The organism is Methylobacterium sp. UNC378MF (genome assembly GCF_900103195.1).
GTDB lineage: Bacteria > Pseudomonadota > Alphaproteobacteria > Rhizobiales > Beijerinckiaceae > Methylobacterium.
Genome location: NZ_FMWU01000011.1, coordinates 1 through 56,625, shown reverse-complemented (window position 1 = coordinate 56,625; position 56,625 = coordinate 1). Strand labels below are relative to the sequence as shown.

At 69.5% G+C, this 56,625-nt stretch carries 50 protein-coding genes and 1 pseudogene; 21 read left to right on the top strand and 30 right to left on the bottom strand.

The genetic code is table 11. The annotated features are described in order from the left end of the window. Positions 1–92 precede the first annotated feature (92 nt). On the bottom strand, positions 93–311 hold the full coding sequence (locus tag BLT59_RS13190) for a DUF6894 family protein (protein ID WP_091780432.1): 219 nt from the start codon (positions 309–311) through the stop codon (positions 93–95). A gap of 319 nt (positions 312–630) precedes the next feature. Here BLT59_RS13190 and urtA (BLT59_RS13185) point away from each other — a divergent pair, with 319 nt between their 5' ends. The 6 genes from urtA (BLT59_RS13185) to BLT59_RS13160 all read left to right on the top strand — a co-directional run bounded on the left by urtA (BLT59_RS13185) (position 631) and on the right by BLT59_RS13160 (position 6,960). Next, a complete protein-coding gene (urtA, locus tag BLT59_RS13185; RefSeq protein WP_091780430.1) occupies positions 631–1,926 on the top strand; it encodes an urea ABC transporter substrate-binding protein in 1,296 nt (431 codons plus the stop codon). Between the two features lie 174 nt (positions 1,927–2,100). Continuing rightward, entirely contained in the window at positions 2,101–3,672 is a 1,572-nt protein-coding gene (gene urtB, locus BLT59_RS13180; protein ID WP_091780427.1) for an urea ABC transporter permease subunit UrtB, read from the top strand. A gap of 151 nt (positions 3,673–3,823) precedes the next feature. Further along, the gene (gene urtC, locus BLT59_RS13175) at positions 3,824–4,978 is read left to right on the top strand and encodes an urea ABC transporter permease subunit UrtC (RefSeq protein ID WP_091780424.1); all 1,155 of its coding nucleotides are present in this window, start codon (positions 3,824–3,826) and stop codon (positions 4,976–4,978) included. After that, a complete protein-coding gene (urtD, locus tag BLT59_RS13170) occupies positions 4,975–5,772 on the top strand; it encodes an urea ABC transporter ATP-binding protein UrtD (protein ID WP_091780421.1) in 798 nt (265 codons plus the stop codon). The genes urtC and urtD overlap by 4 nt, the downstream gene beginning before the upstream one ends. 2 nt (positions 5,773–5,774) lie before the next feature. Next, entirely contained in the window at positions 5,775–6,470 is a 696-nt protein-coding gene (urtE, locus tag BLT59_RS13165) for an urea ABC transporter ATP-binding subunit UrtE (RefSeq protein WP_091780418.1), read from the top strand. A 283-nt stretch (positions 6,471–6,753) separates the two neighbouring features. Then, a complete protein-coding gene (locus tag BLT59_RS13160) occupies positions 6,754–6,960 on the top strand; it encodes a hypothetical protein (RefSeq protein ID WP_091780415.1) in 207 nt (68 codons plus the stop codon). 213 nt (positions 6,961–7,173) lie between these two features. Here BLT59_RS13160 and urtA (BLT59_RS13155) read toward each other — a convergent pair whose 3' ends face one another. From urtA (BLT59_RS13155) to BLT59_RS13055, 20 genes are all read right to left on the bottom strand, one after another. Continuing rightward, positions 7,174–8,418, bottom strand: a complete 1,245-nt coding sequence (gene urtA, locus BLT59_RS13155) for an urea ABC transporter substrate-binding protein (protein WP_091780412.1) — start codon at positions 8,416–8,418, stop codon at positions 7,174–7,176. A gap of 174 nt (positions 8,419–8,592) precedes the next feature. Further along, positions 8,593–9,429, bottom strand: coding sequence for an urease accessory protein UreD (locus tag BLT59_RS13150; RefSeq protein WP_091780408.1), 837 nt, complete (start codon positions 9,427–9,429; stop codon positions 8,593–8,595). Positions 9,430–9,431: 2 nt separating this feature from the next. Beyond that, complete coding sequence (ureG, locus tag BLT59_RS13145; RefSeq protein WP_091780405.1) at positions 9,432–10,058, bottom strand: urease accessory protein UreG; 627 nt, start codon at positions 10,056–10,058, stop codon at positions 9,432–9,434. Between the two features lie 42 nt (positions 10,059–10,100). Continuing rightward, the gene (gene ureC / locus BLT59_RS13140; RefSeq protein WP_091780402.1) at positions 10,101–11,813 is read right to left on the bottom strand and encodes an urease subunit alpha; all 1,713 of its coding nucleotides are present in this window, start codon (positions 11,811–11,813) and stop codon (positions 10,101–10,103) included. Between the two features lie 10 nt (positions 11,814–11,823). Beyond that, complete coding sequence (locus BLT59_RS13135; protein ID WP_091780400.1) at positions 11,824–12,519, bottom strand: urease subunit gamma; 696 nt, start codon at positions 12,517–12,519, stop codon at positions 11,824–11,826. A gap of 10 nt (positions 12,520–12,529) precedes the next feature. Next, positions 12,530–13,213, bottom strand: coding sequence for an urease accessory protein UreF (locus tag BLT59_RS13130; RefSeq protein ID WP_091780398.1), 684 nt, complete (start codon positions 13,211–13,213; stop codon positions 12,530–12,532). After that, complete coding sequence (gene ureE, locus BLT59_RS13125; RefSeq protein WP_091780395.1) at positions 13,207–13,671, bottom strand: urease accessory protein UreE; 465 nt, start codon at positions 13,669–13,671, stop codon at positions 13,207–13,209. The genes BLT59_RS13130 and ureE overlap by 7 nt, the downstream gene beginning before the upstream one ends. Positions 13,672–14,137: 466 nt before the next feature. Further along, the gene (gene mqo / locus BLT59_RS13115; RefSeq protein WP_091780390.1) at positions 14,138–15,646 is read right to left on the bottom strand and encodes a malate dehydrogenase (quinone); all 1,509 of its coding nucleotides are present in this window, start codon (positions 15,644–15,646) and stop codon (positions 14,138–14,140) included. A 32-nt stretch (positions 15,647–15,678) separates the two neighbouring features. After that, entirely contained in the window at positions 15,679–16,074 is a 396-nt protein-coding gene (locus BLT59_RS13110; protein ID WP_091780387.1) for a cupin domain-containing protein, read from the bottom strand. A gap of 30 nt (positions 16,075–16,104) precedes the next feature. After that, entirely contained in the window at positions 16,105–17,832 is a 1,728-nt protein-coding gene (gene poxB / locus BLT59_RS13105; protein WP_091780384.1) for a ubiquinone-dependent pyruvate dehydrogenase, read from the bottom strand. A 45-nt stretch (positions 17,833–17,877) separates the two neighbouring features. Beyond that, the gene (fumC, locus tag BLT59_RS13100) at positions 17,878–19,338 is read right to left on the bottom strand and encodes a class II fumarate hydratase (RefSeq protein WP_091780381.1); all 1,461 of its coding nucleotides are present in this window, start codon (positions 19,336–19,338) and stop codon (positions 17,878–17,880) included. A gap of 195 nt (positions 19,339–19,533) precedes the next feature. Then, the gene (locus BLT59_RS13095; RefSeq protein WP_210185975.1) at positions 19,534–20,061 is read right to left on the bottom strand and encodes a chromate transporter; all 528 of its coding nucleotides are present in this window, start codon (positions 20,059–20,061) and stop codon (positions 19,534–19,536) included. Next, complete coding sequence (locus BLT59_RS13090; protein ID WP_091780378.1) at positions 20,058–20,663, bottom strand: chromate transporter; 606 nt, start codon at positions 20,661–20,663, stop codon at positions 20,058–20,060. Before BLT59_RS13090 ends, BLT59_RS13095 begins: the two co-directional genes overlap by 4 nt. Continuing rightward, complete coding sequence (locus BLT59_RS13085) at positions 20,641–21,627, bottom strand: phospholipase D-like domain-containing protein (protein ID WP_091780375.1); 987 nt, start codon at positions 21,625–21,627, stop codon at positions 20,641–20,643. Before BLT59_RS13085 ends, BLT59_RS13090 begins: the two co-directional genes overlap by 23 nt. 59 nt (positions 21,628–21,686) lie before the next feature. Then, the gene (locus BLT59_RS13080; RefSeq protein ID WP_091780372.1) at positions 21,687–24,785 is read right to left on the bottom strand and encodes an efflux RND transporter permease subunit; all 3,099 of its coding nucleotides are present in this window, start codon (positions 24,783–24,785) and stop codon (positions 21,687–21,689) included. Then, positions 24,782–25,984, bottom strand: coding sequence for an efflux RND transporter periplasmic adaptor subunit (locus BLT59_RS13075; RefSeq protein WP_244513972.1), 1,203 nt, complete (start codon positions 25,982–25,984; stop codon positions 24,782–24,784). Before BLT59_RS13075 ends, BLT59_RS13080 begins: the two co-directional genes overlap by 4 nt. 34 nt (positions 25,985–26,018) lie before the next feature. Next, positions 26,019–27,089: a cytochrome d ubiquinol oxidase subunit II gene (cydB, locus tag BLT59_RS13070; RefSeq protein ID WP_244513971.1), complete on the bottom strand. Its 1,071-nt coding sequence runs from the start codon at positions 27,087–27,089 to the stop codon at positions 26,019–26,021. 2 nt (positions 27,090–27,091) lie between these two features. Further along, the gene (locus tag BLT59_RS13065; RefSeq protein ID WP_091780366.1) at positions 27,092–28,504 is read right to left on the bottom strand and encodes a cytochrome ubiquinol oxidase subunit I; all 1,413 of its coding nucleotides are present in this window, start codon (positions 28,502–28,504) and stop codon (positions 27,092–27,094) included. Positions 28,505–28,506: 2 nt separating this feature from the next. After that, entirely contained in the window at positions 28,507–30,795 is a 2,289-nt protein-coding gene (locus BLT59_RS13060; protein WP_091780362.1) for an FdhF/YdeP family oxidoreductase, read from the bottom strand. 232 nt (positions 30,796–31,027) lie between these two features. Next, the gene (locus BLT59_RS13055) at positions 31,028–31,234 is read right to left on the bottom strand and encodes a hypothetical protein (protein WP_091780360.1); all 207 of its coding nucleotides are present in this window, start codon (positions 31,232–31,234) and stop codon (positions 31,028–31,030) included. A gap of 346 nt (positions 31,235–31,580) precedes the next feature. Between BLT59_RS13055 and BLT59_RS13050 the strand changes: the two genes are divergently transcribed. The 7 genes from BLT59_RS13050 (at position 31,581) to BLT59_RS13020 (ending at position 38,391) form a co-directional block, all read left to right on the top strand. Then, a complete protein-coding gene (locus BLT59_RS13050) occupies positions 31,581–31,889 on the top strand; it encodes a UBP-type zinc finger domain-containing protein (RefSeq protein ID WP_175544008.1) in 309 nt (102 codons plus the stop codon). A 190-nt stretch (positions 31,890–32,079) separates the two neighbouring features. Further along, a complete protein-coding gene (locus tag BLT59_RS13045; protein WP_091780357.1) occupies positions 32,080–33,120 on the top strand; it encodes a cupin domain-containing protein in 1,041 nt (346 codons plus the stop codon). 80 nt (positions 33,121–33,200) lie between these two features. Next, positions 33,201–34,250 (top strand): FUSC family protein, encoded by a 1,050-nt coding sequence (locus BLT59_RS13040; protein ID WP_091780354.1) that lies wholly within the window; start codon positions 33,201–33,203, stop codon positions 34,248–34,250. Beyond that, positions 34,247–34,456, top strand: coding sequence for a DUF1656 domain-containing protein (locus tag BLT59_RS13035; RefSeq protein WP_091780350.1), 210 nt, complete (start codon positions 34,247–34,249; stop codon positions 34,454–34,456). Before BLT59_RS13040 ends, BLT59_RS13035 begins: the two co-directional genes overlap by 4 nt. 3 nt (positions 34,457–34,459) lie before the next feature. Beyond that, positions 34,460–35,443 carry an efflux RND transporter periplasmic adaptor subunit gene (locus BLT59_RS13030; RefSeq protein WP_091780347.1) on the top strand — a complete coding sequence of 328 codons (984 nt, stop codon included), beginning with the start codon at positions 34,460–34,462 and terminating at the stop codon, positions 35,441–35,443. A gap of 17 nt (positions 35,444–35,460) precedes the next feature. After that, positions 35,461–37,143: an FAD-dependent oxidoreductase gene (locus tag BLT59_RS13025; RefSeq protein ID WP_244513970.1), complete on the top strand. Its 1,683-nt coding sequence runs from the start codon at positions 35,461–35,463 to the stop codon at positions 37,141–37,143. 57 nt (positions 37,144–37,200) lie between these two features. Then, positions 37,201–38,391: an MFS transporter gene (locus tag BLT59_RS13020; RefSeq protein WP_210185974.1), complete on the top strand. Its 1,191-nt coding sequence runs from the start codon at positions 37,201–37,203 to the stop codon at positions 38,389–38,391. Between the two features lie 88 nt (positions 38,392–38,479). On the opposite strand, the gene BLT59_RS13015 is transcribed toward BLT59_RS13020, so the two are convergent. From BLT59_RS13015 to BLT59_RS12995, 5 genes are all read right to left on the bottom strand, one after another. Continuing rightward, positions 38,480–39,103, bottom strand: coding sequence for a response regulator transcription factor (locus BLT59_RS13015; protein ID WP_091780344.1), 624 nt, complete (start codon positions 39,101–39,103; stop codon positions 38,480–38,482). Positions 39,104–39,259: 156 nt separating this feature from the next. After that, positions 39,260–39,673 carry a cupin domain-containing protein gene (locus BLT59_RS13010; RefSeq protein ID WP_091780340.1) on the bottom strand — a complete coding sequence of 138 codons (414 nt, stop codon included), beginning with the start codon at positions 39,671–39,673 and terminating at the stop codon, positions 39,260–39,262. 19 nt (positions 39,674–39,692) lie between these two features. Continuing rightward, a complete protein-coding gene (gene actP / locus BLT59_RS13005; RefSeq protein WP_091780337.1) occupies positions 39,693–41,357 on the bottom strand; it encodes a cation/acetate symporter ActP in 1,665 nt (554 codons plus the stop codon). Then, on the bottom strand, positions 41,354–41,659 hold the full coding sequence (locus BLT59_RS13000; protein WP_091780334.1) for a DUF485 domain-containing protein: 306 nt from the start codon (positions 41,657–41,659) through the stop codon (positions 41,354–41,356). Before BLT59_RS13000 ends, actP begins: the two co-directional genes overlap by 4 nt. Positions 41,660–41,686: 27 nt before the next feature. Beyond that, positions 41,687–42,934 carry an FAD binding domain-containing protein gene (locus tag BLT59_RS12995; protein ID WP_280141054.1) on the bottom strand — a complete coding sequence of 416 codons (1,248 nt, stop codon included), beginning with the start codon at positions 42,932–42,934 and terminating at the stop codon, positions 41,687–41,689. 239 nt (positions 42,935–43,173) lie between these two features. Between BLT59_RS12995 and BLT59_RS12990 the strand changes: the two genes are divergently transcribed. Beyond that, complete coding sequence (locus BLT59_RS12990) at positions 43,174–43,899, top strand: TetR/AcrR family transcriptional regulator (RefSeq protein WP_091780331.1); 726 nt, start codon at positions 43,174–43,176, stop codon at positions 43,897–43,899. A 92-nt stretch (positions 43,900–43,991) separates the two neighbouring features. Here the strand turns inward: BLT59_RS12990 and BLT59_RS12985 are convergent, their stop codons facing one another. Both BLT59_RS12985 and BLT59_RS12980 read right to left on the bottom strand, forming a co-directional pair. Beyond that, entirely contained in the window at positions 43,992–44,984 is a 993-nt protein-coding gene (locus BLT59_RS12985; RefSeq protein ID WP_091780327.1) for a helix-turn-helix domain-containing protein, read from the bottom strand. A gap of 107 nt (positions 44,985–45,091) precedes the next feature. Then, the gene (locus BLT59_RS12980; protein ID WP_139174050.1) at positions 45,092–45,988 is read right to left on the bottom strand and encodes a helix-turn-helix domain-containing protein; all 897 of its coding nucleotides are present in this window, start codon (positions 45,986–45,988) and stop codon (positions 45,092–45,094) included. A 104-nt stretch (positions 45,989–46,092) separates the two neighbouring features. Here BLT59_RS12980 and BLT59_RS12975 point away from each other — a divergent pair, with 104 nt between their 5' ends. From BLT59_RS12975 to BLT59_RS12965, 3 genes are all read left to right on the top strand, one after another. Then, entirely contained in the window at positions 46,093–47,574 is a 1,482-nt protein-coding gene (locus BLT59_RS12975; RefSeq protein ID WP_091780322.1) for a sensor histidine kinase, read from the top strand. Continuing rightward, positions 47,567–47,962, top strand: a complete 396-nt coding sequence (locus BLT59_RS12970; RefSeq protein WP_175544007.1) for a response regulator — start codon at positions 47,567–47,569, stop codon at positions 47,960–47,962. The genes BLT59_RS12975 and BLT59_RS12970 overlap by 8 nt, the downstream gene beginning before the upstream one ends. Positions 47,963–48,165: 203 nt before the next feature. Further along, entirely contained in the window at positions 48,166–49,002 is an 837-nt protein-coding gene (locus BLT59_RS12965) for an alpha/beta fold hydrolase (protein ID WP_091780317.1), read from the top strand. A 543-nt stretch (positions 49,003–49,545) separates the two neighbouring features. Here BLT59_RS12965 and BLT59_RS12960 read toward each other — a convergent pair. Next, on the bottom strand, positions 49,546–50,169 hold the full coding sequence (locus tag BLT59_RS12960) for a sigma-70 family RNA polymerase sigma factor (protein ID WP_244513978.1): 624 nt from the start codon (positions 50,167–50,169) through the stop codon (positions 49,546–49,548). 465 nt (positions 50,170–50,634) lie between these two features. Here BLT59_RS12960 and BLT59_RS12955 point away from each other — a divergent pair, with 465 nt between their 5' ends. Continuing rightward, positions 50,635–50,934 (top strand): hypothetical protein, encoded by a 300-nt coding sequence (locus BLT59_RS12955; RefSeq protein ID WP_244513969.1) that lies wholly within the window; start codon positions 50,635–50,637, stop codon positions 50,932–50,934. 87 nt (positions 50,935–51,021) lie between these two features. Here the strand turns inward: BLT59_RS12955 and BLT59_RS12950 are convergent, their stop codons facing one another. After that, positions 51,022–51,366 carry a helix-turn-helix domain-containing protein gene (locus tag BLT59_RS12950; RefSeq protein WP_091780309.1) on the bottom strand — a complete coding sequence of 115 codons (345 nt, stop codon included), beginning with the start codon at positions 51,364–51,366 and terminating at the stop codon, positions 51,022–51,024. A 364-nt stretch (positions 51,367–51,730) separates the two neighbouring features. Here BLT59_RS12950 and BLT59_RS12945 point away from each other — a divergent pair, with 364 nt between their 5' ends. The 3 genes and pseudogenes from BLT59_RS12945 to BLT59_RS12935 form a co-directional block, all read left to right on the top strand. Beyond that, on the top strand, positions 51,731–53,494 hold the full coding sequence (locus BLT59_RS12945) for a type I secretion system permease/ATPase (protein WP_091780305.1): 1,764 nt from the start codon (positions 51,731–51,733) through the stop codon (positions 53,492–53,494). Positions 53,495–53,497: 3 nt separating this feature from the next. Beyond that, a complete protein-coding gene (locus BLT59_RS12940; RefSeq protein WP_091780300.1) occupies positions 53,498–54,862 on the top strand; it encodes an HlyD family type I secretion periplasmic adaptor subunit in 1,365 nt (454 codons plus the stop codon). 38 nt (positions 54,863–54,900) lie between these two features. After that, positions 54,901–56,625, top strand: a pseudogene (locus BLT59_RS12935) (hypothetical protein); the annotation flags it as partial.

The window sequence follows — 56,625 nt, the reverse complement described above, 5'->3', positions numbered from 1 at the left end:
GCTCAGGACCGTCGGGATGCGCCCGATCGGGCCGCGCTCCGCCCGGCGATCCAAAGCTTGTTCTATCGGCTCGTGAAGACGGGGCGGCCGCATCAGGAGAGCTGAAGCGTCCGCAGGACGGTGCCGTTCCCGTCATGGATCTCCATGCGCCAGCCCGCCGCGGCGTCCGGCAGTTCGCCAGAGCGCCGGAACTCCTCGATCAGCACCAGCGCTTCCGCTTCCGCATGCGCGAGCGATGCGGCCTGGACTCCCGCCTCGTCCTCGATCGTCTCGCCATCGCGGCTCAGGCGAAAATAGTAGCGCTCTGCCATATGATCCTGCTGCACCGGGCCCCGACCCGACTTCGACACGCCGCATGGATGCCGCCCGTCGGGCGACGCCTCCGCTCGCGCCGCGGGCTGAGGTAAGTGGCACCGATCCGCGCCTGATCAACGTGCCGGCGCATTTCCGGTCGCCATGCCCATCCGTTGATCCAACTGCCTCGTGCATCTGCCGGCAGGACAGGCGAAACGCCGCCCTTCTATGCGTCGACGGCCACGAAACAGCCGCCCGACCCGACCTGCCTAAATAATTGGCACGTGATTTGCGAAGCGCCGACCCGTCGCAAGGAAGACGACGCAGGGGACCGCCATGAAGGCATTTGGAACTTGGGCCTCGGCCGCCGCGCTGGCCGCCGGACTCGCGATGGGCGCCCTCGGGGCGGGGGCGGCGCGGGCGCAGGAGACCATCAAGGTCGGCATCCTTCACTCGCTGTCGGGCACGATGGCGATCTCCGAGACCACCCTCAAGGACGCGATGCTGATGCTGATTGCCGAGCAGAACGCCAAGGGCGGCGTGCTCGGCAAGAAGCTGGAGCCGGTGGTGGTCGATCCGGCCTCGAACTGGCCGCTCTTCGCCGAGAAGGCCCGCGAGCTGATCAGCAAGGACAAGGTCGCGGCCGTGTTCGGCTGCTGGACCAGCGTGTCGCGCAAGTCGGTGCTGCCGGTGTTCAAGGAGCTCGACAACATCCTGTTCTACCCCGTCCAGTACGAGGGCGAGGAGAGCGAGCGGAACGTGTTCTACACCGGAGCCGCCCCGAACCAGCAGGCGATCCCGGCGGTCGACTACCTGATGTCGGAGGATGGCGGCGGCGCCAAGCGCTGGGTGCTGGAGGGGACCGACTACGTCTACCCGCGCACCACCAACAAGATCCTCGAAGCCTACCTGAAGTCGAAGGGCGTCAAGGACGAGGACATCCTGATCAACTACACGCCGTTCGGCTTCTCGGACTGGCAGACGGAGGTGTCGAAGATCAAGGCGTTCGGCTCGGCCGGCAAGAAGACCGCCGTGGTCTCGACCATCAACGGCGACGCCAACGTGCCGTTCTACAAGGAGCTCGGCAACCAGGGCATCAAGGCCACTGACATCCCGGTCGTCGCCTTCTCGGTGGGCGAGGAGGAACTCGCCGGTATCGACGCCAAGCCGCTCACCGGCCACCTCGCCGCCTGGAACTACTTCGAGTCGATCAAGACGCCGGAGAACGAGGAGTTCATCAAGAAGTGGCAGGCGTTCAAGAAGAACCCCAAAGCCGTCACCAATGACCCGATGGAGGCCCACTACATCGGCTTCAACATGTGGGTGAAGGCGGTCGAGAAGGCCGGCACCACCGATCCCGACAAGGTCATCGCCGCCCTCCCGGGTATCGAGCAGAAGAACCTCACCGGCGGCACCGCCACGATGCTGCCGAACCACCACATCACCAAGCCGGTCTTCATCGGCGAGATCGAGTCGAACGGTCAGTTCGACGTGGTGTGGAAAACCGAGGGCCTGATCCCCGGCGAGGCGTGGTCGAAGCAGCTGGAAGGCTCGAAGGACCTCGAGGCCGACTGGGTCAAGCTCAAGTGCGGCAACTACAACACCAAGACCAAGACCTGCGGCGGCGCGTAAGCCGCCGTCTCCCCTCCCCCTTGTGGGGAGGGGTAGGGGGGGGTGGTGCAGGAGGCACCGCCACGCTCCATCCTGCTCCACCCCCACCTCCGGCTCCTCCCCACAAGCTCGAGCGATCCCGGGCAAGCCTGGGATCGCCGGGGGAGGCGAGAGTCCAACCCCGCCAGAAGTGCCATGCTCCGTCTCCTCACCCTCCTGGTCCTGCTGCTGGCCGCCCCTGCGCTGGCCCAGGCGCCCGATCCCTACGGCCAGCTCGCCGGCGACGGCTATGCCGAGATCGAGGCGGGCGTCACCGGCCTCGCCGCCTCCGGCGACCCGCGCGCCGACGCGATCCTCGCGGCCCTGGCGGACGGACGGCTGCTGGTGGGCCCGGACAAGACCCTGCTGATCCGGCAGGGCAACGCCGTCGTGGATGCCCGGACCGGCGCTCCCGCCGCCGGCGGTTCCGATCTCAAGCCGGTGCGGGCCAACAACCGGGTCCGCCGAGCGATCGAGGCCGCCCGCGGCCAGCTCGACCTCGCGAGCCCCGATCCCGCCAAGCGCCGCGCCGCCACGGACGCGGTGTTCAAGGCCCGGGACGCGGCAGCGCTCGCAGCCCTCGACGCGGCCCTGGCGCGCGAGACGCAGCCCGGAATCCGGCAGGCGCTGACCGAGGCGCGCGCCGCATTGCTGCTCGCCAAGCCCGGAACCGCGGAGGCCGACCGGATTGCCGCAATTTCTGCCCTCCAAGCCCGGGGCGATGGCGACGCGATGGGCATCCTGCGCGGTCTCGCGGCGGATCCGAGCGAGGCGGTGCGGGCGGCGGCCGGCCGGGGCATCGCGGCGATCGAGACGCGGCTGGCGATCCTCGGCGCCCTCCAGAACGTCTGGTACGGCATCTCGCTCGGCTCGGTCCTGCTCCTCGCCGCCATCGGGCTTGCCATCACCTTCGGGGTGATGGGCGTGATCAACATGGCCCACGGCGAGATGGTGATGCTCGGCGCCTACACGACCTACGGCGTGCAGGAGCTGATCCGCACCAAGGCGCCATCCCTGTTCGGCTGGTCGCTCGCGATCAGCATCCCCTGCGCGTTCCTGGTGGCCGGGTTGATGGGCGTGCTGATCGAGCGGTTCATCATCCGCTTCCTGTACGGGCGTCCCCTGGAGACGCTGCTCGCCACCTTCGGGGTCAGCCTCGTCCTGCAGCAGGGGGTGCGCTCGCTCTTCGGCCCGACCAACCGCGAGGTCGGCGCCCCCGCCTTCATGAGCGGCGCCGTCGATTTTTACGGCCTGTCGATCACCTGGGGCCGGCTCTGGATCATCGTGTTCGCTCTGGCGGTGTTCCTGGGCCTCCTGTTCGTGCTGCGCAGGACGTCCTTCGGCCTGAAGACCCGCGCGGTCACCCAGAACCGGCGCATGGCCGCCGCCATGGGCATCCGCACCCCCTATGTCGACGCGCTGACCTTCGGGCTCGGCTCCGGCATTGCCGGGATGGCCGGGGTGGCGCTGTCGCAGATCGACAACGTCTCGCCCAATCTCGGCCAGGGCTACATCATCGACTCGTTCCTCGTGGTGGTGTTCGGCGGCGTCGGCAATCTCTGGGGGACGCTGGTGGCGGCGCTGACGCTCGGCGTCGTGAACAAGCTCGCCGAGCCGTATATCGGCGCGGTGCTCGCCAAGATCGGCCTGCTGATCTTCATCATCCTGTTCATCCAGAAGCGCCCGCGCGGCCTGTTCGCGCTCAAGGGCCGGGCGGTGGAATCGTGAGGGACCAGCGTCCTTCCCTCCCCCTTGCGGGGAGGGACCGAGGGTGGGGGTGGCGCAGAAGGCACCGCCGCGCCCGATCCGGGACCACCCCCACCCCTACCCCTCCCCGCAAGGGGGAGGGGATGCGCGTCCGCGTGTACGGATCTGTCCTATGACCCCCCGCACCCCCCTCATCGACCGGAAGGGCTGGATCTTCCTCGCCGCGCTGGCGGCGTTCTGCCTCGCCGTGCCGGTGCTGAACCTCGCCGTACCGGAAGGCTCCGGCCTGCACGTGCCCACCTACCTCGTCTCGCTCTTCGGAAAATATCTCGCCTACGCGCTGCTCGCCGTCAGCCTCGACCTGGTCTGGGGTTATTGCGGCATCCTCTCGCTCGGCCACGGGGCGTTCTTCGCGCTCGGCGGCTACGCGATGGGCATGTACCTGATGCGCCAGATCGGCTCGCGCGGCGTCTACGGAAACCCGGTCCTGCCCGACTTCATGGTGTTCCTGAACTACAAGGCCCTGCCCTGGTACTGGTACGGCTTCGACCACTTCGCCTTCGCGGCCCTGATGGTGCTGCTGGTGCCGGGGCTTCTCGCCTTCGTGTTCGGCTGGCTCGCCTTCCGGTCGCGGGTCACGGGCGTCTACCTGTCGATCATCACCCAGGCGCTGACCTACGCGCTGATGCTCGCCTTCTTCCGCAACGACATGGGCCTCGGCGGCAACAACGGGCTCACCGACTTCAAAGATCTCCTGGGATTTTCCGTCCAGGCACAGGGCTTCCGCGTCGGCATCTTCGTCGCCACCGGAATCGCGCTGGCGCTCGGCTACCTGATCGCCCGGATCATGACCGTGTCGGCCTACGGAAAGATCCTGATCGCGGTGCGCGACGCCGAGAGCCGCACGCGCTTCCTCGGCTACCGGCCGGAGCACTTCAAGACGCTGGCCTTCACGGTCTCGGCCATGATGGCGGGCGTCGCCGGCGCCCTCTACGTGCCGCAGGTCGGCATCATCAACCCGGGGGAGTTCGCCCCCACCAACTCCATCGAGACGGTGATCTGGGTGGCGGTGGGCGGCCGCGGCACGCTGGTCGGCGCGGCGCTCGGCGCCGTGCTGGTCAACTACGCCAAGACCGTGCTCACCGGCGCGATGCCCGACGCGTGGCTGTTCGCGCTCGGCGGCCTGTTCGTGGTCGTGACGCTGTTCCTGCCCCGCGGCCTCGTCGGCACCGCGATCGAGCGGTTCGGCGGCCGGCGCGCGGCCGCCAAGCTGCCGCCGGAGCCCGCCATCGCCCCGAAACTCGCGGAAGAAGGGCAGGGCTCGTGAGCACCGACCTCCTCGAACACCCGGATGCCCGCGGCCCCGCCAACCGGAAGCGCGAGACGGACGCACTCCTCTATGTCGACGACCTGCGGGTGACATTCGACGGCTACAAGGCCCTGCGCGGCCTGTCGCTGACGCTAGCCCGCGGCGAATTGCGGGCGATCATCGGCCCGAACGGCGCCGGCAAGACCACCATGATGGACTGCATCACCGGCAAGACCCGGCCGGATAGCGGTATCGCCCTGTTCGACGGCACCCACGACCTCCTGAAGAGCGACGAGCCGGCGATCGCGGACCTCGGCATCGGCCGCAAGTTCCAGAAGCCGACGGTGTTCGAGAGCCACACGGTGGCCGACAACATCCTGCTGGCCCTCAAGGGGCCGCGGGCCGCCTTCGCGTCCCTGTTCGGCTGGCGCAACCGGGTGGCGCGGGCGCGGATCGACGCCCTCCTGGAGACCGTCGGCCTCCTGGCCCATCGCGACCGCCCGGCGGCCGATCTCAGCCACGGCCAGAAGCAGTGGCTGGAGATCGGCATGCTGCTCGCGCAGGACCCGAAACTCCTGCTGGTCGACGAGCCGGTGGCGGGCATGACCGATGCCGAGACCGCCGAGACCGCCCGCCTGCTCCGGCGGATCGCGGGCGAGCACGCCGTCCTGGTGGTGGAGCACGACATGCACTTCGTCCGCGACCTCGGCTGCCGGGTCACCTGCCTGCACGAGGGCGCGGTGCTGGCCGAGGGCTCGATCGACGCGGTCTCGGCCGACCCGCGGGTGGTCGAAGTGTATCTGGGACGATGACCATGCTGAGCGTCGAGGGCATCGACCTGTATTACGGCGCCGCGCAGGCGCTCCGCGGCGTCTCTCTGACCGCCGAGGCCGGGCAGGTCACGACGGTGCTGGGCCGCAACGGCGTCGGCAAGACCTCGCTGATGCGGGCGATCGTCGGCCAGCAGCCTTTGCGCGGCGGCGCGATCCGCCTCGACGGCCGCCCGATCCAGGGGCTTGCCCCCTACGACCGGGCGCGCGCCGGGATCGCCTTCGTGCCCCAGGGGCGCGAGATCTTTCCGCTGCTCACCGTCAAGGAGAACCTGGAGACCGGCTTCGCGCCGCTGAAGCGCCGGGACCGCCACATCCCCGGGGAGATCTACGACCTGTTCCCGGTGCTCAAGGACATGCTGCACCGGCGCGGCGGCGACCTCTCGGGCGGCCAGCAGCAGCAGCTCGCCATCGCCCGGGCTCTGGTGACGCGGCCGAAGCTCCTCGTGCTCGACGAGCCCACCGAGGGCATCCAGCCCTCGATCATCAAGGATATCGGCCGGGCGATCACCTACCTGCGCGGCAAGGGCGAGATGGGAATCGTGCTGGTCGAGCAGTATTTCGCCTGGGCCCGCGACCTCTGCGATTCCTACGCGGTGATGGATCGCGGGCAGGTGGTGCTGGCCGGCCCCCGGGCCGGGATGGTCGAGGCCGACGTGCTCCGGTGGATGTCGGTGTAGGGCGCGACCGCCGCAACGCCCCCGCTCCGGGAATGCGGCTCCTTAACACATATATTGGAGTGGATATTCAGCAATCAGAGAGGGGCCATTCAGATCATCAGCCTCCAAATCTGTGCACATGCCCCACTTGGCCCATGTTAAACCACAATTCGGGTTCGCCATGGGGGTTCAATCACGGGAGGGCCCATGACGATCCTCGATCCGATCACCGGCGAGCTGGTCACCATCGCGGTACCGAGGCCTCGTCCGCAGCCCGGCCCGCGCTGACAGGCGGCGCGGCGTCATGACGAACGCGACGGATCGCAGAACCGGGCGCCGCAGCCTGCGTGGCGCCCGCACCCAGATCCGGACCGTCCCGCCGGGCTTGCTGCTGGCCGGCGGTGCGGGGACGAACGCCGCGCTGACGGCCGCCGACCTGATCGCCCAGGCCCGCGCGGCCCGCCGGGAGGCCGAATCGTGCGACGGAACGGACCGCGCGGAGCAGAGCTGACAGGAGCGACCGATCGGTCGCGTCAGCGCCTGCGAGACCCGGCCGCCCCGCTCCGCGCCTCCCCGGCCATCGGGCCGGTCCTTCAGCACCGTCCGCACCGGCCGCTCGCGCACCCCGGTCGTTGAGTTCTGCATCGGGCGGTCGACGGGGCAGGAGCCGGGATGGGGGAAGGGGAGGCCTTCCCGTCCTCGCCAGGATGATCGGTCATCAAGATCACTGATAGCCCTTCGGGAACGGATCGGGCTTGATCAGCTCGGGGCTGGTGTAGACGATCTCGAACTGGCCGTCGGGCTTGGCCTTTCCGACCCGGGTCTTCGACCAGAGGTGATGGTTCTCGTCGATCTTCACGTAGCCTTCCGGCGCGCCCTTGAATTCCAGGCCCGGCGAAGCCGCCACCACCTTGTCGACGTCGAACGAGCCGGCCTTCTCGCAGGCCATCTTCCACAGGAACGGGCCGAGATAGGCCGCCTGCGTCACGTCGCCGATGACGGTCTTCTCACCCCACATCTTCTTGAAGGCCGCGACGAAGGCCTTGTTGTTCTCGTTGTCGATCGACTGGAAGTACTTCATGCAGGAATAGGCCCCGGCAATGTTCTCGCCGCCGATGCCGTCGATCTCGTCCTCGGTGACCGACAGGGTGATCAGCACCTGCTTCGACAGGTCGATGCCGGCCGCCTTGAGCTGCTTGTAGAACGCCACGTTCGAGCCGCCCACGATCGTGGCGAAGATCACCTTCGGCTTGGTCAGCTTGATCTTGTTGATGACCGAGTTGAACTGGGTGTGACCGAGCGGGAAATACTCCTCGCCGACGACCTTGCCCTTGAGCACGGTCTCGATGTGTCTGCGGGCGATCTTGTTGGAGGTGCGCGGCCAGATGTAGTCGGAGCCGATGAAGTAGAAGCTGTCGCCGCCCTTCTCCTTGTGGACCCAGTCGAGGCCGGCGAGGATCTGCTGCGTGGCCTCCTGGCCGGTGTAGAAGACGTTCTTCGACTGCTCCAGGCCCTCGTAGAAGGTCGGGTAGTACAGGAGGCCGTTATACTGCTCGAAGACCGGCAGCACCGCCTTGCGGGACGCCGAGGTGAAGCAGCCGAACACCGTGGCGCAATGGTCGTTGACGAGGAGCTTCTTGGCTTTCTCGGCGAAGGTCGGCCAGTCGGAGGCGCCGTCCTCCTGGATGATCTTGATCTTGCGGCCGAGCACGCCGCCGGCATCGTTGATCTGCTGGATCGCGAGCTTCTCGCCCTGGCTCGGCCCCGTCTCGGAGATCGCCATCGTTCCGGTGATCGAGTGCAGGATGCCGACCGTCACCTCGCTGTCGGTCACCGCGAGACCGCCGGCATCGGCCGCCGCGGCCGGTGCCACCGCGATTCGCGACAGGGAGGCGGCCAGCGGGGCCGCCGCGAGGCCGAGCAGCAGGCGGCGGCGGAGTTTCGAATGCACGGGATCGTCTGTCGCCATGGCGGGCTAATCCTTCAGGTTATCCGAACGGGTGAGCCGCCCCATCCGCACCGGATCAGCCGTCACGCACGGGATCGTCTCCGCACGTCTATTTCTTCCAAAGAAACTATCTTTCTCAAGATTAAAACATCGGCAGCCTGCTTATATCGGCGGCGTGTTCCGGCCTTGAATCCGCTACTTGCGGCGCCGCGCGGGTTCGAGGCCGGTCAGGGCCTCGAAGGCGTGGCCGGCGGCCGCCTCCAGCCCCGCCGCCAGCGTGCCGCCGTCGCGGGCGAGGAGCCGGAGGCCGAGCCCGGCCGCGTTCGGCAGCGGGCTGAGGCCGGCCCGGCAGCCGGTGCGGTCGGCCGCGGCCTGGATGTCCGCGGGGTCCGGCAGGCAGGAGGCCGGCCCGAGGATGACGAGCGCGCCGTAGGCCCGCCATGGGCCGAGGGGCGAGGCCGGATCCTGGAACTCGGCTCCGGTGATGCGGGCCCGCTCGCGGACCAGCACGGTCCCCTCCGCTGTCTCGACGCCGAGCGACAGCGCGACCTGATCGAAGGGCCTGCCGCGCCCCTCGGGGTCGTGGCAGGCGATGCTCTCGGACACGACGGCCCGGGCGCCGGGCTCCAGCGTGATGCGGGTCGAGGCGGACAGGGCCGCGTCGGGGAACAGGATCAGCGGATCGGGCACGCAGTGCAGGAAGGCGTCCGCGCCAACGCGGATCCGCGTGTCCTGGCAGGCCGGCTGATCGGCGCTGCGGTGGACCACCGTGGCGGCCTGGGTGGTGACATGCGCCGCAGAGCCCGCACCCATCGCGATGTCGAGCCCGAGACGGTCGCCGCGATAGAGGCCGCCGGAGGCGGACTGAAGGTACAGCGTGATCAGGTCCGGCCGCTGCGGATATAGGCGGAACGGCTTCGTGATGTGGAACGGGTAGGGCACGTGCTGATCGGCCAGCACGCTGGTGCCGCCACCGCGCACGAAGCGGAGCCGCGCCGTGGCGCGTCGGCCGGTCCGGTTGTCGTCCGGCACGGCTAGGGCGCGAACAGCACGGCGCGGCCGATGGCATCCGCCACCCGGTCGATGCCGTGGCCCGCGCGCGCATTCGTGGCGATGACCGGCTTGCCGCCCCGGACTCTCCCGGCCTCCGCCAGCATCCCGTCGAGGTCGACGCCGACATGCGGCGCGAGGTCGACCTTGTTGACCACGAGGAGGTCGCAGCGCAGCACGCCCGGGCCGCGCTTGCGCGGGATGTCGTCGCCGCCGGCCACGTCGATCACGAAGATCCACCAATCGACGAGGTCGAGGGAGAAGGTCGAGGCGAGGTTGTCGCCGCCGGATTCGAAGATGAGCAGTTGCAGGCCCGGGAAGCGGTCCTCCAGCGCATCGCCCGCGGCGATGTTGAGGGTCGGGTCCTCCCGGATCACCGTGTGCGGACAGGCGCCGGCCTCCACCGCCTCGACGCGGCTCGGATCGATCAGACCGGAGCGGCGCAGCCGCTCGGCATCCTCCTTGGTGACGAGATCGTTCGTGATCACGGCGAGATCGACGCCGCGCGCCTGCAGCACGGGGATCAGCCGCTCGATCAGCGCGGTCTTGCCGGATCCGACCGGGCCGCCGATCCCGATCCGGGCGGCGTTCGCGGGAGTCACGTCGGTCATGGGGAGCTGGGCCGTGAGAGGGGTGTCGGGGTTCGGGCGCGCTCAGCGCAGCATATAGCGCTGGGCGAGCGGCAGGGTCCGGGCCGGCTCGCAGGTGGCGAGCACGCCGTCGACGAAGACGTCGAAGGTCTGCGGGTCGACGCGGATCTCCGGGCAGGCGTCGTTCCAGAGCATGTCGGCCTTCGTCAGCGTGCGGGTCCCGCGGGCGGGCAGGAGCGCCTTGCGCAGGCCGAGCTGGCCGCCGAGACCGGCCTCGATCGCCAGGGGATGGACGAAGCAGGCCGAGAGCGCCTGCTTGGCGCGCCCGAAGGCGCCCCATTGCGGGCGCATCAGCATCGGCTCGCAGGTCATGAGCGAGGCGGCGGAATCGCCCATCGCGCCCCAGGCGATGAAGCCGCCCTTGATCACGAGCTCCGGCTTGATCCCGAAGAAGGCCGGCCGCCAGACGACGATGTCGGCCATCTTGCCGGGCTCCAGCGAGCCGATATGGTCCTGGATGCCGAAGGTGCGGGCCGCGTTGATCGTGTACTTGGCGATGTAGCGCTTGATCCGGGCATTGTCGCCGAAGCCCGGCTTCTCCTCGGGGAGCGGGCCGCGCTGGTCCTTCATCTTCGAGGCGAGCTGCCACGTCCGGCAGATGACCTCGTGGATCCGGCCCATGCCCTGGCTGTCGGAGCCGAGCATCGCGATCGCCCCGATATCGTGCAGCACGTCCTCGGCCGCGATGGTCTGGGCGCGGATGCGGCTCTCCGCGAAGGCCACGTCCTCCGGCAGAGCCGGGTTGAGGTGGTGGCACACCATCGTCATGTCGAGGTGCTCGTCGAAGGTGTTGACCGTGTAGGGGTTGGTCGGGTTCGTCGACGACGGCAGGCAGTGCGGCAGGCCGGCGACCCGGATGATGTCCGGCGCGTGGCCGCCCCCGGCCCCCTCCGTGTGGTACATGTGGATGGTGCGGCCGCCGATCGCCGCCAGCGTGTCCTCCACGAAGCCCGACTCGTTCAGCGTGTCGGTGTGGAGCTGGACCTGGAAGTCGTAGGCGTCGGCGAAGCCCAGGCAGGCGTCGATCGCGGCCGGCATCGCGCCCCAATCCTCGTGGATCTTGAGGCCGAGGACGCCGGTCTCCAGCTGCTCCTTCAGGGCGGCCGGCCGGTGGGTGTTGCCGCGCCCGAGGAAGCCGAAATTGACCGGCCAGGCCTCGGCGGCCTGGAGCATCCGGCCGGTGTTGAACGGCCCGCCGGAATCGATGCCCACCGTGATCGGCCCGAGCGAGCCGCCGAGCAGGGTCGTGACGCCGGAGGCGATCGCGTGGTCCGGCAGGCCGGCGGAATCGAAGTGCACGTGCACGTCGATCGCCCCCGGCGTCGCGATCAGGCCCTCGCAGTCCCGCACGGTGGTCCCGGCCGACACGATCAGACGCGGATCGACGCCGTCCATGATCGCCGGGTTGCCCGCCTTGCCGAGCGCCACGATCCGCCCGTCCTTGATGCCGAGATCGCCCTTCTGGATGCCGAGGACGGGGTCGATCACCACGACGTTGCAGAGGAGGAAGTCGAGCGCCCCCTGGGCGGCGGTCACGCCGGGCGCCATCCCGATCCCGTCGCGCAGGGTCTTGCCGCCGCCATGCAGGCACTCGTCGCCGTAGACGGCGTGGTCGTGCTCGACCACCGCCACCAGGGAGGTATCGGCCAGCCGCACCCCGTCACCTGTGGTTGGCCCGTAGAGGGCGGCATAGTCGCGGCGCGGGATCGTCACCATGGCACTCTCCTCAGGCGCCCTTGAAGCCGCGGGCCTTGGCGCGGGCGAGGGCCGCCGCCCGCGCCGCGTCGTCGGGCAGCGTTCCCCGCGTCAGGTCGTTGAGCCCGGTCAGCTCCCGGGCGCCGCCGAAGCCGACCAGCGTCACGGTCTTGCGCTGGCCCGGCTCGAAGCGGATCGCCGTGCCGGCCGGAATGTCGAGCCGGTACCCCAGGGCCGCCGCCCGGTCGAAGTCGAGCGCCCGGTTCACCTCGAAGAAGTGGTAGTGCGAGCCGATCTGAACCGGACGGTCGCCCGTGTTGACGACGTCGAGGGCCACCCGCGGGCGGCCCGCGGCGAGTTCGATCGTGCCGTCGGCCGGCAGGATCGCGCCGGGTTCGAGGATATCGGCAGGGGCGCCCTCGCGGGCGCGGATCGGCTCGTGGACGGTGACGAGCTTGGTTCCGTCCGGGAAGACGCCCTCGACCTGCAGGATCGGCAGCATGGCAGCGATTCCCGGCATCACGTCCTCGGTCGACAGGATCGTGGAGCCCCAGCCGATCAGGTCGGCGACGCTGCGCCCGTCGCGGGCGCCCTCCAGGATCTCGTCGGTGATCAGCGCCACCGCCTCCGGGTAGTTGAGCTTGAGGCCGCGGGCCCGGCGCTTGCGGGCGAGCTCGGCCGCGGTGAAGATCGTGAGACGTTCCAGTTCGGTGGGCGTGAGCAGCATCGCGCGCTCCCTAATTGGCGAACAGGCGCAGATCGGCGCGGGCGTGCCGCATGGCGGCGATCTCGATCAGCGGCGTGAAGCCCGTGAGGACGATGGCGTCGTCCGGCTCCTCCGGGACCGGCCGCTCGGCGATCTCCGCGACGAGCGGCAGCACCGCCTGGAGCGCCTGCTGCCCCTGGATGGCGCCCACCTGGCCGAGCCGGACGGTGGCCGAGACGGTGCCGGAGACGAGCTGATAGCCGGCGACGGCCGCCGCTTCCGGCTCCGACAGCCCGAGGGCGCGCCACAGGGCCCCCTGCACGGTCGCGAGGTGCCCCAGCATGGGACCGGACCGGATGGCGGCGCGGAGCTCGTCGGCTCCGGGGGTCGCGAGCCGCACATGCGTGGTCAGCAGGGAGGCGCCGTTGCGCCGGCTGCCGACCCGCATCGCCTCGACCAGGGCGGCCGCCTCGACGGCGGCGTCGATGCGGCCCAGCCGCGCCGGATCGGGAGCTGCGCGGTGGGCCAGGATCAGGGCGACGCGGTCGCTCTCCGCCCAGCGAAAGCGGACGAGGCCCGTCAGCGTCCGGATCAGGCTGGCCGTGTCGAAGGCCGGATCGCCCGCGACGAGCCCCTCGATCCCGTTGGAGAAGGCGAAGCTCCCGCTCGGGAAGGCCGCGTCGGCCTGCTGGAGGGACAGGAGCCGGCTCAGCACGGCTCCGCCTCGTCGAGGACCGTGTGCGTCACCTGCCCGTCGGTGACGAGCGCGCCGAGGCGGACGAGGTAGTCGTCGGCCGGCCCGTCCAGGGCCACCAGGATCGCCCCATCGGCGAAGCGCACGCGCCAGTGGAGATTGCCGGCATGGTAGCCGAGTTCGAGGGCGGCGGCCTGGCTCCCTGGGACGAGGCGGAGCCAGCGCTCGGTCCCGACCCGGGCGACGAGGGCGTGACGCTCGTCCAGCGCCAGCACGGCCCCGTCGAAGAGCGGCTCGTCCCGCGGCAGGGCCAGGGCGATCTCCTCGCCGGCCAGGGTCGTCGCGCGGATCCGGCGCCGGGCGACGTCGGTGCTGGACACGACCAGCACGTCGACCGCGCCATGATGCGCGAGGTGGTGCAGGCGATCGGCCAGCCCGGAATCCCGCCGGCTGCCCAGGATGCGATGAATGACCCGCATGTCGCTCGTGTTCCGCCTGTGCTGGCCCGGTCCCCGGAGCGCCTAGCAAGAGCGATTCCGTCGGCGCTCACCACGTCCGGCTTGCGCCCGTTTCCGTGCCCGCGTCGCGCCGCTGCCACCGCGGCGTGCCGGATCGTCGGCCCTCAGCCGGGGCCAGCCCGCGCAGGGAACCGCGCGGTACGGACCGGAAGACGCCGCCGTGGAAGCCGTCCTTGGGCCGGCGCGCTGTGTCGGGGTTCCCGCCGGGTTGGCCGGCCACGCGGTGCCGGACGACGGGCTCCGGGATCACGCTGCGGGGCAGGGCGAACTGGGCCTTGAGCTCGAACGCGGCACTCCGATCCGGAGCGGGGCGCGCGTCGCGGATCGGGACGATGTCGGGGCTGCCGGGTCCTCGGCGGCATCGTCGGCGGCGTGATCCATCCGGCCGTCGGTGGACCGGCCCTCTTCTCCGCGCGCCCTGAGCCTGTCAGACGTTGTCGATCTTGAGGATCGGCGCCGTTTCGGCCCGGCTGCGCCGGCAGGCCTCGGCATCCTCCTTGAGGTCGATGCCGTAGGTCGGGATCACGGCCTTGAGGCGCGGCAGCCAGCCATCCGGCGTCAGCCGGTCGGCAAAGCACGTCTCGAGCACTTCGACCGCGATGAACGCCGCCGTCGAGGCCCCCGGCGAAGCGCCGAGCAGCGCGCAGATCGACTTGTCGGCCGCGGCCACCAGCTCGGTGCCGAATTCCAGGTAGCCTTCCTCCAGCGGGTTCGCCTTGCCGGTCGGCTTGATCGTCTGCACCCGCTGGCCGGCCACCGCCGACGTCCAGTCCTGCTTCAGGGCCTTCGGAAAGAACTGCTTCAGGGTCGCGAACTGGTGGTCGGAACTCTGAAGCACCTGACCGACGAGGTACTCGGTCAGCGCGACGTTGTCCTTGGCGACGTCGAGCAGCGGCACGATGTTGTGCGGGGTCAGCGCGGTGAACAGGTCGGTGAGCGACCCGTGCTTGAGGAACCGCGACGAGAAGCCCGCATAGGGCCCGAACAGCAGCGAGCGCTTGCCGCCGATGATGCGGGTGTCGAGGTGGGGCACCGACATCGGCGGCGAGCCGGAGGCCGCCTTGCCGTAGACCTTGGCGTGGTGGCGCGCGCTGACCGCGTCGACGTCGCAGCGCAGCCAGATGCCCGAGACCGGGAAGCCGCCATAGCCGCGCCCCTCCGGGATCTTCGAGGCCTGCAGCAGCGGCAGCGAGCCGCCGCCCGCGCCGATGAACACGAACTTCGCCGTCACGGTCTGGCGCGTGCCGTCGTAGGTGTCCTCGACGGTCACGGCCCAGCGGCCGTCATCGACCCGGTCGAGGGCGACGACCTTGCGGTTGTAGTGCACGGAAAAGCCCGGCTGCGCCGCGAGCTGCTTGACGAGGAGGTGCGTGAGGGCGCCGTAATCGACATCCGTCCCGGTGACGATCCGGGTGGCGGCGATCGCCTCGCCGGGCGCGCGGCCCTCCATGATCAGCGGCGCCCAGCCGGCGATGACCTGCGGATCCTCGCTGTATTCCATGCCGTGATAGCAATGGTGCGCCGCCATCGCGGCGTAGCGGGCCTTGAGGAACGCGACGTTCTCTGCCCCCCAGACGAAGCTCATATGCGGGCAGGGATGGAGGAAGGCGCGGGGATCGGGGATCGCGCCCTTCCGCACCAGATGCGCCCAGAGCTGGCGCGAGATGTCGAACTCGGTGTTGACCTCCAGCGCCTTGGCGATGTCGACGCTGCCGTCGGGGCGCTGGGGCGTGTAGTTCAGCTCGCAATTGGCCGCGTGGCCGGTGCCGGCATTGTTCCAGCCTTCCGAACTCTCCTGCGCGCAATCGTGCAGGGTCTCGAACATCGCGAGTGTCAGCGAGGGCTCCAGCTCCTTCAGGAGCGTGCCGAAGGTCGCGCTCATGATGCCGGCGCCGATCAGCACCACGTCGGGATTGTCGTCGCTTCGGCCGGCCATCGCGGGGCTCCTGGCAGCGGGTTCGGAGGATCTCACCGGGCGTTCGGGACGAAGGGCAGCCGGGCCTCGGCGCCGGGGGCGAGGATCACGTAGGCCCGGCACCAGGGTTCGTCGTCGACGAGGCGCCAGGAATGGCCGGAGCCGGCCGTATCCTCGGCGATGAGGATGTCGCCGGGGCGGATCGTGAAATGCGCGCCGGCCTTCGTCTGGAAGTCGAGGGTGCCGCGCAGGGTGATGACGAACTGCCGGGTCGGGGCCGGGTGCCACGCGTAGGTCCCGCCGGCCTGCGTCTCCCGGAAGGAGATCGAGACCACGTCGGTCGTGCCGCTGAGGATGTCGCCGCGCTCGCCGTGGGGCAGGGCGATGACGCCTTCCTCGAAGTAGGAATTGTCGTCGTCACCGGTCCAGATGCGAACGCAGCGGATCATCGGGCTGAACTCCGGCTTCGGAATGGCGCCTCAGCGCCAGAGATTGGTCTTGGCGAGGTCGATGATCTCGGTGCCGCGCCCGTCGATCACCGCCCGTGCGAGCCACATCCCGAAGCCCGTCGCCTGCTCGAGGCCGATCTTCGGCGGCATCGACAGTTCCTGGCGGGCCGAGACGACGTCGAGGAGGGCCGGGCCGTCATGGTCCAGCAGCGCGCGCATCGCGTCGGGCAATTCGGCCGGATCCTCGACGCGGCGGGCGAAGATGCCGGCCCCCCGGGCCATGGCGGCGAAGTCCGGGTTCACCAGTTCGACGCCGGTCTCGAGGAAGCCCGCGGCCTTCATCTCCATCTCGACGAAGCCCAGGGTGCCGTTGTTCAGCACCACGACCTTCACCGGCAGCCTGTGCTGGTTGAGGGTCAGCAGGTCGCCCATCAGCATGGCGAAGCCGCCGTCCCCGGAGAACGAGATGATCTGCCGTCCGGGATAGGCCGCCTGCGCGCCGATCGCCTGCGGCAGGGCGTTGGCCATGGAGCCGTGGTTCAGCGAGCCGATCAGCCGGCGCTTGCCGTTCATGGCGAGGTAGCGGGCCGCCCAGATCGTCGGCGTGCCGACGTCGAAGGTGAAGACCGCGTCCTCGGAGGCCGCCTCGCTCAGGGCGCGGGCGACGTATTGCGGGTGGATCTTGCCGCCGGCCTTGCCCACCGCCAGGGCGTCGAGCCCGGCGCGGGCCTTGCGGTAATGGGCGAGGCTGTCGTCGAGATGCGCCCGGTCGGTCTTCGCCTGCAGCTTCGGCAGCAGCGCCGTGATCGTGGCGCCGACATCGCCGATCAGGCCGAGATCGATCCGGCAATGGCGCCCGAGGCTCCCGGCCCGCAGGTCGACCTGCGCGATCTTGGCGTCCTCCGGGTAGAACTGGCGGTAGGGGAAGCCGGTGCCGAGCAGCAGCAGGGTGTCGCAGTCGAGCATCGCCCGGTAGCCCGACGAGAAGCCGATCAGGCCGGTCATGCCGACGTCGTAGGGATTGTCCCACTCCACGTGCTCCTTGCCGCCCAGCGCGTGGACCACCGGGGCCTTCAGCGCCTCGGCGAGCTGCAGCAGCTCCGCGTGCGCCCCGGCGCAGCCGCGGCCGCAGAACAGGGTCACGCGTTCGGCCCCGTTGAGCATCCCGGCGAGGGCGTCGAGGTCGGCGTCGCGCGGGCGCACCACCGGCGGGGGCGGCACCAGGGCGGCGGAGAGGTCGGGCGCCCCGCCCGGCATGGCCATGAGGCCGACATCGCCGGGGATCACCACCACCGCCACCCCGCGCTCGGCGATCGCGACGCGGATCGCGGTCTCGATCACGCCGGGCAACTGGGCCGGCGAGGAGACCAGCTCGCAATAGTGGCTGCATTCCTGGAACAGGTTCTGCGGGTGCGTCTCCTGGAAGTAGCCCCGGCCGATCTCGGCCGAGGGGATCTGGGCCGCGATGGCCAGCACCGGCACGCGGGAGCGGTGCGCGTCGAACAGGCCGTTGATCAGGTGCAGGTTGCCGGGCCCGCAGGAGCCGGCGCAGACCGCGAGGTCGCCGGTCAGGTGGGCCTCGGCGCCGGCCGCGAAGGCGGCGCTCTCCTCGTGGCGGGTGTGGATCCAGGCAATCGAGCCGTCCTGGCGCAGGGCCTCGGTCAGGCCGTTGAGGCTGTCGCCGACCACGCCGTAGATGCGCTTCACGCCGGCCTGCGCCAGCGCCCGGACGAACAGATCGGCGACCTTCGTGCTCATGGTGTCTCGCTCGAGTGAGGGGCTCGGGATGACGGGGTCACCGGGTCAGGCCCCGGCCAGCCCGTGGCCGATCATGGTCTTGGGATCGCAGACGGCATCGAAGCGCTCGGCCGGGACGCCCTCGGCCAGGGCGGCCTCGCGCAGCGTCGTGCCTTCGTCGTTGGCACGGTGGGCGATCTTGGAGGCGAGGTCGTAGCCGATCACCGGTGACAGGGCCGTGACCAGCATCAGCGACTGGTTCACGGTCTCGTCGATGCGCCTGCGGTTGAGTTCCGTACCGGCGACCGAGAAGGTCCGGAACTTCTCGCAGGCATCGCCCAGCACGCGGATCGCGTGGAGCGTGTTGTTGATGATGATCGGGCGCATCGCGTTCAGCTCGAAATTGCCCTGCGAGCCCGCGAAGGCGACCGCATTGTCTTCGCCGATCACCTGGATGCAGACCATCACCAGGGCCTCGCACTGGGTCGGGTTGACCTTGCCGGGCATGATCGAGGAGCCCGGCTCGTTGGCGGGCAGGAGCAGTTCGCCGAGGCCGCAGCGCGGCCCCGAGGCGAGCCAGCGCATGTCGTTGGCGATCTTCATCAGCGCCACCGCGAGCCCGCGCACCGCCGCCATCGCGGCGACCATGGCGTCCAGCGAGCCTTGCGCGGCGAACTTGTTGGGCGCGGTGACGAAGGGCTTGCCGGTCAGCGCGGCGATCTTGCCGGCGATCTCGGCGCTGAAGCCCTCCGGGGCGTTCAGCCCGGTGCCGACCGCGGTGCCGCCGGCCGCCAGCCTGTAGAGCCCGCCGCGGGACGCCTCGACCAGGGCCAGCGCGTCGCGCATCTGCTGCCCGTAGCCCGACCATTCCTGGCCGACCGTCAGCGGCGTCGCGTCCTGCAGGTGGGTCCGCCCGGTCTTGACCACGTCCATCCAGTCCTGGGCCTTGGCGTCGATGGCGTCGGCGAGCCTGTGTGCCTGCGGAAGAAGGACCTCGTCGAGTTCCAGCACCGTAGCGATGTGCATCGCGGTCGGGAAGGTGTCGTTTGAGGACTGGCCCATGTTGACGTGGTCGTTCGGGTGGACCGGGCTCTTCGAGCCGAGTTCGCCGCCCAGAAGCTGGATCGCGCGGTTCGACAGCACCTCGTTGACGTTCATGTTGGACTGGGTGCCGGAGCCGGTCTGCCAGACGTAGAGCGGGAAGTGATCGTCGAGCCTGCCGGCGATCGCCTCGTCGGCGGCCTGGACGATGGCCTGCGCCCGCCACGCCTCCAGGCGCCCGGCCGCGGCGTTGACCAGAGCCGCGGCCTTCTTGACGTAGCCGTAGGCGTGATAGACGCGCTTGGGCATGCGATCGGTGCCGATCGAGAAATGCTGGAGCGAGCGCTCGGTCTGCGCGCCCCAGTAGCGGTCCGCCGGCACGTCGATGCCGCCCATCGAATCGGTCTCGCGGCGCGTCCCCGTGGCGGAGATGCCGATCGGACGGTCCTGCAGGGCCGGGACACCTTCTTCCACGCTCGACGACATCGTGCCTCCCGCCGCGACGGGTTCAGGACGTCCTAACCGTCGCCGTCAGCCTGCCTCGCGCGCAGGGCGGCATTCTTGTTGGTTTGGATTGCGAATTGCGCATTCGTGCCCGTTCGGACACGCGCGCTCGATGGGAAGCCCGCTCGGAGCGCCGCCGCAGGCCATCCACCCGGTACCGGTCCGCCGGCGCGCGGCTCAGATCACGCCGAACCAACCCAGGAGGCCGGCAATCGCGAGGATGGGCAGCGGATTGAGGGCCGTGCGCCAGAACAGCAGGGTGAAGAGCGCCGCGGCGATGTAGCCCCGCGCCGAGAAGCCGGCGCCCTCGGCCACCGTCCACCCGCTCGCCAGGATCAGCCCGACGGCGATCGGCCCGAGTGCCGCCTCCAGGGCGACGTGCCATGCGCTGCCTGAGGTCCGTTGCCAGAGCCGCGCCACGACGATCATCAGCAGCCCGGCCGGCAGCATCATGGCCGCCTGCGCGACCAGGGCTCCCGCGAGCCCCGCGACCTTGTAGCCGATCATCGCGACGATCAGGTTGCTCGGGCCGGGGGCGGCCTGCGAGATCGCGAAGATGTCGGAGAAGGCGGCCCCGGTGAGCCAGTGCGCCTCCCCGACCGCGTGCCGCGCCATCTCCGGCACGACGCTGTTGCTGCCGCCGATGGACAGGATCGACAGCGTGCTGAAGAAGGCGGCGAGCGCGATGAGGTCGCTGGCCTTCACGAGGCCGCCCCATCCGCGCCGCGCCGGTGCAGATGCCGCCAGGCCAGCAGGAAGGCCGGCGGCGCCAGGATCGCCAGCACGGCGATCAGCGGCAGATGCAGCAGAACCGAGCCCAGGAAGGCCGCCGCGATGAAGGCGAGGGCGGCGGGCCGCCGCGCGAAGCCCTCGCCCGCCTTCAGGCCTGCCGACAGGGCGAGCCCGACCGCGGCGGCGGTGACGCCGCGCAGGACATCCTGGACCGCCGGCACCGCGCCGCTGTGGAAATAGGCCCAGGCGAGGCCGAGGACGATCCAGAACGGCACGAGCGTCAGGCCCAGCAGGGCGGCGGCCGCCCCGGACACGCCGCGGAAGCGGTGGCCGACATAGATCGCGAAATTCGCCTGGTTGGCGCCGGGCAGCACCCGCGCCAGCGCGTAGGCGCTGAGGAACTCCGCATCGTCGAGCCAGCGCTTGTCCTCGACGATCAACTTTCGGGCCCAGGCCGTGAGGCCGCCGCCGAAGCTGACCAGGGTCAGCCGGTTGAACAGCCAGAACAGTTCCAGGAGGCCGGGCGGCGCGGCGTCTGGCGCCGGCAAGGGCTCAGCTGTGTCGGAGGTCGGCATCCGGCTCGAACTCCGCGCTCTCGTCCGCATCCGGTGCCGCAATCGGATAGGGTGGCTCGTATCGCCGCGACCCCTTCCAGTCCGCCTCGAAGACGGCGGCGATCGCACCGACGATCGCGGGCTCGCCGATCACGACGCCGAGTTCGCGCCGCAGATCGAAAGCGGCCTGATCGAGGTTCTGGGTGCCGAGATAGACCCGCTCGCCATCGATGATCGCGATCTTGCCGTGGCTGCGCAGCTGGCGCTGCTTGTGCAGGCGGCCGCCGGCCTCGCGGAACAGCCGCCACAGGGCGAAGGAGTACATCAGGTCGGGCTGGTGCAGGCCGTGCTTGCCGCCGCACAGGAGGCGAACCCGGACGCCCCGCTTCAGGGCGGCATGGATCCGCTCGAAGATCACCGGCTCGGCGAATTTCGGGTGGGCGAGATCGATGCTGCGCCTGGCCCCGTCGAGCAGGTTGCACAGGATCGCCCGGGCGCTCCCCGGGCTCCAGGACAGGCCGGACCCGCCGTTCGGCGCGAATGTCCCGTCGGTCCAATCCGCCTCGAAGCAGGCCCGTATGTCGGCGACCTGACCAGGATCGGACAGGATGATCCCGTAATCCCGGGTCTTGGTGAAGTACTTCTCCATGAAGTTGAACGTCGCGACCATCGCGCGCGCGCCGTCGACGACCAGCGACTTCTCGTGGGTGACGAGGAAGCGCGGCGATGTCCAGCGCACCGGAAGGCCGGCCTCCTCCAGGCGCGCGAAGGTCCGATCGTTGACGCGCTCGCCGGTGCCCTTGGCCGGATTGAGAAGGACGCGGACGGCGATGCCGGCCGCATGCCGGTCCAGGACGGCGTCGATCAGCAGGGGATGGTCGAAGGTGAATTGCTTGAGCAGGATCTCCCGCTCGGCGCTCCGCATCAGGGCGACGACCGGCTCGGTCCCGTGGTCCGGCTGAACGATGAGCTGGGGGGCCTGCATGTCGGCGCGACGATGTCCTTGTGCCGGATCTGTGGGACGGGCTCGCCCGCGCGGGGCGGTCAGGCCACGCGCGGTCGCTCACCGGTGCTGCCGCGACGAAGCCGATGGCCGAGGCGGGCCATGTAAATGTAAACGACCGGCGTGGTGTAGAGCGTGAGGAGCTGAGAAACGATCAGTCCTCCGACGATTGTAAGGCCGAGCGGCTGGCGGATCTCTGCGCCGGCACCGGTCGCGAGCAGGAGGGGGAGGCCTCCGAGCAGCGCGCAGAGCGTCGTCATCAGGATCGGCCGGAAACGCAGGCGCCCCGCCTCGCGGGCCGCTTCCGTCGCGGACAGGCCGCGGTTCCGCTCCGCCTCCAGGGCGACGTCGACCAGCATGATGCCGTTCTTCTTGACGATGCCGATCAGCAGGATGATCCCGATGAGGCCGATCAGGTCGAGCGGCCGCCCGAAGGCCATGAGCGCCAGGAGGGCGCCGAGCCCCGCGGAGGGCAGCGTCGAGAGAATCGTGATCGGATGGATCGTGCTCTCGTAGAGCATGCCGAGGATCAGGTAGATCGCGAACAGGGCGAGCAGGATCAGGGGCGCCATCCCGCCGAGCGCGGCGCGGAACGCCTTCGCGTTGCCCTCGAAACCGTGCGCCACGGAGGGCGGCATCCGCAAGGCGGCGACCGCGTCCTCGACCGCCGTGACGGCCGTGCCGATCGTGACGCCGGGGGCGAGGTTGAAGCTCAGCGTCATCGACGGGAACTGGTTCTGGTGGTTGATGGCCAGCGGCGTGACGTCCGGCACGGCCGTGGCGATCTCGCCGATCGGCACCATCGTCCCGCTCTGCGAGCGGACATAGATCCGCCGGAGGGCCTCGGGGCCGAACTGGTAGGACGGTTCGACCTCCAGGATCACGTAATACTGGTTGAGGGCCGTATAGAGCCGGGCCACGTGGCGCTGGCCGAAGGCGTCGTAGAGCGTCTGGTCGATCTCGGCGGGATCGACGCCGAGGCGCGACGCGGTGGCCCGATCGATCGAGAGCCGCAGCGTGCGCCCGGCCGATTGCCGGTCGCTGGCGACGCCGCGCAACACCGGGAGCGCCCGGAGCCGGTCGGCGAGGCGCGAGCCCCAGACGGTCAGCTCGGCCGGATCCAGGTCGGTGAGCGTGTACTGGAACTGCGTCTTGCTGAGGCGGCCGCCGATGGTGATGTCCTGGGCGGCCTGCATGTAGAGGGTGATCCCGGGGACCGACGCGAGCGCCGTGTCGAGGCGCCGCATGACCTGGAACACGCTCACGTCGCGCTGGCCGAAGGGCTTCAGCGTGATGAACACCCGTCCGTCGTTCTCCGTGACGGTCGGCCCGCCGGCTCCGACGAAGCCGACGGCGCTGGCGACCGCCGGGTCCCGGGCCGCGACGGCCAGGAGCGCCTGCTGGGCGGCCTTCATGGCGGCCGGCGAACTGTCCTGGGCCCCTTCCGCGATGCCCAGGATGAGGCCGGTGTCCTCCTCGGGGAAGAAGCCTTTCGGGATGACGACGAACAGACCGAGCGTCGTGAGGATCGTGGCGATCATGACGCAGAGGGTCACGGCCTGATGCCGCAGCACCACCGCCAAGCCCCGATCGTACAGGGCGAAGAGCCGGTCGAACATCCGCTCGACGGCCCGTGAGATCCGCCCCGGCGCGTCCTGCCGCCGGGGCGGCAGGAGCTTGGCGCAGAGCATCGGGATCAGGGTCAGGGAGACCGCGGTCGAGACCAAGATCGCGACCGCGACCGTCGCGGCGAATTCCCGGAATATCAACCCGACGACACCGCCCATGAGGAAGAGCGGTATGAACACGGCGATCAGCGAGATCGAGATTGACAGGACCGTGAAGCCGATCTCCGACGCGCCCGCGACGGCCGCCTCGACGGGGCCCGCGCCCTCATCGATGTGCCGCACGACGGTCTCGACCATCACGATGGCGTCGTCGACCACGAAGCCGATCGCGACCGACAGGCCCATCAGCGACAGGTTATCGAGGCTGTAGCCGAGCGGGTACAGCGCCGCCACCGTGCCCAGGAGCGCGATCGGGACGGAAAGCGCCGGGATGACGGTCGCCCAGACCGTGCGCAGGAACACCGCGATGACGCCGACGACGAGGGCGATGGTCAGCAGCAGCGTGCGCCGCACGTCGTCGAGGCTCTCGACGATCGTCGTCGTCCGGTCGGACACGATGGCGACGTCGATGCCCGGCGGCAGGGACGCCCTCAAGTGCGGGAGCCGCGCCCGGATGGACGCGACGGTCTCGACCACGTTGGCCCCGGCCTGCCGCTGCACGGCGAGGATCACCGTCGGCTTGCCGTCGATCCAGCCCGCCAGGGTCTCGTCCTGCGGCGCCTTGACGGTCCGCCCGATGTCGCGGATGCGGATCGGCGCGCCGTCGCGATAGGCGACGATCGCCGCGTCGAAGCCGTCGGCGGTCAGAAGCTGATCGTTCGTCGTGAGGGCGAAGGTCTGCTGTCGTCCGTAGAGCTGCCCGGTCGGCTGCTCGACGGTGAGCCGCGCCAGTGCCCGCCGCACCTCGGGAAAGCTCAGCTGCTCCGACGCCATCAGGGCGGGGTTGAGCTGGACGCGCAGCGCCGGCAGTTGCAGGCCGCCGACCAGAACTTGGCCCACGCCTGCGATCTGCGCGATCCGCTGCGCCAGGATGGAATCGGCGTAATCCGAGACCGTGGTGATCGGCAGGACGTCCGAACGCACCGCGATCAGCAGGATCGGCGCGTCGGCCGGGTTCGTGCGCCGGGAGACGGGCGGATCGAGCAGGCTCGCGGGCAGCTGCCCCTGGGTATTGTTGATCGCGGCCTGGACGTCGGTGGAGACGCCATCGAGGCTCCGGCTGCGATCGAATTGCAGCGTGATCTGCGCGTAGCCGACGCCGCTGCTCGAGGTCATCTGGCTGAGCCCGGGCACCTGCCCGAACTGGCGCTCCAGCTGCGTGGTCACGGAATCGGCCACGATCTGCGGCGATGCGCCCGGAAGCTGCGCCGTGACCTGGAGGATCGGCGTGTCGATGCTGGGCAACGCCGCGATCGGCAGCAAGGGGTAGCTCGCCACCCCCAGCGCCACGACGGCCACCATGAGGAGGGCCGTGGCGATCGGGCGCCGGATGAAGGGGGCCGACAGGTTCACGGCAGCAGCCCGAGCGCGCGCGTCGTCGTCTGAGAGACGGCTCCGGGCTCGGCTTCCGCCACGACGGTTCCGGGCCGCAGGCGGTACTGGCCCTGCGTCACGACCGTCTCGCCTGGGCCGAGCCCGGATCCGATGAGCGCGAGACCCTTGTGCCGCGACGCGACGGCGACCGGCCGGACGCGCACCGTGCGGTCGTCGCCGACCACGTAGACGAAGGTCCCGTGGTCGTTCTGCTGGATGGCATCGACCGGTATCGTGAGCGCGTCCTTGATGACGCGGGGGGTGATTTCCGCCACCACGAAGGTGCCGGGCCAAAGCGCACGCTGCGCATTCGGGACGTTGGCCTTGAGCTGAACGGTGCCGGTCCTGGTCTGCGCCTGATTGTCGATCAGCAGCAGGGTGCCGCTGTCGAGCAAGTGCGTCCCGGTCTGGTCATATATTTGGGCCGCGACCGGACCGTGCGTCAGCGCGGTCTGGATTTCGGGAATGTCGCCGGCCGCCACCGTGACGATCACGCTGATCGGCTGCAGCTGCGCGACGACGACGATCCCGCCGGGATCGCTCGGGCGGACGAGGTTGCCGACATCCGTCAGCCGGATGCCGGTCACGCCGTCGAAGGGCGCCCGCAGGGTGGTGAAGCCGAGCTCCGCTTCCGCGTAGGCGACGGCGGCCTTGTCGATGGCGACCGCGGCCGCCTGTTCGGCGACCTGCGCCTTCTGGTCCTCGACCAGCCGATCCGTGGCGTATCCCTTCTCCAGCAGCGGCGCGTTGCGGTCGAGGTTGAGCTGGGCGTTGCTCAGCCGCGCCAGGTCCCGCTGCAGCTGCGCCTTGGCCTGATCGAGCTTGGCCCGGTAGATCTCGGGATCGACCGTGGCCAGCACCGAGCCGGCCGCCACGGACCTGCCCTCGACGAACGTCACGCTCGTGAGCAAGCCGGTGACTTGGCTGCGTATCGTCGCCGTGTTGTAGGCCTGCACGGTCCCGAGCCCCTTGAGGACGACCGGTACGTCGCCGCGGGCGACCTTGGCGGTGACGACCGGGACCGGAGCGTCGCGTTCTGCCGCCCGGGCCGTCTCCCGGCCGTCGATCAGGGCTGCGAGCGCCAAGGCTGCGAGCGCCTGGGCTGCGAGCGCCAGGGCTGCGAGGGTCGGGGCTGCGAGGGTCGGGGCGACGCGTGTCGCGCGAGCGAAGCGGGCCATGCGGGTTCGCCTCCGGCGACGCTGAGGGCGCGCCTCAGCACAGGTGCAGGGCGGTCTCGGAGGCGCTGGCGCGCCGGCCTGCGGACGGCGCCGCCTGCTGAGCCTCCTCGGTGCCGTGCGCCTCCAGCACGGTCTTTCCGCGGAAGACCCAGTAGGCATGGCCCAGATAGCCGATGATGACCGGGACGACGATCAGCACGCCGATCCCGACGAAGCGCAGGGTCGCATCGTCGGACGCGGCGTTCCAGATCGTGGCGTGGCGGGGCACGACGTAGGGCCAGAGGCTGACCACCAGCCCCGCGAAGCCGAGGAGGAACAGCACGATCGTCCATTGAAACACCCGCGTCTCGCGCCCGCTCCACAGGCTGCGCCCGATCAGCACCGAGACGCCGGCGGCCGCCGCAGGAAGGAGCGCCAGCGGCAGCAGCTGCGGCCATGCAAACCAGCGCTGCGCGACCTCGGGAACGGTGAGGGCCGTCCAGGCGCTCACCAGGATCATCATGGCGGCCGTGAGGATCAGGGCGGCCCGTCCCACCTCCCGGCCGAAGACCTGCACCGCCCCGTCGGTGCGCCAGATCAGCCAGCCCGCACCCAGGAGCGCATAACCGCCGACGAGGCCGGCGCCGCAGAGCAGGCCCAGCAGGCTGAAGGCGCTGAACGGGCTTCCGGAGAAGACGCCCTCATGCACCGGAACACCGCCGATGAAGCCGCCCAGGACGAGGCCCTGCGCCAGCGCGGCGAGGAGGGAGCCGCCCGCGAAGGCGAAATCCCAGACGCGCCGGAAGCGCGTCGCCTGGAACCGGAACTCGAAGGCGATGCCCCGCAGGATCAGGGCGAACAGCATCGCCATGATCGGCAGGTAGAAGGCCGGAAGCAGAACGTAATAGGCGATCGGAAAAGCGGCCCAGAGCAGGGCGCCGCCGAGGACGAGCCAGGTTTCGTTGCCGTCCCACATCGGCGCGATGCTCTGCATCATCAGGTCCCGGTGCCGATCGCGCGGTGCGAGCAGGAACAGGATGCCGATGCCGAGGTCGAACCCGTCGGCGAGCACGTAGATCGCGATGGCGAAGGCCGCGACGAGGGCGAAGATCAGCGGTAAATCCATCGTCATTCCCCGGCCGCGATCGGCGTGGTGTAGCGGGGCGCCCGGCCCAGGACCGCCGTTCCGGCCTGTTCGAGGCCGGGGCGCACCGCGTTCGGATGCAGGTCCGCGATCGCGGCCGGTCCGCGGATGACGATGCGCGCGCCGTACCAGAAGAAGGCCAGGAGCAGCAGGTTGTAGACCAGGGCGAACATCAGCAGCGAGGTCAGCACGGCGCCGGGCGCGAGCGGCGCGACGGCGTCGGCCGTGCGCAGATGTCCGTAGACCACGTAGGGCTGCCGCCCGGTCTCGGTCACGGTCCAGCCGGCGATCACCGCGATGAAGCCCAGCGGGGTCGCCGCCATGGCGGCGAGCTGGAACCAGCGGGTGGTGAACAGGCGGCCGCGCCAGCGGAGCACGCCGCCGATGACGGCCAGGATCAGGAGCACGAGGCCGACGCCGACCATGATGCGGAAGGCGAAGAACACCAGCGGCACGTAGGGCCGGTCGGCGGCCGGGACGGCCTTGAGCCCCTGCACGTAGCCGTTCCAGCTATGCGTCAGGTAGAGGCTCGCGGCGTGCGGGATCGCGATCTCGAAGAGGTTGCGCTCGGCTGCCATATCCGGCCACGCGATCAGCGTCGCCGGGACGCCCGAGCCGGACTCCCAGAGCCCCTCCATGGCGGCGAGCTTGGTCGGCTGGTGGCGCATGGTGTTGCGTCCATGCGCGTCGCCGATGACGAGCTGCAGCGGGACGAGCACCAGGGCCGCGCCCATCGCCAGGGAGAAGCCCTTGCGGGCGACCGCGACGTGCTGGCGCCGCCAGAGGTGGTAGGCCGAGACCCCCGCGACCACGAAGCTGCCCGTGATGTAGCTGGCGCAGACCATGTGCAGGAAGCGATAGGGAAAGGACGGGTTGAAGAACGCCGCCCACCAGTCGGCCACATGGAACAGGCCGTCGGCATCGAGCGTGTAGCCCGCCGGCGTCTGCATCCAGCTGTTGGAGGCCAGGATCCAGCTGGCGCTGAACAGGGTCCCTGTGGCGACCATCAGGCAGGCGAAGAAATGCGCGCCGCGCCCGACGCGGTTCTCCCCGAAGATGACGATGCCGATGAAGCCCGCCTCCAGGAAGAAGGCGGTCATGACCTCGTACATGAAGAACGGCCCGAGCACGTTGCTGACGGCCCGGGAGAACCCGCTCCAGTTCGTCCCGATCTGGTAGGAGAGGACCAGCCCGGTCACGACCCCCATGCCGAAGCCCAGCGCGAAGATGCGGATCCAGAACCGCATCAGCGCGCCGTAGACCGGATCGTCCGTGCGCCACCACCGGAAGCTCAGGAACGCGACGAACGAGGCGATGCCGATCGTGAAGGCCGGCCACAGGATGTGGAAGCCGATCGTGAAGGCGAACTGGATCCGGGAGAGCGTGAGGGCGTCCATGCTCAGGCTCCCGTTCCGAGGCGGCGCATCCGGACCGGAATCGCCTTGTAGGAGGGGGTGTGGCTCTGCGGATCGTGCAGGCCGAGGGGGACCAGGGGATTGGCTTCGGGGTAATAGGCGCCGACGCAGCCGTCGGGCAGCGCGTAGGGCACGACCTCAAAGCCCTCGACCGAGCGGGCGATCCCGTCCTGCGCGAGGGTGTGGAGGGCGACGCGGTCCCCGGCCCGAACGCCCTGCCGGGCCATCTCGGCCTCGCTCAGGAAGACCACCATGCGGCCGCCGAAGACGCCCCGGTACCGGTCGGACAGGCTGTAGAGCGTCGTGTTGTACTGATCGTGGCTGCGCATCGTCGTGAGCCAGAGCGCATCCGGGTCATCGGCGTATTCGTCCTCGTCCAGGCCTTCGAAGACCGCGAACTCGGCGCGGCCGGACGGCGTCGCCCAGATCCGCTCGCGCGCCAGCGAGGTGAGATGAAAGCCGCCGGGCACGCGGATCCGCGCGTTGAAGCCCTGGAAGATCGGGAAGATGCGCTCGATCGCGTCGCGGATCCGGTCGTAATCCGCGGTGAAGTCCTCCCAGGGAATGGCCGAGCCGGGGCCGAGCGTCGCCCGCGCGATGCCGGCCACGATCGCGGTCTCGCTCAGCAGGTGCTCCGAGGCCGGAAGGTTGCGGCCGGCCGAGGCATGCACCATCGACATCGAGTCCTCGACGGTGATCGATTGCGGGCCCGTCGCCTGGTGGTCGACCTCGCTGCGGGCGAGGCAGGGCAGGATGTAGGCTTCCCGGCCGTGGACCAGCTGGCCCCGGTTCAGCTTGGTGTTGATCGCCACCGTCAGGTCGAGCGTCCGCATCGCCCGCTGGACGGCTTCGGTGTCGGGCACGGCGGCGGCGAAGTTTCCGCCGAGGGCGATGAAGGCCCGCGCCTGGCCCCGCAGCATCGCGCCGAGGGCCGTGACCACGTCGTGGCCATGGGCCCGGGGCGGCTCGAAGCCGAAGACGTCCCGCATCCGGTCGAGCATGTCCGGCGTCGGCTTCTCGGTGATGCCGACGGTTCGGTTGCCCTGAACGTTGGAATGCCCGCGCACCGGGCACAGGCCCGCGCCCGGCCGCCCGACATTGCCCCGCAGGAGCGCGAGGTTGCTGATCAGGCGGACATTCTCGGTGCCGCGGCGATGCTGGGTGATCCCCATCCCCCAGACCAGGATGGCGCTCTCCGCCGCCACGTAGGTCCGTGCCGCGGATTCGAGGTCCGCCCGGCTGAGCCCGGACCGGCGCTCGATCGCCGCCCAGGATGTCGCGCGAAGGTCGGCCGCGAGGGCCTCGAAGCCGCGCGTGTGGCCCGCGATGAAGTCCGCATCGAGCACGCGCCCCGTGTCGGCGGCGATGGCCGCATCGTCCATCGCGATGCAGGCCTTCATGATCCCCTTGAGGGCGGCCGCATCGCCCCCGACCCGGACCTGGAAGATGCGCGAGGCGATCGGCGTCGAGGTCAGCGACGCCATCTCGACGGGATTCTGCGGCGCCTGGAAGCGCTCCAAGGCCCGCTCCCGGAACGGATTGAAGCTCAGGATCGCCGCGCCCCGCCGCGACGCGTCGCGCAGGCTCGTCATCATCCGCGGGCTGTTGGTCCCCGGATTCTGGCCGAAGATCAGGATCGCGTCGGCGCGGTCGAAATCCTCCAGGAGAACCGTGCCCTTGCCGACGCCGATGCTCTGCGGGAGACCCACACTGGTCGCCTCGTGGCACATGTTCGAGCAATCGGGGAAGTTGTTGGTCCCGTAGGCCCGTCCGAGGAGCTGGAACAGGAAGGCGGCCTCGTTGGAGGCGCGCCCGGACGTGTAGAACTCGACCTGATCCGGATCCGTGCCGTCGCGCAGGATCGTCCCGATCCGCGCGAAGGCATCCGCCCAGGCGACCGGGACATACCTGTCGCTGGCCGCCTCGTAGCGCATCGGGTGCGTAATGCGACCGACCATCTCCAGGTCGTAGTCGCTCCACGTCGCCAGTTCGGACACCGTGTGGGCGGCGAAGAAGTCCGGGGCGCAGCGCTTGGCGGTCGCCTCCCAGGCCATGGCCTTGGCCCCGTTCTCGCAGAATTCGAACGGGCCGGGCTTCTTGGGATCGGGCCAGGCGCAGCCCGGGCAGTCGAAGCCCGAGGGCTGGTTCATGCGCAGGAGCGTCGCCGCTCCGCGCACCGCAATCTCCTGTTCGACGAGCGCCTTGCCGGTCGCCTCCAGCGCGCCCCAGCCGCCGGCAGGATTGGTGTAGGCGCGGATCTTGGCCTTGGCCATCGGGGTCCTCGGGCTGGAGGCGGGCGCGGACGTCAGAAGCGTCCGAAGCGGCGATCAGGGACGAGACGCGTGCGATGCGCCGGACAGGCGGCCGGGCATGCCGGCCGATCCCGCTTCGCGCGGCATCCGGCTCCCGCAATCCGCGGCCGGAGGCCGGGCGCCCCGATCGCGCCGCCGCGCAGCTCGGGGGCGATCCTGCGGATCATGCGAGGCGCGGGCCTGTCCGAACGCCTCAGCGACGGTGGTGCCGATGGTGGCGACGCGGACGCATCACTCCGTACCGCGAGGTGATCCGCGCGCCACGGTGCATGCCGGCGAAATGGCCGTTGCCCTGTGCGGCCGCGTCCCGATCCAGGCCATCGCCGGCCGCGAGGCTCGGAGCGGCTGAGGCGACCAGAAACCCGACGAGCACGGTGGCGCCGAGGAGAAGTGACTTCATCGTCCATGATCCCTGAAGATCGCCCCGTCCGGGCGACGGAGTCCGGCCACGTGGACGCCGCGAGCATTCCGGAGCGACGCGCAGGTGGATGTTACATGGACTAAAGTAAGCAGCTTCAGGAATATTGATGGATCCTATCCTTTTGGAACATTCGTGCCACGTCACTCGGCCACCATCACCTGACGATCTCATGCCGATGCCGATGGAACCGATCCGATCGTCCAAATGGCCGCCGCTTTCGACAAGATGCGTCGGTGCGATCGCGGTCTCTTGGGTGAGGCTGCGTGCGGATCACGCGCCTCCGGCGCGATCCAGCATCGCGGCCGATCAAGCAGGGAGACGCCGGGTGGTGCCAGTGTGCAGGCACGTTGCAGGCATCCAGAGGGTGACGCCGAGTGCGCGCGGCTGTGAGGATTGTCTCCGGATCGGCAGCGCATGGTTTCACCTGCGCGTCTGCCGAACCTGCGGTCACGTGGGCTGCTGTGATCAGTCGCCCATGCGCCATGCGACAGCGCATTTCCACGCAACCGAACATCCCATCATCGAGGGATACGATCCTCCGGAAGGTTGGGGCTGGTGCTATGTCGACGCGGTCATGATCGATCTCGAAGGCGACACCACGCCTCAAGATGGTCCGATCCCGCGATATTACTGACTTCGCCAGGCTTTAGATCCGACAACGACCAAAGATCGTCGAGCCCGGGATTTTTGGCGCGCGCCGGTGATGCGTGGGGCCTCCGGCCCGCCCGGGCACCGCGCGGCCGTTTCACCGCTGTCGGGCGTGACGCGGCGCATCGCTCTGAGCGCCCTTCGGGCCGCAACGCTTCTCTTGCAACGAGGATTGCATGGTGACCACCACGGATCTGTCGTTCCGCTACCGCCTCGAGGAGCAGCCGCCTCGCCTCGGACCCGGAGGCGTCACCCGGGGCGCCTCGGTGAAACAGTTTCCGGCCAGTCAGGGTCTTGCCGGCGTGTCCATGCGGCTCGCGCCCGGCGGCATGCGGGAGATGCACTGGCACGCCAACGCTGCCGAATGGGCCTATGTCGTTTCGGGGTCCTGCCGCACCACCATCCTGGACCCCGATGGCGGCTCGGCAATCGACACGTTCGGTCCCGGCGACGTCTGGTATTTCCCCCGCGGCTGGGGACACTCGATCCAGGGGCTCGGACCGGATGAGTGCCACTTCATCCTCATCTTCGACAACGGCGACTTCTCCGAGGATCACACCTTCAGCGTCACGGATTGGTTGGCGCATACGCCCGCGGCCGCCCTGGCGCAGAATCTCGGCCTCAGCGCGGCGGATCGAGCCGGTTTGCCCCATGGCGAGGCGTATTTCGCTCTGGGGCCTGTGCCGGATGACCGATCGCCCGATGCGGCGCCCCGGGCGCGGCCGGAACTGACCTCACGTCACCGCTACCCGCTCCACGCCCAGGAACCGCGGCGCGTCCCCGGAGGCGGCACCCAGCGCACCGTCACGGTCGACGAATTCCCGCTCTCGACCACGATGGCGGGATCCGTGCTCGAGATCGAGCCGGGGGCGATGCGGGAGCTGCACTGGCACCCGAACGCCGACGAATGGCAATATTACCTCGCAGGCTCGGCCGAGATGGCCGTGTTCCTGGCGGAAGGTCACGTCGTCGTCGAGACCTTCGACGCGGGCGATGTCGGCTACGCCCCGATGGGATCGGGACACTACATCCGGAATACGGGGCCCGGCATCCTCAAGGTGCTCATCGGCTTCAACAACGGGCGTTACCAAGCCAACGATCTCTCGGCGTGGCTGGGCTCGAACCCGCCGGACGTGCTGGCGACCAACCTGGGGGTGCCACGTCCCGTAGCCGAGGCGCTGACGCGCCATCGGGGCTTTCTGATCCCGGGAGCCTGACCGTGACTCGGCCGGGCAACGCCGCCCGGCAAGCCCGAAGCCCGGCCGGACGCCGCGTCGGCCGGGAGCGTCCCTCAGCGATGACGCATTCCTTGATCGACCACCTGTCCCACGGTCTGAGGCGTCTCGCGGCGACCGGTGTGCCGTTCGGAATCCGGACGACGCTGGCCGCCCTGACGGCGCTCTGGCTGGCCATGTGGCTTCAGCTCGACACGCCGCGCTGGGCTGCCTGGACGGTGATGTCGCTGGCCTTGCCCACCCGCGGCCTGGTCGCCCGGAAAGGGGCATGGCGGATGATCGGTACCGTGCTGGGGCTCGTCGCCGGCGTGGTCGGGATCGCGGCGTTCGCTCAGGCGCCGATCGCCCTGGGGCTGTATCTGGCCCTGTGGTTCGGGCTCAGCGCCTATGTCGGGGGGAGCCTTCCGGGTCTCGCCTCCTACGGGGCCGCCCTGGGCGGCCTGACCGCGGGCCTGATCGTCGTCCTGAGTTCCGATGCGCCCCTGTCGGTGTTCGGAACGGCTTTGGCGCGCGGTGCCGAGATCTCGCTCGGGATCGCCTGCGTCTACGCGGCGAGCGCGCTTGCCGAGATCGGCCAGGGTCCCCCGCCCGCAACTGCGGTCGCGGCGATGCCGAGTTCCGACGTGGTCGCCGCCAACGCGCTTCGAACGAGCCTGGTCGTCGGGGCCGCCTGGGCGATCTGGATCGCGACCGCTTGGCCGACCGGCGGCCTTTTCGTCGCCTTCGCGGGGGTCGTGTCGATCATCTTCGCCACGATGCCGGATTCCGACCGGCGTGCGCGCGCCTATCTCTGGGGCGTCGGCGTCGGCCAGATCGCCGGGCTGGGCGCGAAGTACTACCTCCTCGGCACGCCGGCCGCCTTCGAGATCCTCGCCGTCGTTCTGTTTCCCTTCCTCTTCGTCGGCGCGGTCGCGGTCACGGATCTGCGCACGACGGGGGCGGCGATCGGCTACAACCTGTCGTTCCTGACGGCGGTCGATCCGATGAACCCGATGCAGTACGACCTCATCGGCTCGCTGAACCAGAGCCTGGCGGTCTTCGTCGGCATCGCCTTCGCGGTCGCGGCTTTCGAGGTGGTGCTCCCCGGGCGGATCTGGAGGACCGCCCCATGATGCCGCTGCGCGAGATCGACATCCTGGGGGTTTTCGTGGCGCCCTTCGCACCCTGCGTGCTGATCGCCGTCTGCGTGACCGCCGCCGCCGTCGTCACCTTGCGCCGGGTCCCGGCGACCCGGCCTTGGTCGCGTTCGCCGCTGATCGAACTCGCCTGCTTCACCGTGACCCTGTCGGGGCTCGTCCTCATGCTCGGGCGTCTGTGAGTGATGCCAAGCCTCCAGCAAGGCAGTGCGCCGCCGGCGCGGGTGCAGCCGCCGACGCCGCTGCCCCGTCCCGCCGCCCCGTCGGTCTTCGGCCTCTTCGCGGTCGCGACGGTGCTGGCGGGCGCCGGACTCCTCGCCTGGCTCGCCTGGGCCTATTACGTCGACACGCCCTGGACCCGGGACGGCAGCGTGCGCGTCTACACGGCGCAGGTCGCGGCCGAGATATCCGGCCAGGTCACCGAGGTCCTCGTCACCGACAACCAGACGGTCCGCAAGGGCGACGTGCTGTTCCGGATCGATCCGCGCGACTACCGGATCGCGGTCAAGCGCGCGCAGGCCGCCGTGGCCCGGGCCGCCGCGCAGGTCGCCAATGCCCGGGCCGAGGCGGACCGCCGCAACAGGCTCGACGACCTCGCCGTCAGCGCCGAGGTGCGTCAGACCTACCAGAGCAACGCCGACGCGGCCGAGGCCGCCTACCAGGGCGCCGTCGCCGATCTGGAGAACGCCGAACTCAACCTCTCGCGCGTGGAGGTGCGCTCGCCCGTCAACGGCGCCGTGACCAACCTCCTCCTGCAGGCCGGCACCTACGCGATCGCCGGCCAAGCCGCGATGACGCTCATCAATTCCGACAGCTACTGGGTCGCGGGCTATTTCGAGGAAACGCAGCTGCGCCGCATCCGGGTCGGCGACGCGGCCCGGATCGTGCTGATGGGCTACCCGGGCCGGGTGCTGAACGGCCGCGTCCAGAGCCTCGCCGGCGGCATCATGGACCCGAATGCGACACCCGGCGTCGCCGGCCTGCCCTCGGTCAATCCCGTCTTCACCTGGGTCCGGCTCGCCCAGCGGATCCCGGTCCGCGTCACGCTCGATGCCGTGCCGGACGACGTGACGCTCGCCGCCGGCCTGACCGCGACCGTGAGCGTCGCGGCCGGGGCGCCGCCCCCGTCCCATGCTCCCGGCGGGACGATCCCGAAGCCGGCCCGCTGAACGGAGTGAGATCCCCGATGGTCCAGATGCTCGGCGATGCCGCGATGTCCTCGCCCCTCGACCAGACCGATCCCTATCTGCGGGAGGCTCAGACCTTCCCGCTCCTCGACGCGGGCATGATCGCGCGCATCGCCCAGTACGGCACGGAGGAAACGGTGCCGGCCGGCACGTTCCTCTACCGGCGCGGCGATCGCGCCGCCGACTTCTTCCTGCTGCTCGACGGCGCGGTGGAGACGTTCGACGAGGGGCCGGATCGCGAGCGGCACGTCTTCACGGTCCATCATGCGGGGCAGTTCACCGGCGAGACGAACTTCCTGAACGGGCGGGAATCCCTCGTCAGCAGCCAGGCCCGGACGGATACCCGGCTGATCCGCGTCCCGCGCCTGGAGTTCCGGCGGATGCTGGCGGCCGAGCCGGACCTCTCCGAGATCGTGATGCGGGCCTTCATCCTGCGCCGCCTGGGCTTCGTGCGGCACCAGCATGGCGGCGTGGTGCTGATCGGACCGAGCCACTGCGCGGAGACCCTGCGCCTGCAGCGCTTCATGACGCGCAACGCCTATCCGCATCGGACCGTCGCCACCGATCTCGACGGGGACGCGCCGGAGATGATGCGGCGCTTCGGACTTGGCGAGGCCGATCTGCCCGCGGTCGTCGCGCCCGGCCCGGTCGTCCTGCGCAATCCGTCCACCTGGGAGCTTGCCGACCGGATCGGCCTCACCGAGCCCCTCGACGAGGACCGGGTCTTCGACGTCGCGGTCGTGGGGGCGGGGCCTGCCGGCCTCGCTGCCGCGGTCTACGCGGCCTCGGAGGGCCTCTCGACCCTCGTGATCGAGCAGGAGGCGCCCGGCGGTCAGGCCGGGACGTCCTCGAAGATCGAGAATTACCTGGGCTTCCCGACCGGGATCTCGGGGCAGGCGCTCGCCGGACGGGCCCAGATCCAGGCGCAGAAATTCGGCGCCCATCTCGCGATCTCGCGGGCCGCCTGCCGCCTCGATTGCACGGATCGGCCGTATCGCATCGCCCTGGAGGACGGTCGGTCCGCCCGGGCCCGGGCGATCGTGGTCGCGACGGGCGCGCGCTACCGCAAGCTCGACCTCCCGGATTACGAAAGGTTCGAAGGGCAGGGCATCTATTACGCGGCGACCGGGACGGAGGCGCGGCTGTGCGAGCAGCAGGCGGTCGCGGTCGTCGGCGGCGGCAATTCCGCCGGGCAGGCAGCGATGTTCCTGTCGGCGACCGCCGCCCACGTCCATGTCCTGGTGCGCGGGCCCGGCCTGCGGGCGACGATGTCCGACTACCTCGTCCGGCGGATCGCCACGTCGCCGAAGATCACCGTGCACCCGTTCACGGAAGTGACGGCCCTCGCGGGCGACGCGTTCCTGCGTCGTGTCGCGTGGCGCGACACCAGAACCGGTGACGTTCAGGCGCAGGCGCTCGGCGCGCTGTTCGTGATGATCGGCGCCGCGCCCAACACCGAGTGGCTGTGCGGCTGCCTGCCGCTCGACAAGGGCGGCTTCGTGTCGACCGGCCAGGACGCGGACGGGCAGGCCCTGTCGTCGCCCTTCGCCACCACGACACCCGGCATCTACGCGGTCGGTGACGTGCGCGCGGGCTCGGTCAAGCGCGTGGCCTCCGGAGTCGGGGAGGGGTCGGTCGTGGTCCAGGCGATCCACCGCTTCCTCGATCCGGGCGTGGGCTGAGCGTCCGGTGCCGCGGTTCGGCCGGCGCGCCCGCGCCGGGCGTGTTCGGAGATGGCGATGATCACGCAAGACTCTCTGGAGATCCCGGAGCCGGCTCTCCTCCGGCGCGGGCTCACATTCGCGATGGCGGGCGCAGCCGGCATCGCGGTCGCCAACATCTATTACAATCAGCCGATGCTGAGCATCATGGAGGCGGATCTGCCCGGTGGCCTCACCGGGCTTGTGCCCACCGCGACGCAGTTCGGCTACGCGCTGGGACTTTTCCTGCTGGTGCCGCTGGGCGACCTCGTCGAACGCCGTGCGCTCATCGTCGGCCAGTTCGTGATGCTCGCCGTCGCGCTCCTCCTCACGGCCTTGGCGCCCAACGCCGCGCTGGTCGTCGTGGCCTCGCTGCTCGTCGGCCTGTCCGCCACCGTCGCACAGCAGATCGTCCCGCTCGCCGCCCACCTCGCCGCGCCCGAGCGCCGGGGGGCCACCGTCGGCACGGTCCTGTCCGGGATCCTCACCGGGATCCTGCTGAGCCGAACGCTCGCCGGGTTCGTGGCGACCCATGGCGGGTGGCGGGCGATGTTCTGGCTGGGGGTGCCGATGGCCCTGGGAGCCGGCGGGCTGATGGCGGCCAGCCTGCCGGTGAGCCGCCCCGCCCAGAGCCTGCCCTACGGCGCGCTGATGCGCTCGCTCATTCATCTCTGGCGCGACCTGCCGGCGCTTCGCCGCGCAGCCGTGACCCAGGCGCTGATCTTCGCCGCCTTCACGGTGTTCTGGACGATCCTGGCGTTCCGCCTGCAGGAGCCGCGCTTCGGCCTCGGCGCCGATATCGCGGGCCTGTTCGGCATCGTCGGCGCGGTCGGCATCTTCGCCGCCCCGATCGCGGGTCGCGTCGCGGACCGGCGGGGTCCTCACGCGGTGGTGGCGATCGGCGCGGCGGTGACCCTGATCTCCTGGCTCGTCCTGGGAGGCTGGAACGCCCTCGCGGGGCTGGTGATCGGCGTGGTCCTGCTCGATTTCGGCATGCAGAGCGCGCTCGTCTCGAACCAGCACCTGATCTTCGCCCTCCGGCCCGAGGCCCGGGGCCGTCTCAACACGATCCTGATGGGCGCCATGTTCCTCGGCGGGGCGGCCGGCTCGGCCGCGGCCACCGCCGCCTGGCAGGCGGCCGGCTGGCTGGCGGTCTCGGGCCTGGGCGTGTCGCTCGCCGCGGCCGCGACCGGCCTCCAGCTTGCCGGGATGTCGCGGCGAGCGCGATGAGGCTCATGCCGGCAACGGTGGAGACGGATGGCCCGGATCGCGGCCTCACCCCGCCGGGTCCGGCGAAGACCGGGACCGGCCGATCCGATCAACGCTGCCGGGTCGCCTCGATCCCGAGTTGATGCGCCATCAGCACGAGGTCCGCGAGCGAGCGGGCCCCCATCTTCGCCATCATGCGGCGCTTGTGGACCTTGGCGGTGATCTCCGTGATCCCGAGTTCGGCGGCGATCTGCTTGTTCATCAGGCCGCCGATCGCACAGCGCAGCACGTCGCCTTCCCGCGCCGTCAGGGCTGCGAGACGCCTGGACAGCTCGTCCTGAAGGCGGCCGGCGCGCAAGGTGGCCGCATCCATGTCCAGCGCGCGATGGATGGCCTCGAGCAGGACCGTGTCGCCGACCGGCTTGGTCAGGAACTCGACCGCACCGCCGCGCATGGCCCGCACGGTCATGGGAATGGTTCCGTATCCGGTGAGGAAGATGATCGGGACGGTGCAGCCGGCATCGCGCAGGGTCTCCTGGACCGTCAGGCCGTTCTGATCGGTCAGGCGCACGTCCAGCAGGATGCATTCCGGCGCCTCGCGCGTCCGGGTGATCGGCAGCGAAGTCGGATCCCGATGGGCGACCGCCGCGAGACCGGCCGACCGGCACAGGCGCGCCAGCGCGCTGCGCAGGGCCGGATCGTCGTCGACGATGTGGACGGTTGCTTCCGGCATGTCACCCGCAACGCCAAACGTGCCCGGACCGGGAGGAGCCCAGGCGGTTCCCGTGCTGCGGGACCGCACCGGCGTTCACAGCAAGCTTCGTGCGCGGCGACACGATCCGGCCGGCCACGGGGCTGCCCGCGCTGAGCCGGACGGTCGAGGCGGACGTCATCGGCCGGTCAGGGGAAGCGGTGCGTTCGCGCTGTCGAGGAACTCGACGGTCGTGAAGCTGAGTTCGGTCGGGCCGATATTCTCGAGATCGTGGATCATGAACGCGCCGGCCGGAAAGGTATGGTGCTGGGTGTCGCCCGGCTCATAAGCGACTTCGTTGATCCGGCCATCCGCATAATGCGAGCGGGCGCGCCCTCCGGTGACCGCGGTCCAGAAGTAGTCGAGCACATGCGTGTGGAATCCGATCCGCTCGCCCGGCTTCAGGCTGAGCGACCAGACCCGGACGCGCTCCGTCTCCGAGACGAGGCGGCTGCCGACCAGCCCGCGTCCGGACCCGGCGGCGAAATCCTCGCGCAGGTCCTGCGGCCAGTCGCGCGGGGGCGTCGGCCAGGTCCAAGTCTGCTGCGTCATGACCCTTCTCCTCGTCGGTTCAGTGGAGTGCCGGTGCGGTGGGCCGGTCGAAGCCGGTCTGCGCCGTCACGTGCTGGGCCGCGTAGGCCGCGCGGACCGAGGCGGCGGCCTCGCTCCGGTCCAGCCGCGACACCGCCCAGGAGGTCAGGAAGGCCAGGGGCATCGAGAACAGGGCCGGGTTGTCGTAGGGGAACGGGGCGGCGCCGAGCTTCAGGGTCGCGGTCCAGACGCCGGGGCTCAGCGCGACGAGGACGAGGGCGCTGGTGAGGCCCGCGAGCGATCCCGTGACCGCCCCGCGGGTTGTCAGGTCCCGCCACGCCACCGAGAGGAGGATCACGGGGAAGTTCGCGCTCGCCGCGATGGCGAAGACGAGCCCGACCATGAAGGCGATGTTCTGGTTCTCGAACAGGATGCCGAGCCCCATCGCGACCAGGCTGATGCCGATTGCGGCGGCCTTCGAGACCTGGATTTCCCTCTGCTCGGTGGCGCGGCCCCGGCGCAGGGCGCGGGCATAGAGATCGTGGCTCGCCGCCGAGGCCCCCGCGATCGTCAGCCCCGAGACCACGGCCAGGATCGTCGCGAAGGCCACCGCCGAGATGAAGCCGAGCAGCAGGGCGCCGCCGAGCTTGTCCGCCAGATGAAGCGCGACCATGTTGGTGCCGCCGATGACGCCGCCGGCCGCGTCCGCGTAGGCCGGGTCGCCCTGCACCAGCGCGATGGCGCCGAAGCCGAGGACGAACAGCAGCGTGTAGAAGATCGTGATGAACCCCGTGGCGACGAGGATCGAGAACCGCGCCTGACGGGCGTCGGCCACGGTGAAGAAGCGCATCAGGATATGCGGCAGCCCGGCCGTGCCGAAGATCAGCGCGAGCCCGAGCGACATCGCCGAGACCGGATCCCGGACCAGTCCTCCCGGCGCCATGATGGCGAGCTTCTTCGGGTGGAGAGCGACCGCGCGGGCGAACAGCGCCTCCAGGCTGAAGCCGAAGCGGGCCAGGATCAGCGTCGACATCAGGACGGATCCCGACAGCAGCAGGACCGCCTTGATGATCTGGACCCAGGTCGTCGCGCGCATGCCGCCGAAGACGACGTAGGCCATCATCAGCACGCCGACGAGCACCACCGCCGCCAGGTAGGGCAGCCCGAAGAGCAGCTCGATCAGCTTGCCGGCCCCGACCATCTGGGCGATCAGGTAGAACAGCACGATGACGAGGGTGTTGAGGCCCGCGACGAGGCGCACCGGGACTTCGGACAGCCTGTAGGCCGCCACGTCGGCGAAGGTGTAGCGACCGAGGTTGCGCAGGGGCTCGGCGATCAGGAACAGGATCATCGGAAAGCCGACCAGGAAGCCGACCGCGTAGATCATCCCGTCATAGCCCGACGTATAGATCAGCGCCGTCACGCCCAGGAAGGTGGCCGCGGAGGTGTAGTCGCCCGCGATGGCCAACCCGTTCTGGAAACCGCTGAGCCCGCCGCCGGCCGCGTAATAGTCGCGCGCCGTCCTGGTGCCGCTGCGCGCGGCCCGGACCGTGACGGCGAGGGTGACCGCGACGAAGCCGAGGAACATCGCGATCGCCATCGGATTCAGCGGCTGGCGCGTCACCGGCCCCGTCAGGGCGTCGGCGCGGGCACCGTCGGCGAGAAGGACCGCCGCCGCGGCAAGCAGGACGCGCGCGCCGGTCATCGGAGATCCTCCCGCAGGCGCCGGCTGAGGCCGTCGAGGCGCGTGTTGGCGACGAGCACGTAGATGAGCGTGAGCACGAAGCCCAGGCCGAGGAGCGCGACGCCGACGGCGAGGCCCCAGGTCAGGATCGCGCCGTCCTTGTCCCCGATCGGTGTGCCGAGGAGGTCGGGGCGGAAGGCGACCGTGAGGATGTAGGCGAAGTAGGCGGTCGCCATGACCACCGCCAGGGACAGGCCCAGGCAGTTCCGCTCGAAGCACAGCCGGCGGAAGGTTGGGTGGCTCGAGATGCGTGCGCTGTTCACTGCGTCCCCCTCTGCTGAGGCCTCGGATCAAGCCGCGATGCCGGTGGCGACGGCGGTCTCCGCCATCACGGCCTCGGGCCGGCGATGGCGCTCGGCCATGGCGCGTTCCTCTGGGGTGAGGATCTGGGCCTGCATGTAGGCGCCGAGCTCCCGGGCACGGCGGATCACGGCGGCGCCGTAGCGGAGGCGGGTCGCCTCGAAGGCCGCCAGGGCCGCGTCGCGATCATCGGGATGTTCCGCCAGCGCATCCACGAGGCTCTGCGCATCCGAGGCGGCCTTGGTCACGCCCATGCCCACATGCGGGCGGGCGACGAAGGCGGCATCGCCCAGGATGACGACGCGCCGGGCGAGCCGCATGCGGGGTGTTTCGAGGTCCTGGATGGCTTGGATGAACGGTTGCTCGGCCTTCTCGACGACCTCGGCGAATTGCGGCGCGAGGAGCCGTCTTGCATCCGCCCGCATCGCCGCGACGATCGCCGGCCGGATCCGGCTCGGGGGGATCGAGAGCGGATGGGCGATGCCGTCGATGTCGGTCAGCAGGTCGCGCAGGGCGGTGTCGGCGGCCGGGCGATACCACACGAAGTTGAAGCGGCGCCGGCCGCGCGCCAGCGCGTTGCCGGCCCCCGCCACCGGATAGCCCAGCATCTGCTCGCCGTCCGGCAACGCGAAGGCGAAATGGTCGAGGAGCGCCTCGCGGGTCTCCGGCGTCAGGGCGGCTTCGTCCACGAGGCCGCGCCAGGCGATGTAGCCGACGTAGTTCGGAACCGCCTCCGGTGAGAACTGGGCGCGCACCGCGGAGAAGATCCCATCCGCTCCGATCAGGAGATCGCCCGTCGCCGACGAGCCATCCGCGAAATGGGCCGTGGCGGCGTCCGGGCCCGCCTCCACCCGGGAGAGCGCGCGGCCGTGATGGTAGCACGCAGCGGGGAGCGCATCGCGGAGCAGGTTGTAGAGATGGCCCCAGGAGGTCAGGATCTGGGGAAGCGCCAGGTCCCCGATGACCGCGCCGTCCGCCCCCAGCACCCGCCGTCCGACCACCGACACGCCGACTTCGGCCGCCTGCCGGTCGATCCCGGCGGCCTGGAGGATGCGGAACAGTTCGGCATGGGTCACGATCCCGGCGCCGCGGCCGGACAGCTCGCGTCCAGCGCGCTCGAAGACGTCGACCTCCCAGCCGGCTCGCCGCAGGAGCAGGGCCGAGAAGAGCCCTGCCATCGAGCCGCCGATCACGACAGCCCTGGGTCGCGTCAGGCGCCCGCTTCCGGTCACTCCCACGTCGAGTCCTCCCTGATCGGGCGGTCCGCCCCATCGCCGGCGCGGCGCGTCCAGCCGGATTGTTGATTATCGATCGATCAACAGTGCGCAGGCGCAGGCGCTTTGTCAACCCTGTTGATCAAGCGATAAATTCGCTTCAGCGGAAGGCGATTACGGCTGTCGAGGCCGAATGACCGATCGGAGCGTCGGGCAAGTTGTTTATCGCTTGATCAAGGAGCCTGCTGTGATAACGAACCCCGATGGTCCGTTCGCTCACATCAAAGCCGAGCCTCGCCGGCCCGCTGACCGCCGCGCCAAGCCCGCGCGGGGCCGCGGCGGACACGCCACCGGCCGCCCGCAGGCGGTTGTCGCCTGCCGATCGGGAGAAGAGCATTGCCGCCGCAGCGATTGCGTTCTTCGCGGAGCGCGGATTCGAAGGCCAGACACGCGAGCTCGCCGCGATATTGGGCATCACCCAGCCGCTGCTGTACCGCTACTTCCCCAGCAAGGAGGCCCTCATCGAACGCGTCTACCAAGATGTGTTTGTCGGGCGCTGGGACCCGTTCTGGGAGGAACTCATCGGCGACCGCCGCATCCCGATCGCGGACCGCCTGACGCGATTCTACGTCAGTTATGCCAAGGTCATCCTGACACCGGAATGGATCAGGCTCTTCATGTTCGCCGGCCTTAAGAATCTGGACTTCAATGCGCGATATCTAAAATTCCTTCGAGACCGTATTTTCGAAGCCGTCGTCGAAGAGCTGAGAGATCATTTCGGCAGACCTTCTCTCAAGAGAGTTCCGGTACTCGATATCGAAATCGAGATGGTCTGGTCCGTCCACGCGTCTATATTCTACCTGGGTGTGAGAGAATTCATCTATCGCCTGCCTCCAGGCTGCAGCGTCCAGGATATCGTCGCGGCGAAGATCCAGATGCTCCTCGGCGGCGTGGCCGCGGTGCTTCCGGCCGCCGAGCCTGCACCGTGACGGGGCCGCCCCGGCCTCGCGGATGTCGCACAGGTTTGGTGTCCTGACCGCCCCCGGCACGGGTCGGGCCCCGAGAGCCGCCTCCGCACGGTTCAGGGCCTGCCCGGCTCTTGTTCGATGGACCGGCGCCAACGGCCCGGGCTCATATGCTCCTCCCGCGCGAAGACGCGGGTGAAGTGGCTCTGATCCGCGAAACCGCAGGACAGGGCGATGTCGGCCAGTGCCAGGTCCTGCGCGCGCATGAGATCCTTGGCGCGGGCGAGGCGCTGCCGCACCAGCCAGGCATGAGGTGAGGTTCCTGTCGAGCACCGGAAGGCGCGGGCGAAATGGCTCGCCGAGAGACCGCAGGCTGCCGCAACGACGGGCAAGCTCAGCGACTGGGCCAGGGTGGTGCGCATCAGGTCCTGGGCGCGCTTGAGCTGCCACGGTGCGAGCCCGCCGCGCACGGGCTTGGCGGCATCCGCCAAGGCCGCGTAGGTTCCGAGCAGATGCGCCGCCAGCGCCCGGCCCAGCTGGTTCCGGAACACCGTCGCCCCGCGATCCGACCGGTGAAGCGTCGCCGAGGCGCCGAGCGCGAGCGCGTGGATCGTCGCATCGGTCAACCGCTTGCCGCAAGCCGCCGTCAATGCGTCGAGGGGATCGGTTCCGCCGGCGTGAAGGCACGTGGCGACCTCCCCGAGCAGCGTCCTGTGCAGGGCGATATGAACCGCTCCGGGCAGGGGCGCCACCGACGTCGCCTGCCGCAGATCCTGCAGCAGGACGTTGCCGGATTCCCGATCATCATCGACCGCGCCGGACGCGGCGCCCCGTCGAGGCGCCGGCTGGACTTGCGGCTGGACTTGCGGCCGGACTTGCACGAGCAGCGCGTCGCAGCGCGCGATCGCGAGCGGCGCCTCCGACGTCTCGACGGAGAAAGCCAGGATTCCGGTCTCCTCCGGCCAAGGGATCGGCCAGTCCTGCGGGCACGATCCCGATCTCCGCGGCAGGGTGCGGACAGGCCGGCCACCCCGTGCCCGGGCGCGCGCAGGGGACGGACCGAGGCCGGTCTCCGCTCGATGAGGCCGCACAATGGACGCTTCGATCATCGCAGTCTCTCCTGGCTTCGCAGGAAGACAATATAGTACACTGTGGCGATAGATTTATATCGATGTTGCTGTCGTTTATGGCGATCTTGCGATTCTGCCTCCGCGGTTCATCCTATCAACTTGCGATATTCGGACGGGGCGTAGCCTTTGGCGCGCTTGAAGGCGGTCCCGAAGGCGGCCTGACTCGAGAAGCCGGAGCGCAGGGCGACATCGAGGATCGAGATCTTGCGGTCCGCCAGGAGCCGGCAGGCACAGGCCAGCCGCTCCGCGCTGACGAAGCCGTAGGGTGTCTGTCCGGTGACGCGCTTGAACATCCGGGCGAAGTGGAACGGGCTCAGGCAGGCCACGGCGGCGAGTTCGGTGATCGAGAGGTCACGCTCGAGGTTGTCGCGAATGAACGCGATCGCCCGCTGGATCCGGTCGGGACAGGAACCCTCCTCGGTCGACGGGGCGGCCGAATCCGGTCGGTCGTGCCCGTAGGCCTGGGCGACCCGCGCCGTCAGGGTCAGCGCGGCACTCTCCACCATCATCCGCCCGGCCGAACTCTCCTGGACCAGCTCACCCAGGATGGACAGGCCGATCTGGCGGATGAGCGGATCCTGGACATCGGCGAGGTAGCGCACCGTGTCGGCCCGGATGCGGGCGTCGCCGTACAGGTCCGCCAGGGCCTTGAAGCGGTCCTCCGGCAGGTAGATGTGCAGGACCTCGGACAGAGGCGCCGAGATGTTGATGTCGTCCTCGCCGACGCCGACCGGGCACAGCCAGATCGTCCCCGGCTCGACGGCCGTCTGCTGGCGCAGGCCGGCGCCTTTGCGGCTGACCTGCGCGCCGGGACAGCGCCGCGTCGCGAGGGTGATCTCCATCTGGGTGGGCACGATCGCCGGCAGGTCGCCCGAGGGATGGGACCGGAGTTCGGCAGCCACGCCCTGCCAGCCGCGATCGTGGGACGAGGCGAGCAGACCTGCATTCGGGAATTTGAGGATGCCGTGTCGGTGCAAGTCCATGCCGGCAACATGCAATTCACGGTTGGGACACGCCATTATACAGGCGTATCGGAGACGGGCCGGCCCGATCTCGGTAGTCTGACGGACCCAGGTGGATAGGCGGCATGCGGCAGGTCTTCTCGCGTTGGCCGAGCCTGGCGCAATCGGCGCGCCAAAGCGTCGCCGAGGACGATCATCTCCCGGACTGGATGCAGGCCGCGCCCGTCCATCCCGCGGCGATCCGCATGGAGGATCTTGCGGCGGCGGGGCTGGCGGTGGGGCTGCCCGTCGCCCTGGCGTTCCTGGCGGGCGTCCTGGCGGCGTCCCGGAGCAATGCCGTGATGGTCCTCGGCGGCGGCTTGGCGCTCTGCGCCGCGGCCGCGGCCGCGGCCCATGTCATGGCGCTGCGGCGCGGCCGGCAGAGCGCGGAGGACGGGTTCCAGGCGATCTACGAACGCTCCGGCATCTCGATCTGGCGCGAGGACTGGACCGCCGTGGCCGAGGCCGTCATGGCCCTGCGCCAGGCCGGGATCGCCGATATCGAGCGCCACTTCGCCGGCCGCCCCGAGGAGCTTCGCGCCCTTCGGTCCAAGGTCATGATCACGGACGTGAACGCCTTCACCCTGGAGGAGACCGGCGCGACGGCCAAGGATGCCTATCTCGGTTCCCTGGATCGGCTGCTGCCCGACACCGACCAGACCTTCGTGCAATGGCTCGTCGCGATCGGCCGCGGCGATCGCTTCTTTCGCTCGGAAGCGCACATCATGTGCGCCGACGGGCGCCAGCGCGACGTGCTGTTCACCGCGACCCTGCCGCGCGCGCGCGCGGGGTTCTCGGACGTGATCGTCACGTCGCTCGACGTCACGGCGTTCAAGCGGGCCCAGGCGCATCTCGCGGCCGCCGACACGGAACTCGCCCGGACCTCGCGGATCACCACGGTCGGGGCGCTCAGCGCCTCCATCGCCCACGAAGTCAACTCGCCGCTCGCGGCCATCGTGGCCAACGCCCAGGCGGCCCTGCGCTGGCTGCGGCGCCCGGGGCCGGACGTGGCCGAAGCGGCGCTGGCGCTCGACGATGTGATCTCCGCGGCGACCCGCGCCCGGGATGTCGTGGCGCGCACGCGCGCCTATCTCGGCAACAGGGGGCGGGTGGTCGCCCCGATCGATCTGGTGCAGGCCGCGCGGGACGCCAATCTCCTGGTCGAACGCGAGATCCGCAGCCACGGCGCTGCGGTCCATCTCGCCGCCGAGGACGGGATCCCGCCGGTCCCGGCGGACCTGATCCAGATCCAGCAGATCTTCGTCAATCTGCTGGTCAATGCAGCCCAGGCTATGGCGGAGTCTCCGGGCCGGAGGGACATCACGGTCGCGATCCGTCGGGTCGACGGCTCCGCCGCGGTCGATGTGATCGATACCGGACCGGGAATCGAACCCGACCGGCGGATACGGATCTTCGAACCGTTCCATTCCACCAAGGTTGGTGGAATGGGGATGGGCTTGGCCATCTGCCGGAACCTGATCGACGCGCATGGGGGCGACATCTGGGTCGATGCCGGCCCCGATGGCGGCGCCGCATTCCACTTCTTGCTGCCCTCCGCCCATGGCTGAACGCGCCGCGCGCAGACAGGTCGTCGCCATCGTCGACGACGATCCCTCGATCCGCTCCGCCCTGGATCGTCTCACCCGGGCGCTCGGATACGAGGCCCTCGCATTCGCGGGTGCGGAGCCGCTCCTCGCCAAGCTCGACGAGGCCGATATCGTGTTCGTGGTGACGGATGTGCAGATGCCCGGCGTGAGCGGGCTCGAACTCCTCAAGATCCTGGCTGAGCGGCGGCCGCACCTGCCCGTCATGGTGATGACGGCCTATCCGAGCGAATCCACCCGGGCGCGGGCGCTCGCCCTCGGCGCCTTCGCGTATTGCGCGAAGCCGTTCGAGGCCGACCAGTTCGAACATTGCCTGACCACCGCTCTCGGCGCTCCGACGCCGCCGTGCTAGGGCCGGCTCCGGGTCAGCCCCGCCTCCGAGCCAAGCTCCGCACGCGACATCGGGGCCGGGATTGTGAGGCCGGCCGGTTCGGCTGCGGCGGCCGCCGTGAAATCGTGACGCATTCGTGCAAGCGGGCGCTGGCGCGATGGCCTAATCCCGCGCTCGGCCGGCAAGAAGGGCTGCCGCCATTTGGATCAGGCACGGGGAACACCATGGCCACCGTTACGACCCGGGACGGAACGGAGATCTTCTACAAGGACTGGGGATCGAAGGACGCGCAGCCGATCGTGTTCCATCACGGCTGGCCGCTGTCGTCGGACGATTGGGACGCACAGATGCTGTTCTTCGTCCAGAACGGCTATCGTGTCGTCGCGCATGACCGCCGCGGCCATGGCCGGTCCGCCCAGGTATCGGACGGGCACGACATGGACCACTACGCGGCCGATGCCGCTGACGTGATGGAGCATCTCGATCTGAGGAATGCGGTCCATATCGGCCACTCCACGGGGGGCGGCGAGGTGGCGCGCTATGTCGCCCGGTTCGGGGAGCCTCGGGGACGTGTCGCCAAGGCGGTGCTGGTGAGTGCAGTCCCGCCTCTGATGATCCAGACCGACGCCAACCCGGAGGGGCTGCCGCGCGCCGTGTTCGATGGCTTTCGCCACGCGCTCGCTTCCAACCGCGCCCAGTTCTTCCTCGACGTCCCGGCCGGCCCGTTCTACGGCTTCAACCGCGACGGCGCCGAAGTGCTTCCGGGGGTGATCCAGAACTGGTGGCGGCAAGGCATGATGGGCAGCGCGAAAGCGCATCATGAGGGGATCAAGGCCTTCTCGGAAACCGATCAGACCGAGGATCTCAGAGCGATCACCGTACCGACCCTGGTGCTGCACGGTGAAGACGACCAGATCGTGCCGATCGCCGACGCGGCGCTGAAATCGATCACGCTCCTGAAGAACGGAACGCTGAAGACCTATCCCGGCTATCCGCACGGCATGCTGACCGTGCATGCAGACGTGCTCAATGCCGATCTTCTCGCCTTCGTGAGAGAATGATCTTCGCTGGGCGGGGTGAGCTTGCCCGCTGCTTGCCCCCGCCCAAAGCCGGAGCCGGTTCTGGTTTGCGGTCAGCCCTTCTCCATCGAGGGCCCGGCCCATCCTGGCCGTTCTCCGGGCGTCGGACGCCTGTCCCAGAGCCTCGCGCAGCCGGGCCGCATCGCGCTTCGCCTCGGTCAAGGGCCTCTCGCGCCCGCGGTTCTCCGCGTCGGGTGCCTTCGGGCGGCACGCATCCGGGACCTCCGGGCCGCCACGGCGCGCCCCGCGTGTAGACCGTCGCATTGCCGATGCGGTGACACGACCGTTCAGCGACCGGCAGGCCGCCTGCTGCACCGAAATGCCCGCCGCGGTTGGCCCTTCCAAACCTGCGGCGTGCAGGGAAGGGCGCGTGTGCCCAGCATCCGGGCAGACGGATCTGCGCGCCGTGGAACAGGCTGAGGCCCGCCGGCACCGCGCGTTCGGCATGCCCATCGCGGCTCGAGCATGCCGGACCGGCGCTGCCGCCCAGCCGGCCGCGGAACGCTCGTGCGGTGCGGCGCCCTCTCAGGCAAGATCCGCGACAAGCAGCGCACGGGCGCGGCTCACCCGGCTCTTCACGGTCCCGGTTTGACAGCCCATCACCTCGGCGGCCGCCTCATATGTCAGGCCTTGAGCGCCCACGAGCAGCAAGGCCTCGCGTTGGAGCTCAGGCAGCTTGCCGATATGTGACCATACGGTCTGCAGGTCGGACCCGTGCTCTTGCGCTGCCGGAGCAGTGAGTTGAGCTGCGGCAGCGCCGTCCACATCCTCGATCTCGCGCTTCCGCTTGCGGCACTCGGTATAAAACTGGTTGCGCAGGATGGTGCAGAGCCACGCCTTCAGGTTCGAGCCCGGTACGAACAGATCCTGCCGAGCCCAGGCACGCAGGACGGTTTCCTGCACCAGGTCGTCGGCGCGGGAGGCATCGGCGGTGAGCGATAGCGCGAACCCGCGCAGCCCGGGCAGCGCTTTGGTCAGCTCGGTGCGAAACACCAAGGCGCTCTCGCGGCTTTGCCCCTCCAGCACGGCATCGAGCTGGGCGACGAGCTCGAGCAGCCGCTGCGGCGTTTGCGCTCCGGTCAGCGCCTCGTAGGCCGCGCGCAGGTAAGCGCCGAGGTGATCCCGCACACCAGCAGGGAGTGAGGCCATATCGGGGGTGGCAGGCCGGCTCGGCCGATCAGACGCCGCCCCTTCGCCGATCAACGTGTCCGTCAAATCCCATCCTCTCATAGCGGCAGCTGTCCTGCCGAGCCCCGGTCCGCCAAGCGCCTCACCAGACGTGCCGGTGAGCCGCCGTGAACCATGCAGCGGGGGCTGCTCGGAAATGTGCGTCATCAAGCGTTCACCCATCCAGATAGGACCAGCCACCTGACTGTACAGTGAACATCTAACCCCGCAACCGGGGGATCGTTCTACGAGCCCCATGCGTTTGCGGGGCGCCGCTCGGCGGTGAGCGGAATCGGATGGGGCGAGCAGGAGCCGCGGGGATCATCGTGGTGGGGGATTTCCCCAGCCTCGGACGGGCCAGACCCGGGCGCTCGGCATCCGACCGTGCCGAACGAAAGCACCGGTCAGGGGAGACGCTCGACCGGAGCAAGGCCTCGAGGCCCGTTCGTGGAACGCCAATGGTCGCGCGGGGAGGAGCACTGGGCAGCGGCGATGCCAAAGAATGTCGCGTACTGGATTGAAGACAGGCCCGATGGACGGTTTGATGTTGTGGTGAAGCTTGAGTCCGGCAAGGTATTCAGGCGCTCGGGATGTCTCTCGCGTGCCGAGATCGATGCCTGGATCGAGGGCTTGCGCATGCTGATGGCTGCCATCGGTGCGCCATTATCGTCTGCCGACGCGGCGTCGCGGGATGCGTCTCCCTCCGGATCTCAGACGACGCACGATGCGGTTCGCGCCACGTCCTGAGCCCCGGCAGGCATCGTCGACGTGCCGGGCACCCCTGAGAGAGCCTGCTCATCGACGTGATCGGAACCTCAAGGGCGGCCCATGCCCTCAGCTTCGTCGTTTGCCCTCAGCTTCGTCGTTCTTGGCCCGAGGCGTGCGATCGCCGAACAGGATCTCGTATGTGATCGGATCGTAGAAGCGCATCACGTTCCGGACGAACTCGCTGGGCTCGATTGCCAGCGCCTCCGCCCAGGCACGGTACCGATCCGGAGGAATGCGGCCGCGCCCGGTTTCGAGCTGCGAGATGAACGTATAGTATTCCGCGCCGACGAGAGCGGCGAGCTGTCGTTGTGACAGGCCCTGCGCTTCTCTCAATTCCTTCAGATACCGGCCACCTTCCCGACGCAGCTCCAGCACCTCCTCCGAATCCAGGCGTTGGTAATGCGCGTACACGGGACCACCTTCCTGCGTGCGAGCGCTGCCGCGCGCAGCACCTATACAGTAAATACCATATAGCTGTGATGGCTCCGCGCTGTCCAGACGCACGGCAGCTGGCCTCGTCCCCCCGGCGAGGCGATGCTTGGCAGGCCCCTGAATGGCCCTATCATCCTTATATCGGGGACCGACATGAAGAGGAGGGAACCGGTGGCCGGATCGCTGTATGATATTCCCGGGCGACCGCCCGCAAATGTACACAATCACACCGTGCGGCCGAAAGCGCAGGCTTTCGCTCAGGGCAGCTTGCGATGCGAAGATCTCACGGGATCAATGCTTGAGGGCCGCTGATCGCGCCGATCGATTGCGGGAAGAGGGCAGTATGGGCGATCATCCTCTGCAGTCGGCATTGACCGGCGGCCTGCGTGCGCTCCGGCCGGTACTGGCAACGGTCGTGATTTTTGGCTTGTTTATCAATCTTCTATTGTTTGTCGCCCCGCTGTATATGCTCCAGATTTACGACCGCGTAATTCCGAGCAGAAGCGAAACGACACTTATCGGGATCACGGTCATCGCGGCGTTCGGCCTTGCGGTCTACACGATCCTGGACATGCTGCGATCCCGCCTGCTGGTGCGCGGCGGTGTGATCTTCGATCGGGAGATAGCCAATCCGATCTTCGATGCCGCCCATCGCGGCGTGCTGCTCCGGCCCGGAGCGCGGCACGAAACCGCGCTGCGCGACGTGGACGTCCTGCGCGAGTTCCTGACGGGCAGTGGCATGCTGGCCTTCTGCGACCTGCCGTGGATCCCGATCTTTCTGCTCGCCTGCTTCGTGCTGCATCCCTGGTTCGGCTGGATGGCGCTCGTGGGTGGCGGAATGATCCTCGGATTGACGTTGCTCAACGAGGTCGCGACGCGTTGGACGCTCGACGCCGCCAGTCAGGCCTCACAGCAGGCGGGGCAGCAAGCCGCCACGATCTTCCGGAACGGAGAAGTGTTGCAGGCCCTGGGCATGCTGGCTTCCCTGCGCGGCGGCTGGCGCCGGCACCACGATGATGTCTTGGTCCTTCAGGCGCGCGCAAGCGATCGCGCCGGCCTGATCGTCGCCGCGACGAAGTTCGTCCGCATGCTCCTGCAGACCCTGGTTCTGGGGACAGGCGCATACCTGGCCATCCACCGCGAGATCTCCGCCGGGTCGATGATCGCGGCTTCGATCATCATCGGCCGCACGCTTGCGCCGATCGAGGCCGTCGTGGGCAACTGGAAAGGCTACACGGCCGCCCGTGCCAGTTTTCGGCGGCTGAGGGAGCTCATCGACGTCGCGAAGCCCGAGACCCGCCGCCTGATGCTGCCGCGTCCGCGAGGCTTGATCGAGGCCGAGAATATTTCCGTCGCGGCACCGGGTTCGACGCGGCCAATCCTCAGCGCGGTGAGCTTCCGGCTCGAGCCTGGCAGCCTCGTGGGGATCATCGGTCCGAGTGCGTCCGGCAAATCCACGCTCGTGCGCACCCTCACCGGGGTTTGGCCCTTGCGCGAAGGGACCGTACGCATCGACGGCTCCGACTTGCGTCACTGGGACAAGCAGGCGCTCGGGCAGCACATCGGTTACCTGCCCCAGGACGTGGAACTGTTCGACGGCACGGTGGCGCAGAATATTTCACGGTTCGCTGCCGAGGGCGACGCGCGCGTGATCGAGGTGGCCCGAAAGGCCGGCTGTCACGCGCTGATCCAGGCCCTGCCGGAGGGATACAACACGGTGATCGGGCGGGGGGGACACGGGTTGTCCGGCGGCCAGCGTCAGCGCATCGCGCTGGCCCGCGCCCTCTACGGCGAACCGAGCTTGGTCGTGCTCGACGAGCCGAATGCGAGTCTTGACCAGCTCGGCGAGGCCGCGCTGATGCGGGCCGTGGCGGCATTGAAGCAATCCGGGACGACGGTGGTGATCGTGACCCACAAGGTGAGCCTGCTCGCCGATGCCGACCGCGTTCTGCTCATGAACGAGGGCCGATTGCAGATCTCCGGCACGGTGGAGCAGGTTCTGTCACAGATCACCGGTTCGCGTCCGGTCCCGACCTTGGTGCCGTCCGCCGGCCCCCTGGCCCCCCAGGGTCGCCGAGACGCCGAAACGCAGCGCAGCGCGGGATAAAGGATGAGCGCCCCTCAAGCCGCAACGCTGAACCTGCCGCGGCAGCGGCGAACGCCCGACGAGGAGCGGACCAGCGCCGGAGGTCCGACGAACTGGCGCTTGTACGCCGTCGCAGGCTACGCGATCATCGTCGCGACCTTCGGGGTCGTCGGGACCTGGGCCGCCACGGCGCGCCTCGACCGGGCGGTGATCAGCCCCGGCGTGATCGTGGCGGAAGGCAGCCGCAAGGTGGTGCAGCATCTCGAAGGCGGCATCGTGCAGGAGGTGCTGGTGCGGGACGGGCAGACCGTCCGTGCGGGCGACGTCCTGCTGCGCATCGATCCCGTACAATCGCGTGCCAGCAACGATCTGTTGCGCGGTCAGCTCGACGCGGCCCTGATCCTGGAGGCGCGGTTGCGCGCCGAGCAGGAGCAGGCTCCGGACCTGGTCCTGCCGCCGGAGATCGCGGCGCGGCGGGATGACCGTGCCGTCGGCCGCATGATCGACGACCAAGCCAGTCAGCTGTCGGAGCGGCGCGCGTCCTTTCAGGCACAGCTGGCGCTCATCGAGGCGCGCGTCACGCAGCTGAAGACCGAGATCTCCGGACTGGCGGTCGAGAAGGCCTCGGTCGAGCAACAGGTCGCTCTGATCCAGCAGGAGCTGGAGGGCCTGCGCGGCCTGCGCGAGAAGAACCTCATCCCGCTCTCCCGTGTCCTGATGATGGAGCGCGAGCACGCACGCCTTGCGGGGGTGATTGGGCGGTCCGTGGCTGAGACCGCCAAGGCGCAGAACGGCATCAACGAGGCGGCGATGCAGGCTGCGCAACTTAAGCAGAAGCTGCAGGAAACGCTTACGGCCCAGCTCCTGGATACCCGTCAGAAGATCGCCGAACTGCGCGAGAAGCTCATCGTCGCTCAGGACGTTTTCCGGCGGCACGAGGTTCGGGCCTCGCATCAGGGCGTCGTTCAAGGCCTGAAGGTCTACACGATCGGGCAGGTGATCCGCTCAGGCGAGCCGCTGATGGAGATCGTCCCCACGAACGATCGGCTCGTGATCAGCGTCCAGTTCGCGCCGAACGATCTGGAGGCTGTCCATGCCGGCATGCGGGCCGAGGTCAAGTTCCCGGCTTTTCAGACCCGCCGCACGCCCGCCATCTTCGGGACGCTGACGATGGTCTCGCGCGATCGCCTGCTCGATGACGGGACGAAGCTGCCTTATTTCGCCGGCACGGTCGAGATCGACGATCACCAGCTGCCCGAAGAGGTACGACTGCGCCTCCTGGCCGGCCTCCCTGCGGAGATCGTGGTCTCAGCCGGCGAGCGCACGGCGCTCGACTATCTGGTCGCGCCCTTCTTCGATGCCCTCGGACGCGGTTTTCATGAACGATAGAGGCCGTTCGTCAGTCCACGTGCGGAAGTGAGGTCCCTATGGGTGCGGTCATCTCGTTCTTCCGGCCCGCATCGACGAGCCAGGGCGGCTGGTCGCAGCAGGAACTCGCGGAATTCTACCGGGTCGAGGCGGCGCTGATCCGGGCCGGCCTCCAGATCGGCAGTGAACAGGGTCTGAGCGACGAGGCGGAGCCCTGGTTCGTGTTCTGCCGGCCTGACGGCGACGCGATCATGCATTTCGCCCGGATCGACGGCAGCTACGTCATTGCCTCCGACGTCTTGGACAGCCCGATGCGGGGAAGCGATTTCCGCGCCCTGATCAACCAAGTCGCCCAACGCTACCCGGGGCTCCTTCCGATTCCGCAAGGCGCCGACGGTACGAAGCTCGCGGTCCATCCGGCTGCCCTGCTCGCCGCTCTCGTCGCGGCTGCGGCTTTGAGCCTGTCGCCCCATGATGCATTGGCGGATGACCAGGGACGTTCGGGTGAAAACCCGGTCCCGGCCGGTCAGGCGGGTCCGTCGCTTGAGCACGGCGCGGCCGGCGGCGGAGATGCTGGCGATGCCGATGAGCGCGACAGCCACAGCAAGCAGTTCGGGGTCATCGTGTTCTCGGCGATGATCTTCGCTGCCGATGCCTTTGCCGCGGATCATGTCGAGCACGGGACGGAGGCGGATCCATTCCTCGCCTCTCGGGGGGGCAACGGCGCCCCCTCGCAGGGACACGACAGCTTCGTGATGCCCACGGGCGAGGTGGTTCGCTCGGCGAATGCGGGTGTTCCGCTCACCTCCGGCGCGCGCGACCACGGAGCCAGCGGCACAGCCGATCGGATTACTGCCGAACCGGCCTCGGCGGCCCTCTCCCCGTTGAGCAATGCTGATTTCAAAGACATCGGCCTCGGAAACCCGACGCTTGTGCACGGCCCTGCACGGACAAGCCTGGAGCCCGCCTATCAGAGTTCGGTGCATGCTGGAGAGGCGAGCACGGCGCGTGCCTCTGGTTCAACGCCTTCTTCGGAAGGCGGATCTGGTGCGGACGCGGCGGCATCGGGCGCCGCCGAAGTCGCAGGGCAGGTGGGTCCATCGCCCGCCACAACCGGTGAGGCTGCGCCTCAGCCTCAGAGCGCGCCGCAGATCGGCGGGCATGCGGCACCCATGACACCATCGGGCCCGATCGACGGGATCACCGCGACGCCGCCGCAGGATCCTGATCATTCGGCGCCTCCACGTGAGGAGTCCGCCGGAAGACAGGAACAGGCCGCGAGAAGCGGCTCTGCCCCGGGCGCAGGAGCGTTGCACGCGGCGCGGACGGTCGCTGATGCGGATCAGTCACGCTCAAGCGAGGGTGAATCTGATCAGAACCGGCACGGTGCCGACGGCCACGGCGCGGCCAACGGCACGAACGCGAGCCCGCAGCCAAGCGCGCCGCAAGCCCAGGCGAGTGCCGTCGAGCCAGGCCATGGCCAGGGCAGCGAGGCGCCCGGCAAGAGCGCCGAGGCCTCGGATCCGCTCAAACAGGCGGGATCGGACCCGCACGGTCCCGAGGGCCACGGCGCAGCCAACGGCACGAACGCGGACCCGCAGCCAAGCGCGCCGCAAGCCCAGGCGAACGCCGTCGAGCCAGGCCATGGCCAGGGCAGCGAGGCGCCCGGCAAGAGCGCCGAGGCCTCGGATCCGCTCAAGCAGGCGGGATCGGATCCGCACGGTGCCGACGGCCACGGCGCGGCCAACGGCACGAACGCGGGCCCGCAGCCAAGCGCGCCGCAA

Excerpts from the sequence above, each read along its gene's own strand:
- BLT59_RS13190 (WP_091780432.1), bottom strand. The coding sequence starts at position 311 with ATGGCAGAGCGCTACTATTTTCGCCTGAGCCGCGATGGCGAGACGATC.
- urtA (WP_091780430.1), top strand. The coding sequence starts at position 631 with ATGAAGGCATTTGGAACTTGGGCCTCGGCCGCCGCGCTGGCCGCCGGA.
- urtB (WP_091780427.1), top strand. The coding sequence starts at position 2,101 with ATGCTCCGTCTCCTCACCCTCCTGGTCCTGCTGCTGGCCGCCCCTGCG.
- urtC (WP_091780424.1), top strand. The coding sequence starts at position 3,824 with ATGACCCCCCGCACCCCCCTCATCGACCGGAAGGGCTGGATCTTCCTC.
- urtE (WP_091780418.1), top strand. The coding sequence starts at position 5,775 with ATGCTGAGCGTCGAGGGCATCGACCTGTATTACGGCGCCGCGCAGGCG.
- BLT59_RS13160 (WP_091780415.1), top strand. The coding sequence starts at position 6,754 with ATGACGAACGCGACGGATCGCAGAACCGGGCGCCGCAGCCTGCGTGGC.
- urtA (WP_091780412.1), bottom strand. The coding sequence starts at position 8,418 with ATGGCGACAGACGATCCCGTGCATTCGAAACTCCGCCGCCGCCTGCTG.
- ureG (WP_091780405.1), bottom strand. The coding sequence starts at position 10,058 with ATGACCGACGTGACTCCCGCGAACGCCGCCCGGATCGGGATCGGCGGC.
- ureC (WP_091780402.1), bottom strand. The coding sequence starts at position 11,813 with ATGGTGACGATCCCGCGCCGCGACTATGCCGCCCTCTACGGGCCAACC.
- BLT59_RS13135 (WP_091780400.1), bottom strand. The coding sequence starts at position 12,519 with ATGCTGCTCACGCCCACCGAACTGGAACGTCTCACGATCTTCACCGCG.
- ureE (WP_091780395.1), bottom strand. The coding sequence starts at position 13,671 with ATGCGGGTCATTCATCGCATCCTGGGCAGCCGGCGGGATTCCGGGCTG.
- mqo (WP_091780390.1), bottom strand. The coding sequence starts at position 15,646 with ATGGCCGGCCGAAGCGACGACAATCCCGACGTGGTGCTGATCGGCGCC.
- BLT59_RS13110 (WP_091780387.1), bottom strand. The coding sequence starts at position 16,074 with ATGATCCGCTGCGTTCGCATCTGGACCGGTGACGACGACAATTCCTAC.
- poxB (WP_091780384.1), bottom strand. The coding sequence starts at position 17,832 with ATGAGCACGAAGGTCGCCGATCTGTTCGTCCGGGCGCTGGCGCAGGCC.
- fumC (WP_091780381.1), bottom strand. The coding sequence starts at position 19,338 with ATGTCGTCGAGCGTGGAAGAAGGTGTCCCGGCCCTGCAGGACCGTCCG.
- BLT59_RS13090 (WP_091780378.1), bottom strand. The coding sequence starts at position 20,663 with ATGCCGACCTCCGACACAGCTGAGCCCTTGCCGGCGCCAGACGCCGCG.
- BLT59_RS13085 (WP_091780375.1), bottom strand. The coding sequence starts at position 21,627 with ATGCAGGCCCCCCAGCTCATCGTTCAGCCGGACCACGGGACCGAGCCG.
- BLT59_RS13075 (WP_244513972.1), bottom strand. The coding sequence starts at position 25,984 with ATGGCCCGCTTCGCTCGCGCGACACGCGTCGCCCCGACCCTCGCAGCC.
- cydB (WP_244513971.1), bottom strand. The coding sequence starts at position 27,089 with ATGGATTTACCGCTGATCTTCGCCCTCGTCGCGGCCTTCGCCATCGCG.
- BLT59_RS13065 (WP_091780366.1), bottom strand. The coding sequence starts at position 28,504 with ATGGACGCCCTCACGCTCTCCCGGATCCAGTTCGCCTTCACGATCGGC.
- BLT59_RS13060 (WP_091780362.1), bottom strand. The coding sequence starts at position 30,795 with ATGGCCAAGGCCAAGATCCGCGCCTACACCAATCCTGCCGGCGGCTGG.
- BLT59_RS13055 (WP_091780360.1), bottom strand. The coding sequence starts at position 31,234 with ATGAAGTCACTTCTCCTCGGCGCCACCGTGCTCGTCGGGTTTCTGGTC.
- BLT59_RS13045 (WP_091780357.1), top strand. The coding sequence starts at position 32,080 with ATGGTGACCACCACGGATCTGTCGTTCCGCTACCGCCTCGAGGAGCAG.
- BLT59_RS13040 (WP_091780354.1), top strand. The coding sequence starts at position 33,201 with ATGACGCATTCCTTGATCGACCACCTGTCCCACGGTCTGAGGCGTCTC.
- BLT59_RS13035 (WP_091780350.1), top strand. The coding sequence starts at position 34,247 with ATGATGCCGCTGCGCGAGATCGACATCCTGGGGGTTTTCGTGGCGCCC.
- BLT59_RS13030 (WP_091780347.1), top strand. The coding sequence starts at position 34,460 with ATGCCAAGCCTCCAGCAAGGCAGTGCGCCGCCGGCGCGGGTGCAGCCG.
- BLT59_RS13025 (WP_244513970.1), top strand. The coding sequence starts at position 35,461 with ATGGTCCAGATGCTCGGCGATGCCGCGATGTCCTCGCCCCTCGACCAG.
- BLT59_RS13020 (WP_210185974.1), top strand. The coding sequence starts at position 37,201 with ATGATCACGCAAGACTCTCTGGAGATCCCGGAGCCGGCTCTCCTCCGG.
- BLT59_RS13015 (WP_091780344.1), bottom strand. The coding sequence starts at position 39,103 with ATGCCGGAAGCAACCGTCCACATCGTCGACGACGATCCGGCCCTGCGC.
- BLT59_RS13010 (WP_091780340.1), bottom strand. The coding sequence starts at position 39,673 with ATGACGCAGCAGACTTGGACCTGGCCGACGCCCCCGCGCGACTGGCCG.
- actP (WP_091780337.1), bottom strand. The coding sequence starts at position 41,357 with ATGACCGGCGCGCGCGTCCTGCTTGCCGCGGCGGCGGTCCTTCTCGCC.
- BLT59_RS12990 (WP_091780331.1), top strand. The coding sequence starts at position 43,174 with ATGGTCCGTTCGCTCACATCAAAGCCGAGCCTCGCCGGCCCGCTGACC.
- BLT59_RS12985 (WP_091780327.1), bottom strand. The coding sequence starts at position 44,984 with ATGATCGAAGCGTCCATTGTGCGGCCTCATCGAGCGGAGACCGGCCTC.
- BLT59_RS12980 (WP_139174050.1), bottom strand. The coding sequence starts at position 45,988 with ATGGACTTGCACCGACACGGCATCCTCAAATTCCCGAATGCAGGTCTG.
- BLT59_RS12975 (WP_091780322.1), top strand. The coding sequence starts at position 46,093 with ATGCGGCAGGTCTTCTCGCGTTGGCCGAGCCTGGCGCAATCGGCGCGC.
- BLT59_RS12970 (WP_175544007.1), top strand. The coding sequence starts at position 47,567 with ATGGCTGAACGCGCCGCGCGCAGACAGGTCGTCGCCATCGTCGACGAC.
- BLT59_RS12965 (WP_091780317.1), top strand. The coding sequence starts at position 48,166 with ATGGCCACCGTTACGACCCGGGACGGAACGGAGATCTTCTACAAGGAC.
- BLT59_RS12960 (WP_244513978.1), bottom strand. The coding sequence starts at position 50,169 with ATGGCCTCACTCCCTGCTGGTGTGCGGGATCACCTCGGCGCTTACCTG.
- BLT59_RS12945 (WP_091780305.1), top strand. The coding sequence starts at position 51,731 with ATGGGCGATCATCCTCTGCAGTCGGCATTGACCGGCGGCCTGCGTGCG.
- BLT59_RS12940 (WP_091780300.1), top strand. The coding sequence starts at position 53,498 with ATGAGCGCCCCTCAAGCCGCAACGCTGAACCTGCCGCGGCAGCGGCGA.